We start from the raw sequence: 57,671 nt of genomic DNA, 5'->3' as shown, positions 1-57,671 counted from the left end.
CGGGGTTCCGCCGCAGGGTGCGCCCTACGCACCGTTCCCCAACCAGGGCGGTCCGGTTCCTCCGCCGCCCGCTCCGGGCCGGAGCGCCGGCAAGAAGGTCATGCGGATCGTCGGTGTGATCGTCGTGGCCGTCATCATCGGCCTCATAAAGTTCGGCATCGGCTTCTGGGCGAGCGAGACCGACGCGGAGACCACCTCGGTGGGCTCCTGCATGCACAACGACGGAACGGACAGCAAGGCCGACCTCAACGAGGTCGACTGCTCCTCCAGCGACGCCCAGTACAAGGTCGTGGAGAAGTTCGACGGCACCAGTGACGACAGCAAGTGCGGCACCGTCGCGGACGCGACGATCTCCTACGTCCAGTCCGGCAACGGCCACGACGTCGTGCTCTGCCTGAACGAAGTCAAGTAAGACCTCGTCGACTCAAAGATCAGGGGCGGTGTTTCACGTGAAACACCGCCCCTGATCGCTACGAGGGCGGGGCCATGTTTCACGTGAAACATGGCCCCGCCCTCTGCGCTTTCAGCCTTGCTCGGCCCACCACTCCTTGAGCGCCGCCACCGCCGCGTCGTGCTCCATCGGCCCGTTCTCCAGCCGGAGCTCCAGGAGATGCTTGTACGCGCTGCCGACAGCCGGCCCCGGGCCGACGCCCAGGATCTCCATGATCTGGTTGCCGTCGAGGTCGGGCCGGATGGAGTCCAGCTCTTCCTTCTCCTTCAGCTGCCCGATGCGCTCCTCCAGACCGTCGTAGGCCCGAGAGAGAGCGGCCGCCCTGCGCTTGTTGCGCGTGGTGCAGTCCGACCGGGTCAGCTTGTGGAGCCGGTCGAGCAGGGGGCCGGCGTCACGGACGTAGCGCCGTACGGCCGAGTCCGTCCACTCGCCGGTGCCGTAGCCGTGGAAGCGCAGGTGGAGTTCGACCAACTGCGAAACGTCCTTCACCAGCTCATTGGAGTACTTGAGCGCCGTCATGCGCTTCTTGGTCATCTTCGCCCCGACCACTTCGTGGTGGTGGAAGGAGACCCGGCCGTCGCTCTCGAAGCGGCGGGTGCGCGGCTTGCCGATGTCGTGCAACAGCGCGGCCAGCCGGAGTGTGAGGTCGGGCCCGTTCTCCTCCAGCGCGATCGCCTGCTCCAGAACGATCAGGGTGTGCTCGTAGACGTCCTTGTGCCGGTGGTGCTCGTCGCTCTCCAGGCGCAGGGCGGGCAGCTCGGGCAGCACGTACTCGGCCAGTCCGGTGTCGACCAGCAGGCTCAGGCCCTTGCGCGGGTGCGTGGACAGGATCAGCTTGTTCAGCTCGTCCCGCACGCGCTCCGCGGAGACGATCTCGATACGTCCGGCCATCTCGCTCATCGCGGTGACGACCTCGGGGGCCACCTCGAAGTCGAGCTGGGCGGCGAACCGGGCGGCCCGCATCATCCGCAGCGGGTCGTCGGAGAACGAGTCCTCCGGCGTACCCGGGGTCCGCAGCACCCGGGCGGCGAGGTCCTCACGCCCGCCGTGCGGGTCGATGAACTCCTTCGCCGGCAGCGCCACGGCCATCGCGTTCACCGTGAAGTCGCGGCGGACGAGGTCCTCCTCGATGGAGTCGCCGTACGAGACCTCGGGCTTGCGCGAGGTGCGGTCGTACGCCTCGGACCGGTAGGTGGTCACCTCGATCTGGTAGCCGTCCTTCTGCGCCCCGACGGTGCCGAAGGCGATCCCGACCTCCCACAGAGCGTCCGCCCACGGCCGCACGATCTTCAGTACGTCCTCGGGCCGGGCGTCCGTCGTGAAGTCCAGGTCGTTGCCGAGCCGGCCCAGCAACGCGTCCCGGACCGAACCGCCCACCAGGGCGAGTGAGAACCCGGCCTCCTGGAAGCGGCGGGCGAGGTCGTCGGCGACAGGGGCGACTCGCAGCAGCTCACTGACCGCGTGGTGCTGCACCTGGCTCAGGGCACTGGAGGTGTCTTCGTTGGCGTTCGGCACCAGAAGAGGGTACGTGGCCCGGGCGGCCCGGAGCGCCCGCATTAAGCGACCTGGACATCCACTCCGATAGACCCACAAGGCTTGCCCTTGTGACATACATCGCCGCTCCTCTTTATATGAGCAGATAGCAGACGGACCACCGGCCGCGCACCGATCTTGTGGACCGGTCCGCGGCACTTCCCCTCAGCGCGCATCGTTACCATGCGTGGACGCACATTCCGACGACCACTGACGACGACGAGGGACGGGCGAGCGCGTGGCCGAGGCGGCAGACTTCCAGGGGACCAGTCCCTCACCTGCCCGCCGGTGGCTGCGGCGCACCGGGGCGCTGCTCGCCGGGGCGCCACTGCTGGCCGGTCTGGTCCAGCTGCCCGCCGCCTCGTCCGCCCAGGCCGCCGCACAGGACTCCGTACGGGCCGCCTCCGGCTCCCGGACGGTGTCCGTCTCCATCGACACCCTCACCCCGTCCGCGCCGACCGACGGGGACACCGTGACCGTCTCCGGCACCGTGACGAACAACGGCAAGCAGTCGATCAGTGACGCCCATGTCGGACTCCGGGTGGGATCGGTCCTGACCACGCGCTCGGCGATCGACGACGCCGCCGACCACGCCGACCGGGTCTCGAGCTCGGACGGCCCGGAGGTCGGCGCCGCGTACGTGGACGAGTTCGCCAAGCTCGCTCCGGGCGTCGCACAGCACTTCAGCATCTCCGTACCGGTCGACAAGCTGAATCTCGGTGCGGACGGGGTCTACCCGCTCGGCGTCTCGCTCTCCGGGCAGACGGCCGCGCAGCCGTGGGAACGGGAACTGGGCATCCAGCGGACGTTCCTGCCGTGGCAGCCGGGTGAGGCGGACACGAGGACGAAGACGACGGTCCTGTGGCCGCTCGTCTCGACCGTCCACATGACGGCGGAGACCGGTTCGAACGAACAGCAGACGCCGGTCTTCCTCAATGACGACCTGGCCGGGGAGATCTCCCCCGGTGGCCGGCTCGACCAGCTCCTGGCCCTGGGGAAGAACCTCGACGTCACGTGGGTGATCGACCCCGACCTGCTCGCCTCCGTCGACGCGATGACCCGCAGCTACCGGGTCCGTGGCGAGGGAGACACCACCACGGCGGGCACCCACCAGGCCGTGGCCAAGCAGTGGCTCGCGGAACTCCAGAAGGCCGTGGTGGACAGGGAGGTGGTCGCCCTGCCCTTCGCCGACCCGGACCTGGCCTCCCTCGCCCACAACGGCACGAGCGTCAGCGGCTCCCTCAGTCACCTCAAGGCGGCCTCCGATGTCGTCGCCAACACGGTGGAGCCGATCCTCCACGTGACGCCGAGCACGGAATTCGCCTGGCCCGTGGACGGCGCCGTCGACCCGTCGATCGTCAAGGTCGCCACCTCCGCGGGTGCCGACAAGGTGATCGCCCGCAGTGACAGCCTGAGGGAGACCGGGAACCTGTCCTACACGCCCTCGGCGGCCCGCCCGGTCGGCGGTGGCACCACGGCGGTGGTCGCGGACGCGCGCCTGTCCAGGGCCTTCCAGGGCGATCTGACGAAGGCCGCGGACTCCACGCTCGCCGTGCAGCAGTTCCTCGCCCAGAGCCTCACGCTCGGCCTCCAGACGGACAAGCAGCGCAGCGTCGTCGTGGCCCCGCAGCGCATGCCGACCGGGAGCCAGGCGCAGGCGATGGCCGCTGCGCTGAGTGCCCTCCAGAGCGGGAACTGGTCACAGGCGCAGGAGCTCACGGCGGCCGCCAAGGCCAAGCCGGACCCGGGCGCCACCACCAGGATCCCGTCGGCGTCGAAGTACCCCTCCTCCCTGCGCGGCAGGGAACTGCCGAGGTCCGCCTTCGAGCAGATCGCGAGCACACAGGACAAGCTCGACAACTTCCAGGTGATCCTGACCGACGAGTCCCGCGTCGTGACGCCGTTCGGGCGAGCCCTGAACCGCGAGATGTCGACGTCGTGGCGCGGCCGGTCCACCGAGGCGAGCACCTTCCGTCAGGGGGTCGAGGCCTATCTCGACACGCTGACCGGGCAGGTCAAGCTGATCGACAAGTCCGACACCAAGCTCTCCGGCCGCAGTGCCACGATCCCCGTGACCGTGCAGAACAACCTGGTGCAGGGCGTCGACCATCTGGTGCTGCGGCTCACCTCGACCAACCCGACCCGGCTCAAGATCGACGGGAACGTCTACTCCGAGCGGCCGATCGCGGTCTCCGGCGGCCACAGCCAGACGGTGAAGTTCGGCACGACCGCCAACGTCAACGGCCAGACCACGGTGATCGCCCAGCTGTACACGCAGGACGGCCAGGAGTACGGCACGGCCGTGACCTTCGACGTGAAGGTCACCGAGATCACAGCCACCGTGATGCTGGTCATCGGCGGCGGCGTCCTGCTCCTCGTCCTGGCCGGGTTCCGGATGTACACCCAGCGCAAGCGCGCGGCGGCCCGGGACGACCAGGAGAACGGCGAGAACGGCCCCGACGGGACCGGTGACGCGCTCGACGGCCCGAAGAGCCCCGAGGGCCCCGCTGGCCGTCTCGGGGACGCGTCCGGCACTCTGTCCGGAGCGGACGACCCGGAGCAGGCGAGTGACCCGACACCGGACACCGCAGCGGAAAGCGCCGACCCGTCCGGCACGGGTGAGAGAGTGGACCGTTGAGGATGTCGTGGCCGGTGGGCCCGGGACGATGAGGTGGGGTAACCATGAACGCGCCGTACGACGGTGACCGCGGCCAGGCCGCGGGCAGCTCGGGTCACCCCGAGGGCCCGCCGCCCGAGCACGGCCAGGTGCCGCCGCAGCACCCGGCGGACATGTACCTCCAGGACGCCTACGACCAGGATCCCTACCGGGCGCAGGACCTCTCCGCCCAGGACCCGGTCGCCGAGGCGCTCTACGACCGTGCGGCGCATCCGCCGCCGCCTCCGGGCACGTACCAGCCGCAGCAGCCGCTGTACGCCCAGCCGCCCCAGTCCCCGTACGCCCCCGACCCGCGCGTGTGGGCCCAGACCCCGGCGCCCGAGCCCGCGGGTCCGACCCAGTACATGCCGTTCGGCGAGGACCCGCGGACGACCCAGTTCGTGGGCGTCGACGACCTGGTCACCCAGGCCGGCGAGGAGCACCAGGAGCCGGACGCCTTCGCGCATCTCTTCCGGGACCAGCAGCAGGGCGCCGTACGCCCGTCGTGGGAGTCGGCCGCGGTGCCGGGTCCCGCGAGCGCTCACACGGCGGCCGCGGGTCCCGTGGGTCAGTACCAGGCGCCCCCGCGGCCTCCCGCGGCCGAGACTCCCGCGCCGGCTCCCGCTGTGAAGAAGGGCGGGCGCGCCTCGGGCCTGCTGAAGTCGAGCGCCATCATGGCCGCGGGCACGATGGTCTCGCGGCTCACCGGCTTCGTCCGCTCCGCGCTGATCGTCTCGGCCCTCGGCCTCGGCCTTCTCGGCGACTCCTTCCAGGTCGCCTACCAGCTCCCGACGATGATCTACATCCTCACCGTCGGCGGCGGCCTCAACTCCGTCTTCGTGCCGCAGCTCGTGCGGGCGATGAAGGAGGACGAGGACGGCGGCGAGGCCTTCGCCAACCGGCTGCTGACCCTCGTGATGGTGGCGCTCGGCCTGCTGACCGCGCTGGCGATGTTCGCCGCACCGCTCCTGGTGCGCATGCTGTCGGTCGGGGTCGCCAACGACCCGGCGGCCAACGAGGTCGCCGTCACCTTCACCCGCTACTTCCTGCCCTCGATCTTCTTCATGGGCGTCCACGTGGTGATGGGGCAGATCCTCAACGCGCGCGGCCGGTTCGGCGCGATGATGTGGACGCCGGTCCTGAACAACATCGTCATCATCGTGACGCTCGGCATGTTCATCTGGGTCTACGGCACCGCCGGCAGCTCGGGGATGACGGCCGGCAGCATCCCGCCGGAAGGCCAGCGGCTGCTCGGCATCGGCGTCCTGCTCGGCCTGGTCGTCCAGGCCCTCGCGATGATCCCCTACCTGCGCGAGACGGGTTTCCGGCCGCGGCTGCGCTTCGACTGGAAGGGCCACGGCCTCGGCAAGGCCGCGATGCTCGCCAAGTGGACCGTGCTGTTCGTCCTCGCCAACCAGGCGGGCGCCATGGTCGTGACCCAGCTGTCCACCGCCGCAGGCAAGGACTCGCGCGTCGAGGGCACCGGCTTCGCGGCCTACGCCAACGCCCAGCTGATCTGGGGCCTGCCGCAGGCCATCATCACCGTCTCCCTGATGGCCGCGCTGCTGCCGCGGATCTCCCGCTCGGCGGCCGAGGGGGACGGCGGCGCCGTCCGCGAAGACATCTCCCAGGGTCTGCGCACCACGGCCGTCGCGATCGTGCCCATCGCCTTCGGCTTCCTCGCCCTCGGCATCCCGATGTGCACGCTGATCTTCGGCTCCTCCGGCACCAGCGAAGCCACCAACATGGGCTTCATGCTCATGGCGTTCGGTCTCGGCCTGATCCCCTACTCCGTGCAGTACGTGGTGCTGCGTGCCTTCTACGCCTACGAGGACACCCGGACCCCCTTCTACAACACGGTGATCGTGGCGGCGGTCAACGCCGGCGTCTCGCTCCTGTGCTACTTCCTGGTCCCGGCACGGTGGGCGGTGGTGGGCATGGCGGCCGCGTACGGCGTCGCCTACGCCATCGGCGTCGGCGTCGCGTGGCGCCGACTGCGTAAGCGGCTGGGCGGCGACCTGGACGGCACGCGGGTGCTGCGTACGTACGCACGACTGTGCATCGCCTCGGTACCGGCCGCACTGCTGGCCGGCGCGGTCTGTTACGGCATCGGCCACTCGCTGGGCCAGGGGGTCGCAGGCTCCTTCGCGGCGCTGGTGGTCGGCGGCGCCGTCCTGCTCGGAATCTTCTACGTCGCCGCCCGCCGGATGCGCATCGAGGAGCTCAACTCCCTCGTCGGCATGGTGCGCGGGCGTCTGGGGCGCTGAGGCGGGGGTAGTCGCACAACCATCGTCCGCCTTCGTGTGTCGTGCATAGCGGCAGACTGTGGGCACAATTGGATTCGACGTCGTACGGCGCGTGATGGATGGGGAGGCAGGGACGACGGTGGCGGAACGGAGCACGGCTGCCGTCGACGTGGCAGACAACAGCGGCGACACGCCGCTGACCGCACAGGCGGACCAGTCCACGGCCGACGGGGTGGCCCAGAACCGGGAGCGGGACACGGACATCGACGAGGCACAGGGGAGTGGCGGGACGGAACGTCCTGGGAAAGTCTCAGCGCCCGAGCTGCACAGCGGCCACAAGCTCGCCAGACGTTATCGCCTCGAAGAGTGCGTCACCCGTCTGGACGGATTCAGCAGTTGGCGCGCGGTCGACGAGAAGCTCCGTCGCGCCGTAGGAGTTCACGTACTGCCGGCGGACCACGCGCGGGCGCGTTCCGTGCTGGCCGCGGCCCGCGCCTCGGCGCTGCTGGGCGATCCCCGGTTCGTCCAGGTACTGGACGCCGTGGAGGAGAACGACCTCGTCTACGTCGTCCACGAATGGCTGCCTGACGCCACCGAACTGACCACTCTGCTGTCCTCTGGACCGCTGGAGCCGCACGACGCCTACCAGATGGTCAGCCAGATCGCCTCCGCGATGGCCGCCGCCCATCGCGAGGGCCTCGCCCATCTGCGCCTCAACCCCAACGCGGTACTGCGCGCCTCCACCGGTCAGTGGCGCATCCGCGGTCTCGCCGTGAACGCCGCGCTGCGCGGCATCAGTTCCGAGTCCCCGCAGCGCACCGACACCGAAGCGATCGGCGCCCTGCTGTACGCGGCGCTCACCCAGCGCTGGCCGTACGAGAACGACGCCTACGGCCTCTCCGGCCTGCCCAAGGACGTCGGCCTCATCGCCCCCGACCAGGTGCGCGCCCACATCCACCGCGGACTGTCCGAGCTGGCCATGCGGGCGCTCGCCAACGACGGCGCCACGGCCTCGCGTCACGAAGCGCCGTGCACCACGCCCGAGGAGCTGGTGAAGGCGATCGGCGAGATGCCCCGCATCCGTCCGCCGGAGCCCGCCTTCACCGCACCGCCCGAGTACCAGCGCACGACGTACCAGCAGGGCACCTACGGACGGCCCTCACCCCGTGCCACGCAGCCCGTGGCGGCCCCGCCGCCGCCGTTGCAGAGCCGCACCGGCAAGGTGCTGAAGTGGGCCGTCTCGGCGCTCCTGATCGCCGCCCTGGGCCTCGGCAGCTGGCAGCTCGCGGACGCCCTGATGGACCAGGGCAACTCGTCCGACGACACCGACCAGACCCGGACGACGGACGACAACGACAAGAACAGCGAGCAGACCAAGCCGGTCAAGTCCCTCCGCATCCAGGACGCGGCGGAGTACTACCCGGACGGCAAGCCGCAGCACCCCAGCGACGCGAATCTCACCTACGACGGCAAGAGCTCCACCTACTGGCGGACCTACTCCTTCAACGGCGGGCCCGTGTTGGCGCCCTACAAGCAGGGCGTGGGCATCGTCTACGACCTCGGCTCCGCCCAGGAGGTGTCGGGCGCCTCGATAGGGCTGAACTACGACGGCGACCACACCTCGGTGTCCCTGTACGCCGCCGATTCCCTGTCGTCGTCCACGCCGCTCAGTTCCATGAAGCGGATCGCCGATGGCACGACCTCCGGCACGGAACTGAAGATCTCCACCAAGAAGGCCGTGAAGACCCGGTACGTTCTCGTCTGGCTGACCGCGGTGCCGTACTCAGGCAAGGACGAGTACAGCGGCTCCGGTTACAAGCAGGCCATCACCGACGTGAAGTTCACGGGCTGACGTCTCACCGGAGGGGGAGGGGGCCGATGGCGGAGGGCGCCGGATACGACGGGGTGAGCGACCAGGACCTGCTCGCCCGCCACGTCGAGGGTGACTCCGACGCCTTCGGCGAGCTCGTACGCCGCCACCGCGACCGACTCTGGGCGGTCGCCCTGCGTACGCTGGGCGACCGCGAGGAAGCCGCTGACGCCGTCCAGGACGCCCTCGTCTCCGCCTACCGGGCCGCGCATACCTTCCGCGGCCAGTCGGCCGTCACGACGTGGCTGCATCGCATCACCGTCAACGCGTGTCTGGACCGCGCCCGCAAGGCCGCCTCGCGCAAGACCTCGCCGGTCGACGACACCGAGCGCCTGGAACAACTGCTGGAGCCGCACGAGTCGGCCTCGGCCCCGGCCGAGCGCAACGATCTGCACCGCCAGCTCCTGGAGGCGCTCGGCACGCTCCCGCACGATCAGCGGGCCGCTCTCGTCCTGGTGGACATGCAGGGCTACCCCGTCGCCGAAGCCGCCCGCGTGCTCGACGTACCCACCGGGACGGTGAAGAGCCGCTGTGCCCGGGGCAGAGCCAGACTCCTGCCGCTGCTCACCCACCTACGGCCGGAGAGAGCCGGTCACAGCGGTCATCAGGGTGAAGGACGGAACCGTGCGCAGGGGACATCCGTCCCACCCGCAGCGGGACCGCACGACGCGGCTTCCCGTGATCCAGGATCAGGCGATTCAGCTGCTGTGAAGGGCGGAGGTGGGCGAGCGTGACATCCACGACGGACATGGCCGGACACCCGGACGTCGCGGAGATCTCCGACCTCACCGAGGGGCTCCTCCCACCGTCCCGTACCGCTGAAGTACGCCGGCATCTGGACGGATGTGAGCTCTGCGCCGACGTACGGGCGTCGCTGGAGGAGATCCGAGGGCTGCTCGGAACACTCCCCGGGGCACCCCGGATGCCTGCCGAGGTCGCGAGCCGCATCGACGCCGCCCTCGCCGCGGAGGCACTGCTCGACGCCACGGCACCGAATGCCGCAGGCGCCTCCGTCTCGCTGCCCGTCGCCCGTTCCACCGTCGGCGTGGACGGCAGCACACATGTTTCACGTGAAACATCAGCCACGGCGGACCGCCCCGCCGGACATGCCCGCACCCCTTCTACCGGTCCGGGACGCAAGAACGGCCGACGGCGTGCGCACCGCAAGGTCACCATCCTGGGGACGGCCTTCGCTGCCGCTGCCCTGGGACTGGGTGCGGTGCTGCTGTCCTCGCTGTGGAACGACAGCACGCCGGGGAATTCGGCGGGGGGACACCAGACCGCCACCGTCGACACCTTCTCCGAAGGGACTCTCGAGCGACGGGTCGCGACACTCCTCCTGACCCAGAACTCCACCGGCACCCGCAACCCGCACGGCCTGGGCGTGACGTCCAATCCGCCCACCAGCGGGCCCAAGGTCTTGAGAGTGCCTACCGTCCCGTCCTGTGTCCAGGAAGGCATCGGCCGCGACGACGCGGCGCTCGCGACCGAGGAAGGCGTCTACCAGGGGACTGAGGCACTCCTCGTCGTGCTCTCCAACCCCTCGGACACCGATCGGGTCACCGTCTACATCGTGGACGCGACCTGTGTGAGCCACCCCTCGTCCGCCACGGCCGAGGTGCTTCTCACGCACTCCTACGCGCGTCCCTGACCGCGTAGGAGGCGCTCGACGCGTCCCCTGCCACCGACCGGAAATCCGCCGCGGAGTCGCCTCTCCGTGTGCGCGGACACAGCGGGAATGCGCGCCCCTTAGGATCCGTTGGGTGGGGTGAGAGTTCTGACAGGGGCTCCACCGGTCGTACGACGCAGTCCAGAGACGAGGAATCTAGCCGTGAGTGACGTCCGAAACGTGATCATCATCGGCTCCGGGCCCGCCGGCTACACGGCGGCGCTCTACACCGCGCGCGCGTCGCTGAAGCCGCTGGTGTTCGAGGGCGCCGTCACCGCGGGCGGCGCGCTGATGAACACCACCGAAGTGGAGAACTTCCCGGGCTTCCGCGACGGCATCATGGGCCCCGAGCTCATGGACAACATGCGTGCCCAGGCCGAGCGCTTCGGGGCCGAGCTCATCCCGGACGACGTCGTCTCCGTCGACCTGACCGGTGAGATCAAGACGGTCACGGACACCTCGGGCACGGTCCACAAGGCGAAGGCCGTCATCGTCACCACCGGCTCGCAGCACCGCAAGCTCGGTCTGCCCAACGAGGACGCCCTCTCCGGCCGAGGCGTCTCCTGGTGTGCCACCTGTGACGGCTTCTTCTTCAGGGACCAGGACATCGCCGTGATCGGCGGCGGCGACACCGCGATGGAGGAGGCGACCTTCCTCTCCCGCTTCGCCAAGTCCGTGACGATCGTCCACCGCCGGGACACCCTGCGCGCCTCCAAGGCGATGCAGGAGCGTGCCTTCGCCGACCCGAAGATCAAGTTCGTCTGGGACAGCGAGGTCGCCGAGATCCAGGGCGACCCGAAGCTGGCCGGTCTGAAGCTGCGCAACCTCAAGACCGGCGAGCTCTCCGACCTGGCGGTCACCGGCCTGTTCATCGCGATCGGCCACGACCCCCGCACGGAGCTGTTCAAGGGCCAGCTCGACCTGGACGACGAGGGCTACCTCAAGGTCGCCGCGCCGTCCACGCGGACGAACGTGACCGGTGTCTTCGCCGCCGGTGACGTGGTCGACCACACCTACCGTCAGGCGATCACCGCGGCGGGCACCGGTTGCTCCTCCGCCCTCGACGCCGAGCGCTTCCTCGCCGCCCTCGCGGACGAGGAGCAGGCCGAGCCCGAGAAGACCTCTGTCTGATCCCCCATCCGCCCCACGCACAACCAGTAAGGAGCCCGCTGTGGCCGGCACCCTCAAGAACGTGACCGACGCATCCTTCGAGCAGGACGTCCTCAAGAGCGACAAGCCCGTACTGGTGGACTTCTGGGCCGCCTGGTGCGGTCCGTGCCGCCAGATCGCGCCCTCGCTCGAGGCGATCGCCGCCGAGTACGGCGAGAAGATCGAGGTCGTCAAGCTCAACATCGACGAGAACCCGGGTACGGCCGCCAAGTACGGTGTCATGTCGATCCCGACCCTGAACGTGTACCAGAACGGCGAGGTCGCCAAGACCATCGTCGGCGCGAAGCCGAAGGCCGCGATCGTCCGCGACCTCGAGGACTTCATCGCCGAGTGACGTTCCTGAGCCGTCTGATCAGCGGCGCATGTTTCACGTGAAACACGAATGGGCCAACCCGGATGGGTTGGCCCATTCGCATGCCAGTCGTGGATCACAGGGGCCGCAACGCCGGCTCCTTCTGCACGGCCCCCAGCAGCCGGTCCAGTGCCATCTCGACGTCCTCTTTCCAGGAGAGCGTCGTCCGCAGCTCCAGGCGCATACGCGGGTACGCGGGATGCGGCCTGACCGTCTTGAAGCCCACGGCCAGCAGATGGTCGGCGGGAAGCACGCAGGCGGGTTCTTTCCAGTGGGCGTCACCGAAGGCCTCGATCGCCCTGAAATTCCGTCGCAGCAGATCCTTGGCGACGGTCTGCACCATCACCCGGCCCAGCCCCTGCCCCTGGTAGCCCGGCATGATGAAAGAGGTCATCAGCTGCACCGCGTCCGGTGAGACAGGACTCGTGGGAAAGGCCGTGGAACGAGGTACATAGGCCGGAGGCGCGTACAGCACGAAGCCCACCGGTACGTCATCGACGTAGGCGACCCGGCCGCATGATCCCCAGTCCAGGAGGACCGCGGAGATCCAGCCTTCCTTCTCCAGGCCGGCGGTGCCTTCCCTTACCGCGGCCTGACCGCTGACGGGATCCAGCTCCCAGAAGACACACGAACGACAGCGCCTGGGAAGGTCCTGAAGGTTGTCCAGCGTGAGCGGTACGAGCCGACGCCCCATGGAGGCTGTTCCTCGCTTCCTTCGCCCGCGGCGTCGCGGGCGGCTGTCAGAGCGCTCCGTTCCCTGAGCAGGCTGCCGACGAACCCGCCGACCGCGCCCAGCCCGAGTCCAGCGCTCACCAGTCCGGTCCGGCTCATCGATCGCATGGCCCCCGCCCTCCCACTTGAGGTGCTGCCAGGTGGATGCGCCATTCCCCTCGCATCGTATCCACGATGCGATTCCATCGATACCGCCAGAAAGCAAAGAGCAGGCCGTGTTCCGGCATACACCGGACACAGCCTGCTCTGTCGACCGGCCGAGGGCAACCACCCTGTCGGTCCGGGGAGCTCAGTCCTCCGAGTCCTCGGGTTCGCTGTCCTGGAGACCCTTCTGCAGGACCGGACCCTCGCCGGGGGCGAGTGATCCCAGGATCCGCTCGAGGTCCTCCATGGAGGCGAACTCGACGGTGATCTTGCCCTTCTTCTGTCCCAGGTCGACCTTCACCCGTGTCTCGAAGCGGTCCGAGAGACGGCCCGCGAGGTCGGTGAGAGCGGGAGACACCCGCGCCCCCGCGCGCGGGCCCTTGGAGCGCTGCGCCGTCTGCGGACGGGACCCCATGAGGGTCACGATCTCCTCCACGGCCCGCACCGAGAGGCCCTCAGCCACGATCCGGTGAGCGAGACGGTCCTGCTCCTCCGAGTCGTCGACAGAGAGCAGCGCCCGAGCGTGTCCCGCGGAGAGCACCCCGGCGGCCACCCGACGCTGAACGGCCGGCGAAAGCTTCAGCAGACGCAGGGTGTTGGAGACCTGCGGACGGGACCGCCCGATGCGGTCGGCCAGTTGGTCGTGGGTGCAGTTGAAGTCCTTGAGCAACTGGTCGTAGGCGGCTGCCTCTTCCAGCGGGTTCAGCTGTGCCCGGTGCAGGTTCTCCAGGAGGGCGTCCAGGAGGAGCTTCTCGTCGTCCGTGGCCCGCACGATCGCGGGGATCGCCTCAAGGCCCGCCTCACGGCATGCCCGCCAGCGCCGCTCACCCATGATGAGCTCATAGCGAGCGGGACCCACCTGCCGGACGATGACCGGCTGGAGGAGGCCGACCTCCTGGATGGAGGTGATCAGCTCCTGGAGGGCGTCCTCGTCGAACACCTCACGCGGCTGCCGGGGGTTCGGCGTGATGGAGTCGAGCGGGAGCTCGGCGAAGTGAGCGCCCATGGGAGACGCGGGGGTCTCCGCGGTGCCGCTCGGCGGCAGCTCCTCGGTTTCACGTGAAACGGGCGGCAGAGTCGCCACCTTGGCCGCGGCCACCCCGCGGTCCGTGGTCAACGTCGGGACCCCCGAGGGAGCCGGAACAACCGTGCTTCCCAGAGCGGCCGGGGTCGGCGTCTTCTCTGTCGGTGCAGCAGGGATCAAGGCGCCGAGCCCACGGCCCAACCCCCTCCGTCGCTCACTCACTGGATCCCCTCCACCATGCTCGGGTCGCTCTGGGCGCCGATGTGGGCTTGTGTCGCGTCGTAGCTGACGCCGACACCCTTCAGCGCGAGTTCTCGTGCCGCCTCAAGATAGGAGAGGGCACCGCTCGATCCTGGATCGTATGTCAGTACCGTCTGCCCGTAGCTCGGCGCCTCGGAGATACGGACCGAGCGAGGAATGCTCGTCCGCAGCACCTCGTCACCGAAGTGAGTGCGCACCTCGTCCGCGACCTGGGACGCCAGACGCGTCCGGCCGTCGTACATGGTGAGCAGGATGGTCGACACATGCAGGGCGGGGTTGAGGTGCCCCCGCACCAGGTCGACGTTGCGCAGCAGCTGCCCCAGACCTTCCAGTGCGTAGTACTCGCACTGGATCGGGATGAGGACTTCTTCACCCGCGACCATCGCGTTGACCGTCAGCAGGCCGAGCGAGGGCGGGCAGTCGATGAGGATGTAGTCCAGCGGCTGCTCGTACGCCTGGATCGCCCGCTGCAACCGGCTCTCTCGTGCCACGAGAGACACGAGCTCGATCTCCGCACCGGCGAGATCGATCGTGGCGGGGGCGCAGAAGAGACCCTCGACATCAGGAACGGGCTGGACGACCTCCGCAAGCGGCCTGCTGTCGACCAGGACGTCGTAGATGGACGGGACCTCGGCATGATGGTCGATCCCCAGCGCGGTGGACGCGTTGCCCTGCGGGTCGAGGTCGATCACGAGCACCCTGGCCCCGTGCAGGGCCAGGGAGGCGGCAAGGTTGACGGTGGTCGTCGTCTTGCCCACACCGCCCTTCTGGTTGGCCACCACCATGACGCGGGTCTGGTGGGGCCGTGGCAGACCTTCGCCGGCGCGGCCTAGCGCCTCCATTGCCAATTGGGCAGCACGACCGATCGGTGTGTCGTCCATGGGGGGCGGTGTTTCACGTGAAACATCCTCCCCCATCGACTCGGTACGGGGACCGGGGACCGGATCGGTCATCGGTCCCGCGATGTTGGCGTCGGACCGCAAGGATTCACTCTCCTCGACTTCAGGCTCGCTATGAACAGAGCCTCCCATGCCTCCGGGGTCGTGAACCAGTGAGCCCTGGGGTTGTGTGGAGAAAACCACCTCTGTGGACAACTCCGTGCCCCCTCTGGGGGACACCTCGGCCATCACAGCAGGGGTCTCCCCGAGAGATCCGAGAGGCTTACGGTCGCGGGGTTCGGCCGCAGCGCGGCCACGGCTGATGATTCCATGCAGCAGGGAGCGACGTTTCACGTGAAACACGATGCACAGCGGTTGTGGCCGGACCTTCGCGACACTCCGGGGTGCGTAGGCGGGGAAGCTTGTGTGGAGTACGTCTCACTGTCAGGACTGATCAGAGATAGCCATCACAGGCACCTCTTCACCGTCAGCGCCGACGACGGGTTCGTCCTGTTCGCGCCGCCTTCGCCCGCTTCGCGGCGAACCGCACGCCTCCGGGGCTCTCGCCGACCTCGACCCGGACCACCGTGGACAACGGGTCCACGACGCCCTCACCCACATGCAGGATGGACGTCTCGACCGCACCGAGCTTGCTCAGTGCGGTGGCCGCGCTCTTCAGCTCCTCCTCCGCGGTGTCGCCCTTGAGTGCGAGCATCTCCCCGTACGGACGCAGCAGCGGGATGCCCCAGGCGGCCAGCCGGTCCAGGGGAGCCACGGCTCGGGCCGTCACCACATGGACCGGCTGCAGCGTGCCCATGACTTCCTCCGCGCGACCGCGGACGACGGTCACGTGATCGAGCCCCAGGAGCTCGACGACCTCGGACAAGAAGTTCGTGCGCCGCAGCAGGGGCTCCAGCAGGGTGATCTTCAGGTCCTCACGGACCAGCGCCAGCGGGATACCCGGCAGGCCCGCGCCTGAGCCGACGTCGCACACCGTCACCCCCTCGGGCACGACCTCGGACAGCACCGCGCAGTTCAGCAGGTGCCTCTCCCACAGGCGGGGTACCTCTCGTGGGCCGATGAGCCCGCGCTGCACTCCTGCCTCGGCCAGGAGCTCGGCGTACCGGACCGCATCGTCGAAGCGACCACCGAATACGTCACGCGCCTGTTCGGGCGCAGGGGGGAGCTCCGCTGCCTCCGTCACGGGGACCGTCCTTCCGTACCGCATCGGCGCTGCGAGCGCCGACCACCAGAACTACCAGGCTGACAAAGACCGGCCCCGCCTGCGCAACAGACGGGGCCGGGAGAACGTACGTACCGAATCAGTTGGGCAGCACGACGACGAACCGCTGGGGCTCCTCGCCTTCGGACTCGCTGCGCAGACCCGCCGCCTTGACCGCGTCGTGCACGACCTTGCGCTCGAACGGGGTCATCGGCCGCAGCTTGACGGGCTCGCCGGTGCTCTTGGCCTCGGCCGCGGACTTGGCACCCAGCTCGGAGAGCTCGGTGCGCTTCTTGGCCCGGTAGCCGTCGATGTCCAGCATCAGCCGGCTGCGGTCCCCGGTCTCCCGGTGGACGGCCAGACGGGTCAGCTCCTGCAGTGCCTCGAGCACCTCGCCGTCCCGGCCGACCAGCTTCTGCAGGTCCCGCCCTGCGGCGTCGCTGATGATCGAGACAGAGGCGCGGTCGGCCTCGACGTCCATGTCGATGTCGCCGTCGAGGTCAGCGATGTCCAGCAGACCCTCGAGGTAGTCCGCCGCGATCTCGCCCTCCTGCTCCAGGCGGGACAGGGTGTCTGCACCCTCGGCAGCGGCGGAGGTGGTGCCTTCCGTCACGGGATGGGCTCCTTCTTACTTCTTGGACGGGGACTTGGGGCGCTGCGGGCCCTTGCGCTGGCCGGACTGGGCCTTGCTGCGGGTACCGCCGCCGTTGCCGGGCTTCGAGGCGGTGTTCTTCGGGGCCGCGGCCGGCTTGGCGTCCTCCGGCTCGTCGTCGGACTTGCTCAGCGACGTGGTCGGCGACTCGGGCTCGGACTCGCTCTCGCCCGCGGCCTTCGGGCCGCCGGTCTGACGCTGGGCCTTGCTCTGGCGCTTGGGCTGCTGCCGCTTGGCGACGGGAGCGGGCGCACCGTCCTCGGTCTGGAGAGCGACCTGGCTCTCGCTCTTGGTCACGCTGCCGTCGGCCTGCGCCACGAGACCGGCCTTGCTCAGGCCGTTGATGAACTTGCGCTCGAACTCGTTGCGGTCGCGGCCCTTGGACACGATGGCCTTGACGATGGCCTTCTCACGGCGGTTGCGAGTCGCGCCGTGGTGCGTGACGTGCTTGTACAGGCGCTCCAGGTACGAGGCCTGAGCCTTGGAACCCGGGGTCGGGTTGTTGTGGATGACGTACATCTGCTGGCCCATGGTCCACACGTTGGTGGTCAGCCAGTAGACGAGGACACCGACCGGGAAGTTGATGCCGAAGACGGCGAACATCACCGGGAAGACGTACATCAGCATCTTCTGCTGCTGCATGAACGGGGTCTTCACCGTGGTGTCGACGTTCTTCGTCATCAGCTGGCGCTGCGTGTAGAACTGCGACGCCGACATCAGGACGATCATGACCGCGGTGACGACCCGGACGTCGGTGAGGGAGGCGCCGAGCGACTCCACCTTCGAGGAGCCGTCGGTGAACTTCGCCGCCAGCGGGGCACCGAAGATGTGCGCCTTACGGGCGCTGGCGAGCAGCGACTCGTTGATGACGCCGATCGTCGAGCCCGTCGCGATGCCGTTGAGCACGTGGTACAGGGCGAAGAAGAACGGGGACTGCGCCAGGATGGGAAGGCACGAGGAGAGCGGGTTGGTACCCGACTCCTTGTACAGCTTCATCATCTCTTCGGACTGGCGCTGCTTGTCGTTCTTGTAGCGCTCCTGGATCTTCTTCATCTCGGGCTGCAGCGTCTGCATGGCCCGGGTCGCCTTGATCTGCTTCACGAAGAGCGGGATCAGACAGATGCGGATCAGGATCACCAGGGACACGATGGACAGGCCCCAGGCCCAGCCCGTGTCGGGACCGAAGACCTCCCCGTACACCGAGTGGAACTGGACGATGACCCAGGAAACGGGTGTCGTGATGAAGCTGAAGAAGCTGGCAATCGTGTCCACTAATCATGCTCCTTGGACATGGGACGAGGTCTCTGCGGCCGGGCTGGAGGGAAGGTCCGACATCCCCTGCCCCTCTGTGGCCGGTTCGGCGGCGGAGGTCCCGCCCTTGCGTGCGCGCCAGGCGTTGCGCAGCAGTTCATGCCATCGCGGACGCTTGCGCGGCGGAACATGGTCCACACCGCCGAGCGACCACGGATTGCACCGCAGAATGCGCCAGGCCGTGAGTGCCGTTCCCTTGATCGCGCCGTGCCGGTCGATGGCCGTGTAGCCGTAGTGGGAGCACGACGGGTAGTACTTGCAGACCGGACCCAGCAAAGGACTGATCGTCCACTGGTACAGCTTGATCAGAGCCAGCAGCGGGTACTTCATCGCGCGCCCCCTCCCAGCAGCCGCTGAACGGCGGCATCCAGGTCTTGGGCCAGCTGTGCATGGTCGGCGTCGCCCGATCCGGGCAGCGCTCGTACGACTACCAGGCTACCGGGGGGAAACAGGGCGACTCGGTCGCGCATCAGATGGCGCAGTCTGCGCTTCACCTTGTTGCGCACGACCGCGCCACCCACAGCCTTGCTCACGACGAAACCCGCACGTGTCTGGGGAGCGCTCTCCCCAGGCGCGTGCGGGTCCGTGACACCGCTACGAAGGTGTACGACGAGGAGCGGGCGTCCAGCCCGACGGCCTCGTCGTACCGCGGTCGCGAAGTCTTCGCGCCGCCTCAGCCGATGCTCGGTAGGCAGCACGACGTCATGACCTGTGAAATCAGGCGGACAGGCTGGCGCGACCCTTGCTGCGGCGGTTCGCCAGAATCGCGCGGCCGGCACGGGTACGCATCCGCAGGCGGAAGCCGTGGGTCTTGGCGCGACGACGGTTGTTCGGCTGGAAGGTGCGCTTGCTCACTCGGGGGCTCCAGAAATAAATCGGTCTTGCGGGGTGCCGTCCTGGCTGTCACCGTGCGCCCACGAGTAGCTCGCGTTACGCCCGAGTGCACCGCTTCCCGATCACCGAAACGCGATCTGTGCCCATCGGAGGCAGGCGGCAGCAGCCATCGACAACTCGACCTGGTTACGGTACGCGGGGCTACGCCATCCGGTCAAACCAGGGGTCACCGGGAGACACTATCCACAGGCTGGGGACAACAACTTGAACCGCACCCGTCGCCCTGACTACCTTGGCTGAACTCCGATTCGTTCCCTTGACCCTGCCCCACCCGATTTGAATCCCGACCCGTCCCACAACCACACGTTCGTGGGACCCGTGAGAGAGCGTGCCCTGTGGCTGACGTACCTGCCGATCTTGCCGCAGTGTGGCCACGCGTACTCGAACAGCTTCTGGGCGAGGGGCGCGGGCAGGGCGTCGAGGTGAAGGACGAGCACTGGATCCGGCGCTGCCAGCCGCTCGCCCTGGTGGCGGACACGGCCCTGCTCGCCGTACCGAACGAGTTCGCGAAAGGTGTGCTCGAAGGCCGCCTCGCCCCGGTCGTCAGCGAGACCCTGAGCCGCGAGTGCGGCCGTCCGATCCGCATCGCGATCACCGTCGACGACTCCGCCGGCGAGCCCCCGGCCCCGCCGGCGCCCCCCTCCCAGCCGCAGTCGCGCTACGAGGAGCCCGAGCGCCCCTCCGGCCAGTACGAGGGGTACGGCCGCCACCGCGCCGACCCGTCCGGCGGCGGGCAGGGCGACCAGCGTCCGCACCCGCGAGGGGACCAGATGCCCTCGGCCCGCCCCGCGTACCCGTCCGAGTACCAGCGCCCCGAGCCCGGCGCCTGGCCGCGCCCGGCGCAGGACGAGTACGGCTGGCACCAGCAGCGCCTCGGCTTCCCGGAGCGCGACCCGTACGCGTCGCCGCCGCGCGATGCCTACGGCTCCCCGTCACAGGACGCGTACGGCTCCTCCTCCCAGGACTCCTACGGCTCCGGCGGGTCCGACTCCTACGGCCCGCCGTCGCAGGACTACCGCCCGCAGTCCATGGAGCGGCCGCCGTACGACCAGCAGCGTTCCGACTACGAGTCGGCGCGCGCGGACTACGACCAGCGGGACCCCGTCCGCCGCGACCTGCCCGAGCCACCGGCCGGTTCGGGTCACGTGCACCGCGGCGGTCCGGTCGGCCCGAACCTGCCCACCACAGGCGCGCCCGGCCCGCTGGCCGCGAAGCCCGCGCCGACGGCCGGGCCCGGTGAACCCACCGCGCGTCTGAACCCCAAGTACCTCTTCGACACCTTCGTCATCGGTGCCTCGAACCGGTTCGCGCACGCGGCCGCCGTCGCCGTCGCCGAGGCGCCCGCGAAGGCGTACAACCCCCTCTTCATCTACGGGGAGTCGGGCCTCGGGAAGACCCACCTGCTGCACGCGATCGGGCACTACGCGCGAAGCCTGTACCCGGGCACACGCGTGCGGTACGTGAGCTCGGAGGAGTTCACCAACGAGTTCATCAACTCCATCCGCGACGGCAAGGGCGACAGCTTCCGCAAGCGCTACCGCGAGATGGACATCCTGCTCGTCGACGACATCCAGTTCCTGGCGGACAAGGAGTCGACGCAGGAGGAGTTCTTCCACACCTTCAACACGCTCCACAACGCCAACAAGCAGATCGTGCTCTCCAGCGACCGGCCGCCCAAGCAACTGGTGACGCTGGAGGACCGGCTGCGGAACCGTTTCGAGTGGGGCCTGATCACCGACGTCCAGCCGCCCGAGCTGGAGACGCGCATCGCGATCCTGCGGAAGAAGGCCGTCCAGGAGCAGCTCAACGCTCCGCCGGAGGTACTGGAGTTCATCGCCTCGCGGATCTCGCGCAACATCCGCGAGCTGGAGGGCGCGCTGATCCGGGTGACGGCGTTCGCGTCGCTCAACCGTCAGCCGGTGGACCTGGGACTGACCGAGATCGTCCTCAAGGACCTCATCCCCGGCGGCGAGGACTCGGCACCCGAGATCACCTCGACGGCCATCATGGGCGCCACCGCCGACTACTTCGGGCTCACGGTGGAAGACCTGTGCGGCACCTCGCGCGGCCGCGCGCTGGTGACGGCCCGGCAGATCGCCATGTACCTGTGCCGTGAGCTGACGGACCTCTCGCTGCCGAAGATCGGCGCGCTGTTCGGCGGCCGGGACCACACGACGGTCATGCACGCGGACCGCAAGATCCGCAATCTGATGGCCGAGCGTCGCTCCATCTACAACCAGGTGACCGAGCTGACCAACCGCATCAAGAACGGCTGAGCGGACGGCTGACCGCGCCGCGGACGCCTCGACGAGGGCGCCTCAGGGACCAGATCCCGGGGGCGCCCTCCGTCGTTCCGGGCGCCTGCCCCGCCATCCCCGGGTCACCCGCTGTTCGATTACCCGCCGGGTTACGGCCACTCTCCACAGATTTGGTGACTTTCTCCCGTCCACATCCTGGGGACTGCGGAGTTGTCCAGATCGTGTCCACAGGCAACCCTGTTGAAGGACCATCAGACCAGGTCAAGTGGTTGTGGATTCGTGGACGAAGGATCTCCACAGGCTGTGGACAACGGGATGGTCCACAAGCTGTGCATGAAGTTGTCCACCGACAACCCACAGGACCAGGCCGGTTGTCCCCAGCGATCTCGGGCTTCTCCACATGGCTGTCCACTGTTCGGCAACGCGACGCACCTCCTCACCGGGTCGAGTGAAAGGCGTCACACGAAGGTGCCGGGTTGGCCTGTGGGAAAGGCGGGTAAAGCTGGGGACGGTCCTGGGGAGAAGTCGCCCCGACCTGTGCATGGAGTGTGCAGAACTTTCTGTTCTCCACAGAAACCCCGAGTTGTCCACCGCCGTCGCCCACAGGGCCGGTGGACAAAATCTGGCCTCTGAGCTGGGAAAACGGGGTTATCCACGGTATCCACAGCCCCTACTACTACTGACGACTAGAGAGAGCGAAGAATCCGTTTAGAAGGGGGTCCTGTGCACAACTCGCTCCTCGGCGCCCGGCTGCCCCTCGTCACGACTTGACCCCGAGCGGCACCTACTGTCAGTGCCGTGCGTCAGACTGTTCCCCGGTGTCCTTCCCGCCACAGGGACCGACGACACCGAGACAGACGACGAAGGCCAGGCAGGGCGAGAAGCGCCGGCAACAGCAGGAGGCGGCAACAGTGAAGATCCGGGTGGAACGCGACGTACTCGCGGAAGCCGTGGCCTGGGCGGCGCGCAGCCTCCCGGCCCGTCCGCCGGCGCCGGTCCTCGCCGGCCTGCTGCTGAAGGCCGAGGACGGCCAGCTGAGCCTGTCCGGCTTCGACTACGAGGTGTCCGCACGCGTGTCGGTGGAGGCCGAGGTCGAGGAGGAGGGCACGGTGCTCGTCTCCGGCCGCCTGCTCGCCGACATCTGCCGCGCCCTGCCCAACCGGCCGGTGGAGATCTCCACAGACGGTGTACGGGCGACGGTGGTCTGCGGTTCCTCGCGGTTCACCCTCCACACACTGCCTGTGGAGGAATACCCGGCACTGCCCCAGATGCCGAACGCGACGGGCACCGTCCCCGGCGAGGTCTTCGCCTCCGCCGTGCAGCAGGTCGCGATCGCGGCCGGCCGCGACGACACGCTCCCGGTGCTCACCGGTGTGCGCATCGAGATCGAGGGCGACACCGTCACCCTGGCCTCCACCGACCGCTACCGCTTCGCGGTGCGTGAGTTCCTGTGGAAGCCGGAGAACCCGGAGGCGTCCGCGGTCGCCCTGGTGCCCGCCAAGACGCTCCTGGACACCGCCAAGGCGCTCACGAGCGGCGACAGCGTCATCCTGGCACTGTCCGGTTCGGGCGCCGGCGAGGGACTGATCGGTTTCGAGGGTGCCGGCCGTCGCACGACGACCCGCCTCCTGGAGGGCGACCTCCCGAAGTACCGCACGTTGTTCCCGACCGAGTTCAACAGCGTGGCCGTCATCGAGACCGCCCCCTTCGTGGAGGCCGTCAAGCGCGTGGCCCTGGTCGCCGAGCGCAACACCCCGGTGCGGCTCAGCTTCGAGCAGGGCGTGCTCATCCTGGAGGCCGGTTCCAGTGACGACGCACAGGCTGTGGAAAGGGTCGACGCCCAGCTCGAGGGCGACGACATCTCCATCGCCTTCAACCCGACCTTCCTGCTCGACGGCCTGAGCGCCATCGACTCCCCGGTGGCCCAGCTGTCGTTCACGACGTCCACGAAGCCCGCGCTGCTCAGCGGCAAGCCGGCGGTGGACGCCGAGGCGGACGACGCCTACAAGTACCTGATCATGCCGGTGCGGCTCAGCGGCTGACCGTCGTCCACAGCGTTCGCGGCCCCGGTGGAGAACCCGGGACCGCGGACGAAGCCGCAGGTGAGGGCGTACGTTTGAGCGGGTATGCCCACAGGTGTGCGCGACCGTCCGGGTTTAGGCTCGGACATGGGTACGAAAGTGCCCCCTCACGCACACAGCAACCTAAGGAACAACTGATGGAGCTCGGTCTCGTCGGCCTCGGCAAGATGGGCGGCAACATGCGCGAGCGGATCCGCCGCGCGGGCCACACCGTCGTCGGATACGACCGCAACGCGGACCTCGCCGATGTGCACAGCCTGGAGGAGCTTGTGGGCAAGCTCCCCGGCCCGCGCGTGGTCTGGGTGATGGTTCCGGCCGGTGCCGCGACCCAGTCCACGATCGACGAGCTCGGCGAACTGCTGGAGCCCGGTGACGTCGTGGTGGACGGCGGGAACTCGCGCTGGACGGACGACGAGAAGCACGCGCAGGAGCTGGCGGCCAAGGGCATCGGCTTCGTCGACTGCGGCGTCTCCGGCGGCGTCTGGGGCCTGGAGAACGGTTACGCGCTGATGTACGGCGGCGACGCCGAGAACGTCGCCAAGGTGCAGCCGGTCTTCGACGCCCTCAAGCCCGAGGGTTCGTTCGGTTCGGTGCACGCCGGCAAGGTCGGCGCGGGCCACTTCGCGAAGATGGTCCACAACGGCATCGAGTACGCCATGATGCAGGCTTACGCCGAGGGCTGGGAGCTGCTGGAGAAGGTCGACTCCGTCACGGACGTGCGCGAGGTCTTCCGGTCCTGGCAGGAGGGCACGGTCATCCGCTCCTGGCTGCTGGACCTCGCGGTGAACGCCCTCGACGACGACGAGCACCTGGAGCGGCTGAAGGGCTTCGCACAGGACTCCGGCGAGGGCCGGTGGACCGTGGAGGCCGCGATAGACAACGCCGTGCCGCTGCCCGCGATCACGGCCTCGCTGTTCGCCCGCTTCGCCTCCCGCCAGGACGACTCGCCGCAGATGAAGATGATCGCGGCTCTGCGCAACCAGTTCGGCGGGCACGCGGTCGAGAAGAAGTAGCCGAACAGCAGTAACGGCAGTAGCGAGAAGCAGTAACCAGCGGTCGAAGGATCTGGGGGAGGTCGGTTCACGAGCATGCACGTCACGCATCTGTCGCTGGCCGACTTCCGCTCGTACGCCCGGGTCGAGGTTCCGCTCGACCCGGGCGTCACCGCCTTCGTCGGCCCCAACGGCCAGGGCAAGACGAACCTCGTCGAGGCCGTCGGCTATCTGGCCACCCTGGGCAGCCACCGTGTCGCCTCCGACGCCCCCCTGGTCCGCATGGGCGCCGACCGCGCGATCATCCGGGCGCAGGTCAAGCAGGGCGAACGGCAGCAGCTGGTCGAGCTCGAACTCAACCCGGGCAAGGCCAACCGTGCCCGCGTCAACAGGTCCTCGCAGGTCAGACCTCGTGACGTGCTGGGAATCGTCCGGACGGTGCTGTTCGCCCCCGAGGACCTCGCCCTGGTCAAGGGCGACCCCGGCGAGCGGCGCCGCTTCCTCGACGAGCTGATCACCGCGCGCACTCCGCGCATGGCCGGCGTGCGCTCCGACTACGAACGCGTCCTCAAGCAGCGCAACACCCTCCTGAAGTCGGCCGCGCTGGCCCGCCGCCACGGCGGCCGCACCATGGACCTGTCCACGCTCGACGTCTGGGACCAGCACCTCGCGCGCGTGGGCGCCGAGCTGCTCGCCCAGCGGCTCGACCTGGTCGCCGCGATCCAGCCGCTCGCCGACAAGGCGTACGAGCAGCTGGCCCCGGGCGGCGGACCGGTCGCCGTGGAGTACAAGCCGTCCGCGCCCGGTATCACCGGCCACACCCGCGAGGAGCTCCACGACCAGTTGATGGCCGCCCTCGCCGAGGCGCGCAAGCAGGAGATCGAGCGGGGGGTCACCCTCGTGGGGCCACACCGCGACGACGCGGTGCTCAAGCTCGGTCAGCTGCCCGCCAAGGGGTACGCCTCGCACGGCGAGTCCTGGTCCTACGCGCTGGCGCTGCGTCTGGCGTCCTACGACCTGCTGCGTGCCGAGGGCAACGAACCCGTGCTGATCCTGGACGACGTCTTCGCCGAGCTGGACGCCCGCCGCCGGGAGCGCCTGGCCGAGCTCGTCGCGCCCGGTGAGCAGGTCCTGGTGACGGCCGCGGTCGACGACGACGTACCGCACGTGCTGGCGGGTGCGCGGTACGCCGTGGCCGACGGGGCGGTGGAACGCGTATGAGCGCCGACGAACCGGCCCGCGAGAAGGCTCCCGCGGACGCCTCGGGCAAGGCCCCCGAACCCTCCGGCGTGGACCTCGCGCGCGTGGCGTTGCGGGCGGCGCGGGAACAGGCACGCGCGCGGGGGGACGCGGCGCAGCAGAAGAAGCAGGCCCGCCGCGGCGGCGGCCTGCGTTCCGGGGCGCGCGCCGACAGGCGTGACCCCATGGCCCTCGGCTCCGCGATCAACCGGCTGCTGACCGAGCGCGGCTGGGAGACGCCCGCCGCGGTGGGCGGGGTGATGGGCCGCTGGCCTGAGATCGTCGGCGAGGACGTGGCCAATCACTGCGTTCCGGAGAAGTACGACGAGGACGAACGTGTCCTGGTGGTGCGCTGCGACTCCACCGCCTGGGCGACCAACCTGCGCCTGCTCGCCCCGACGCTGGTGGCCCGGCTGAACGAGGACCTCGGCCACGGCGCGGTGAAGCTGATCAAGGTGTACGGCCCCAGTGGTCCCACGCGCCGCTACGGCCCCCTGCGGGCCCCGGGCAGCACCGGGCCGGGCGACACCTACGGGTGACCCGAGGCCGGACCCGAAGCCTTGGGGCGGGGCCGACGTGGGGTGATGTACCTCACGTCGCGCGAGCGCGCGGCGACGGCGCTGTACGACCGCACGCGGTTGCGAATCGTGATCTGACCCCGGAGTAGCCAAGGGTTGACACCTCGAAGCGCTGAGTGCCTCCGTGAGCCTCTTGGAGCCCCCATCCGCATATCGGGACCCGGAAGAGACCGGTTCAGGGCGGCACATGCGGACTCAGGTACCGGCAAACCCCCATCAGTGTCGGCGCTACCGGTAGACTGGAAGCCAATCCCGCCCCCAACGTGGGGACCGCCCGGGAGAAGCTGAGCAACGCTGATCAAGGCTTACCAACGCAACATGCCGCAGCCGCTCCGGCAACCCGCCGACGAGCCTGGCTCGTGCTGTGCCAGAAAGGGCGCTTCGTGGCCGATTCCGGCAACCCCAACGAGAACATCCCGTCCACCGACGAAGGCGCGAACGACGTGGCCAAGACCTCGAACAGCGAGGTCACCGCCTCGTACGACGCCAGCGCCATCACCGTCCTCGAGGGTCTGGACGCGGTCCGCAAGCGACCCGGTATGTACATCGGCTCGACCGGCGAGCGCGGTCTGCACCACCTCGTGTACGAGGTGGTGGACAACTCCGTCGACGAGGCGTTGGCCGGGCACGCGGACACGATCGACGTGACGATCCTCCCCGACGGCGGCGTCCGCGTGATCGACAACGGCCGCGGCATCCCGGTGGGCATCGTCGCGTCCGAGGGCAAGCCGGCCCTCGAGGTCGTGCTGACCGTGCTGCACGCGGGCGGAAAGTTCGGCGGCGGCGGCTACGCGGTCTCCGGCGGTCTCCACGGTGTCGGCGTCTCGGTCGTGAACGCGCTGTCCAGCAAGGTCTCCGTCGAGGTCAGGACGGACGGCCACCGCTGGACGCAGGACTACAAGATGGGCGTCCCGACGGCTCCGCTGGTCAAGCACGAGGCCACGCAGGAGACCGGCACCTCGGTCACCTTCTGGGCGGACGCGGACATCTTCGAGACCACCGAGTACTCCTTCGAGACGCTGTCGCGGCGTTTCCAGGAGATGGCGTTCCTCAACAAGGGTCTGACGATCAAACTCACCGACGAGCGCGACTCCGCGAAGGCCACGGCCGGGGCGGACGAGGCGGGGGCGGATGAGAAGGACGAGGTCAAGACCGTCACGTACCACTACGAAGGCGGCATCGTCGACTTCGTGAAGTACCTCAACTCCCGCAAGGGGGAAGCGGTGCACCCCACCGTGATCGACCTCGAGGCCGAGGACAAGGAGAAGAGCCTCTCCCTCGAAGTCGCGATGCAGTGGAACAGCGGTTACAGCGAGGGTGTGTACTCCTTCGCCAACATCATCCACACGCACGAGGGCGGTACGCACGAAGAGGGCTTCCGCGCGGCGCTGACGAACCTGGTCAACAAGTACGCGCGTGACAAGAAGCTGCTGCGCGAGAAGGACGACAACCTCACGGGCGACGACATCCGCGAGGGTCTGACCGCGATCATCTCCGTCAAGCTGAGCGAGCCCCAGTTCGAGGGCCAGACCAAGACCAAGCTGGGCAACACGGAGGCGAAGACCTTCGTCCAGAAGGCGGTCTACGAGCACCTCAACGACTGGCTGGACCGCAACCCGGTCGAGGCGGCGGACATCGTCCGCAAGGGCATCCAGGCGGCCACCGCGCGCGTGGCGGCCCGCAAGGCCCGCGACCTCACCCGCCGCAAGGGACTGCTGGAGTCGGCCTCCCTGCCGGGCAAGCTCTCCGACTGTCAGTCGAACGACCCCATCAAGTGCGAGATCTTCATCGTCGAGGGTGACTCCGCCGGCGGCTCGGCCAAGTCCGGCCGCAACCCGCAGTACCAGGCGATCCTCCCGATCCGCGGCAAGATCCTCAACGTGGAGAAGGCCAGGATCGACAAGATCCTGCAGAACCAGGAGATCCAGGCGCTGATCTCCGCCTTCGGCACGGGCGTGCACGAGGACTTCGACATCTCCAAGCTCCGCTATCACAAGATCATCCTGATGGCGGACGCCGACGTCGACGGCCAGCACATCAACACCCTGCTGCTGACCTTCCTGTTCCGCTTCATGCGGCCGCTGGTCGAGGCGGGCCACGTGTTCCTCTCCCGCCCCCCGCTCTACAAGATCAAGTGGGGTCGGGAGGACGCGGAGTACGCGTACTCCGACCGGGAGCGCGACGCGCTGATCGAGCTCGGCCGGCAGCGCGGCAAGCGTGTCCGGGAGGACTCGATCCAGCGCTTCAAGGGTCTCGGCGAGATGAACGCCGAGGAACTGCGCATCACCACGATGGACCAGGAGCACCGCGTCCTCGGCCAGGTCACCCTGGACGACGCCGCCCAGGCCGACGACCTGTTCTCGGTGCTGATGGGCGAGGACGTCGAGGCCCGGCGCCAGTTCATCCAGCGCAACGCCAAGGACGTCCGCTTCCTCGACATCTGAGTCGGTCTCAGCTGACCGCATCAGGAAGGATCCTCACCAGCAATGACCGACGAAAACACGCCCGTCACGCCTGAAGAGGGCGGCGAGATCGTTCTCCGCGTCGAGCCCGTCGGGCTCGAGACGGAGATGCAGCGCTCCTACCTCGACTACGCGATGTCCGTCATCGTGTCCCGGGCGCTGCCCGACGTCCGGGACGGCCTCAAGCCCGTCCACCGCCGCGTGCTGTACGCGATGTACGACGGCGGCTACCGCCCCGAGCGCGGCTTCTACAAGTGCGCCCGTGTCGTCGGCGACGTCATGGGCAACTACCACCCACACGGCGACTCCTCGATCTACGACGCGCTGGTCCGCCTGGCGCAGCCGTGGTCGATGCGGATGCCGCTGGTGGACTCCAACGGCAACTTCGGTTCTCCGGGCAACGACCCGGCGGCCGCCATGCGCTACACCGAGTGCAAGATGGCGCCGCTGTCGATGGAGATGGTCCGCGACATCGACGAGGAGACCGTCGACTTCACGGACAACTACGACGGCCGCTCCCAGGAGCCGACCGTCCTGCCCGCGCGCTTCCCGAACCTGCTGATCAACGGCTCGGCGGGTATCGCGGTCGGCATGGCGACGAACATCCCGTCGCACAACCTGCGCGAGGTCGCTGCGGGCGCCCAGTGGTGTCTGGAGAACCCGGAGGCGAGCCACGAGGAGCTGCTGGACGCGCTCATCGAGCGCATCAAGGGCCCCGACTTCCCGACCGGCGCCCTCGTGGTGGGCCGCAAGGGCATCGAGGAGGCCTACCGCACCGGCCGCGGCTCGATCACCATGCGGGCGGTCGTCGAGGTCGAGGAGATCCAGAACCGCCAGTGCCTGGTGGTCACGGAGCTGCCGTACCAGGTCAACCCCGACAACCTCGCGCAGAAGATCGCCGACCTGGTGAAGGACGGCAAGGTCGGCGGCATCGCCGACGTGCGCGACGAGACGTCGTCCCGTACGGGTCAGCGGCTGGTCATCGTGCTCAAGCGCGACGCGGTCGCCAAGGTCGTCCTGAACAACCTCTACAAGCACACGGACCTCCAGACGAACTTCGGCGCCAACATGCTGGCGCTCGTCGACGGCGTCCCGCGCACGCTCTCGCTGGACGCGTTCATCCGCCACTGGGTGACGCACCAGATCGAGGTCATCGTCCGCCGTACGCGCTTCAGGCTGCGCAAGGCCGAGGAGCGGGCGCACATCCTGCGCGGCCTGCTGAAGGCCCTGGACGCCATCGACGAGGTCATCGCGCTCATCCGGCGCAGCGACACCGTCGAGATCGCGCGCGGGGGCCTGATGGAGCTCCTGGAGATCGACGAGATCCAGGCCAACGCCATCCTCGAGATGCAGCTGCGCCGGCTGGCCGCCCTGGAGCGTCAGAAGATCGTCCAGGAGCACGACGAGCTCCAGGCGAAGATCACCGAGTACAACGCGATCCTCGCCTCTCCGGTCCGCCAGCGCGGCATCGTGAGCGAGGAGCTGGCGGCGATCGTCGAGAAGTTCGGCGACGACCGCAAGACCATGCTGGTGCCCTACGACGGCGACATGTCCATCGAGGACCTCATCGCCGAGGAGGACATCGTCGTCACCGTCACGCGCGGTGGCTACGTGAAGCGGACCAAGGCGGACGACTACCGGGCGCAGAAGCGCGGCGGCAAGGGCGTGCGCGGCGCGAAGCTCAAGGAAGACGACATCGTCGACCACTTCTTCGTGTCGACGACGCACCACTGGCTGCTGTTCTTCACGAACAAGGGACGCGTTTACCGCGCGAAGGCGTACGAGCTGCCCGACGCCGGCCGGGACGCGCGCGGCCAGCACGTGGCGAACCTGCTGGCCTTCCAGCCGGACGAGGCGATCGCCGAGATCCTGGCCATCCGGGACTACGAGGCGGTGCCGTACCTGGTGCTGGCCACCAAGGGCGGGCTGGTCAAGAAGACGCCTCTGAAGGATTACGATTCGCCCCGTTCCGGCGGTGTGATCGCCATCAACCTGCGAGAGCGTGAGGACGGTTCCGACGACGAACTGATCGGAGCGGAACTCGTCTCGGCCGACGACGATCTGCTGCTGATCAGCAAGAAGGCGCAATCGATCAGGTTCACCGCCTCGGACGACACGCTGCGGCCGATGGGCCGCGCCACCTCGGGTGTCAAGGGCATGAGCTTCCGTGCCGAGGACGAGCTGCTCTCGATGAATGTTGTTCGACCCGGTACGTTCGTGTTCACTGCCACCGACGGCGGGTACGCGAAGCGGACCGCTGTCGACGAGTATCGCGTTCAGGGCCGCGGCGGCCTCGGCATCAAGGCTGCCAAGATCGTCGAGGACCGTGGATCACTCGTCGGTGCGCTGATTGTCGAGGAGAGCGACGAAATCCTCGCCATCACGCTGTCCGGTGGTGTGATTCGTACGCGAGTCAGCGAGGTCAGGGAGACGGGCCGTGACACCATGGGCGTCCAACTGATCAACCTGGGCAAGCGCGATGCCGTCGTCGGTATCGCACGTAACGCCGAGGCGGGACGCGAGGCGGAGGAAGTCGACGGCGACGTGGCCGTGGACGAGACCGTCGAGGATGCCGCGACCACCGGCACGGACGAGGGCGAGTCACCCTCGTCCGAGTAGCACGAGGAGTGAGTCATCGTGAACGGAGCCACGGGCGCCGGATCGGCCGGTTCCTCCACTGGTACGGAAACGGACGGCGGCCGTGGCTCCGCCGCGAATGCGACAGGCTCGCACTCATCTGACACTCATGGATCCCAGGGGGGAACTGTGACGGACACCCGAGGCCCGCAGACCCAGCAGCACCAGGCTGGAGCGGGCCCGGCCGCCCCGGCCCAGCCGCCGGGTCAGCCGATGGCGCCTGCCGGCCAGGGGCCATCCCCGCTGCCCGGGGAGCGCCAGCCGCAGCAGCCCGCCGGGCCCTACCACCCGCCGCAGGCCTACCAGACGCCCGCGCCCGCCCCGGCGGGCGCCGCAGTGCGCCGGCCGCGCACGGGCGCCCGTACGACGCCCCGTGTGCGCAAGGCGCGGCTGCGGGTGGCCAAGGCCGACCCGTGGTCGGTGATGAAGGTCAGCTTCCTGCTCTCCATCGCGCTGGGTATCTGCACGATCGTCGCCGCCGCCGTGCTGTGGATGGTCATGGACGCGATGGGCGTCTTCTCGACCGTCGGCGGCACCATCTCCGAGGCCACCGGCTCGAACGAGTCGAACGGCTTCGACCTCCAGTCGTTCCTGTCCCTGCCGAACGTCCTGATGTTCACGACGATCATCGCGGTCATCGACGTCGTCCTCGCGACGGCGCTGGCGACCCTCGGCTCGTTCATCTACAACCTCTCCGCGGGCTTCGTGGGCGGCGTCGAACTGACGCTGGCCGAGGACGAGTGACCTACGCCGACGGCACGGTCCCAAACCTCCGTCGGCGGCCTCCCGGCTATCGATTTTGGGACTGCCCGCGTCGTGCGCTAATCTTCAGGAGTCAGCGCGCGGGACATACACCGCAGAGCGCGGCGGGGCTATAGCTCAGTTGGTTAGAGCGCATCCCTGATAAGGATGAGGCCACAGGTTCAAATCCTGTTAGCCCCACCAGCACGAAGACCCCCGGTCCCCTCGGACCGGGGGTCTTCGGCGTTCACGGTCGGCACCGGCCGCAGCCCGCCCGTCGAGGCCGGCACCGAGACCTGACACCATGAGGCCCGGGCGCCGGTGGTCGGCGAAGCCCTTGCCCTGGTGGTCGGTGCCGGAACCCGGCGGACAATCGGCCGAGGACCAAGGCCGGTTGACCGGCGTCGGCGACGCCCGCCATCGACCTGTGAGGATGAGGCCATGCCGATGTCCGGGCCCGAGCTGTCGGCCGCGCCTCATGAGCTGGTCGTCCGGCTACGCGCCGGTGTGCGTGAGCGGCGTGCCGTTCGTCCCAGGGGCCCTGAACTCCAGCACGTGCGGGACACCTTCGTTCCCTCCGGGGACCGGCGCGTTCCCGTGCGCCGCTACCGCCCCGGTGACGGGCCGCGCCCGGTGCTGGTGTTCCTGCACGGCGGCGGGTTCGTCCTCGGCGATCTGGACACCCACGACCGCACGTGCCGCCGTATCGCCCAGGAGTGCGATCTGGACGTCGTCGCGGTCGACTACCGGCTGGCCCCCGAGCACCCCTACCCGGCCGCCGTCGAGGACGCCGTGGCGGTCCTGCGGCACGTGCGGCCCGACGCCGTGGCCGGCGACAGCGCGGGCGGGTTCCTCGCCGCCGCAGCGTGCCTCGCGCTACGCGCCGAAGGCGGCCCGCTGCCCGCGATCCAGGCCCTGATCTGCCCGAACACCGACCTCGCGCTCGACCACCCCTCCATCGCCGAGAAGGGCACGGGATACGGCCTGGACGCGGACGCGCTCGCCGTCTTCGTCGAGCAGTTCGTCCCGGACCCCGCGGCGCGGGGCGCCGCTTCCCCGCTCCACGCCGACGACCTGTCAGGACTGCCCGCCGCCCTGATCGTCACCGCCGAGCACGACGCGCTGCGCGACGAGGGCGGGGCCTACGCCCGTCGCCTCGCGCAGGCCGGTGTGCCGGTCCGTCACCGGGTCGAACCCGGACTCGTCCATGGCTACATCCAGGGCATGGACCTCACCGACCCGGCCGCGGCGGCCGCGCACGAGCGCCTGTTCGCCGACCTGCGGGAGCTGGTCCCGCGCTGAGGTGCCGGGACGCGAGAGAGGCCTCCGACCTGACCAGGTCGAAGGCCTCGCGCTTTCTCGCAGGCGCCGTACGCAAGTTCGCCGGCTGCGCCGTCAGTGCTGGAGGGCCGCGGGTGGCTCGTCCGGGGCGAGGGGGTCACAGGTGGACGGGGCCGACTCGGGGGCCTCGGTCTCCGTGGTCGGGCGGTGACGACAGCTCGGGGACTTGCCGTGAGCCTCGGCGCGGATGCGCTGCTTCATCGTGGGGGGCAGGGACCGCGCATGGGACCAGAGCCAGGGAGCCGGGGCCGGAACCGTCGTGTGCGAGGCGCTGCTGTTGCGTGTCGGCTCGGTCCGGGCTACCGCCGTCGTGGCGGTCGTCGTGATGAGTCCGAGCGCCGTGCACAGCGCGAGGAAGGCGGTGACGATGGCGGTCCACAGCTTCGTGGCCTGGTTGCGGGCCATGGCCCCTCACTTTCAGGTCGGGCGATTTGCGTACTTTCCTCATGATGTGTATGGCGATCGCGAAGTGGTGGACCGACGCCCATGGCGCGTCGATCTTCCGATGAACACCACACGGATGGGTGCATGGCGGTCGAAAGGTGGCGGAGAGCGAAGAAAAGTTGCAGACATGGAGAGGGTCGGGCAAAATCTCGCTCTCTGTAGAGGTGTGATCACCCTCCGGCCGGAACGGCGTTCTCGGGTTCCGTCCGCTTCTACTGCGCTCTCCCGGGAGGCAGTTGAGGGCCCCGACGCAGGTCACCGATCGGTATCGGTCGGTGTGTATAGTCGGGCGCCAGAGGTCCCCTACGTCAAGGAAAGACGAGGTCGCACGGTGAAGAAGCTTCTCCTGGTCGCACTGGCCGCCATCGGCGGGCTCCTCGTGTACCGCCAGATCCAGGCGGATCGCGCCGAGCAGGATCTGTGGACGGAGGCGACTGACTCCGTGCCCACGGGTTCGTGAGTCCCGACACCGGATTCTGACCAGACCCCGACCGCCTTCGCGGTCGGGGTTTTGCGTTGTCCGCAGCCGCGCGTTTCGGCCGCTCGCGCGAAACCGCCGGATGGCGCGCCACTCGACGGGCAGGATGGGCCACATTCCGGTCCGGCGGGTGGCGAGGGGGCGCGTGATGGAGCGCGTGGTGGGGCGGCGTACGACGGCGTGGTGGCCTGGCGCGGCCCGGCGAAGGCGTCCTGTGGCAGCGGCGACAGCGGGGGCAGCGGCGGCACCCGGGGCAGCGACCGTACGGGCGGTCGGGCCTGGAGCGGCGACGCCGACCGTACAGGCGGTACGGCCGTCACCGGTGACGCGTGCGGTTGCGGTGGGAGCCGTGTTGTGGACCATCGCGGTGGTCGTGCCGGCGCAGGGGGCCGCAGCCGTCGCGCCGGTCGCGTCCTCAGCCGCCTCGGCGCGGTTCGCGGCCCCGGCAGCGGCCTCCGCGGCCTCGGCCCCCGGCTACGCCTTCGCCGCCGACGCCCGGACCGTCCCGGGCGCGACCAGCACCACCGACGCGGCCCGCCTGGATCCCGGCAGGACGTATCGCAGCGCCCTCCCCGGGAGCGGCAAGATCTACTACCGCCTCGAACTCGACGCCACGTCGAACGCGTACGTCGCCGCCACCGCCGTTCCCGCCCCGGACGCCGGTATCGCCTCCGTCGACGGCATCAGGGTGACCGTCCAGGACGCCGACAGCCATACCTGCTCCTCCGACTCGACGATCTTCGGGGCCTCCCGCAGCCCGCATCCCCTCGCGGCGTGGGGCGCGCGCGAGGCGTCCCCTGCCACAACCCTGTGCCGACGGGCGGGCACCTACTACGTGGTCGTCGAGCGGCTCGGTACGGCGGGCTCCGGACCGCGGGACTGGGACCTGGAGCTGGCCGCGTTCGCGGAGCCGCGGCTGGCGAGGACCGGCGCGAGCCGTGCGCCCGAGGTCTGGAACTCCGCCTCCCCCGAACCTCTTGGGGACGATCCGCAGAACCGTGCGGGCGGCGCCGGATTCGGTACGGCGACCACCGTGCGGCAGGGCGTCTGGCGCGCCGACATCGTGCCCGGACAGACCCTCTTCTACCGGGTGCCCGTCGACTGGGGCCGGCAGCTGTACGCCACCGCCGACCTGGGAAGCGCGAGCGAGGGCAGCGGCTACGCGGTGGGCGCCCTCGTGATGTCGCTCTACAACCCGGTGCGTGCCCACGTCGAGGACGCGGCCACCAACTACGACGGCAGCCAGAAGTCGGTCGCGCTCGCCCCGGTGCCGCCGGTCAGGTACGCCAACCGCTACGACCTCACCGACGCCGTGAGCACGATGAGGTTCGCCGGCTCGTACTACCTGGTGGTGCATCTCGCGGCACAGGTGGCCGAACCCTTCGGCGCGGGCCCGTTCGGGCTGACGCTGCGCGTGCGGGTCGGCGGCGCGGGGGAGTCCGCTCCCGGGTACGCGGGGCAGTCAGCGCCGCGTGGCGTCTTCGACGTCACGGCGGCGGACCGGGCGGCCGGGGACGGCTCCGGGGGCGCGGACACCGCGCTGCGGGCGGTCGCGGTGGGCGGGATCGGTACGGGCAGCGTGCTGCTGCTGGTGCTCGGCGTATGGACGGTGACGGCACGGCGCCGGGACGCTCAGATGCGGGTCAACGCCCAGAACCCCACGGCGTAGCAGGCCAGCGCGAGCAGCAGCAGCGGGACGGCCACCCTGGCGGGCGGCCCGGGGCGGCGGCGGGCGCGGCGCCGCGATATCTCCCGCGCCGGAGGCGGAACCTGCGGGACCTGAGCGGTGTATGAAGCAGTAGAGGCATCGGCGCTCGGCGGCCGTGGGGAGGAGCGCGGGACGTAGGCGGGCTCGTGGGGGGAGGCGGGTACGACGTGCTGGGGTGTGGACGGTTCAGGTGTTCCGGGCGGTGGGAGAAGGAAGCTGCCGGTGTCCGACATGGACGTCGGGCGGCCGGAAGGCGGGCCGGCGGCGGGGGGAGGGGCGTACGCGCGCTGCGCTGTGGCGCTGTGCGGTGCCGGTGCCGGTGCCGACATCGGCGTCGGGCTCAGGCGTGGATCGGTGGGTACGGTGCCCGCGCCGGCCCATGGAGCGATGGTGTCGGTGGTCCGCTCGCCGCTCTGGTCGCCGTTCTGCTCACGGCTCTGATCGCCGGAGTGCGCACGGAACTGCGGGTCGTGCTGCGCACCGGACAGAGCGCCGGACTGCGTGCCGGTGCCCGAGCGGCCGGGGTGCCGAGGCCCGGGCGGCTGGGGTGGCTCGGGGGACCGGGGCCGTTGCGCCGACTGTGGGCCCGCCGGGCCGAACCCGGGCGGGAGCGGGCCGAGCTGGTCGAAGATCTCGATCAGCTCGTCGTCGGGGCCGGGCTCCGACAGCAGCTCGGCGGCCGCGGCGAGCGCCTTGCGGGCTCCGGTGGCCGTGCGGAACCGGGCGAGCGGGTCCGGTTGCAGCAGCGTGGCGACGACCTGCCACAGCGGCTCCGGGATGCCCTTGGGCGCCCCGGGCGTCCCGTGCTCCGCGAAGAACTGCACCAGGGCCTTGGCGTCGGGCTTGGCGCCCTCCAGGAGATACAGGGCCACCAGACCTACGGCGAACAGGTCGGCCGCGAAGTCCGGCTCCGCGCCCATCATCTGCTCGGGTGCCAGATAACCGGGCGTTCCCACCACGAGGTTGGTCTCCGTGAGGCGGGGTTCGCCCAGCCGCATCGCGATGCCGAAGTCGGACAGGCGCAGCCGGGGCCGGCCCGTTCCGGTGGCTTCGAGCAGGATGTTGGCGGGCTTGATGTCACGGTGCACCACGCCTTCCGTGTGCACCGCGGAGAGTCCGGCCAGGAGCTGGTCGAGCAGGGTGCAGACGAACGCCGGTGGCAGAGGGCCGTAGTCGCCGATCAGATGGGCCAGTGAACCACCCGCGACCAGGTCCATCGTGAACAGGACCTTGTCGTCGTCGGCGGCCCAGCTGGCGGGGGCGAGTACATGAGGGTGATCGATTCGCAGCGCCTGCTCGCGTACGAAGCGCAGCAGTGAGTGCGCGTCGCTCTGCTGGAGGACCTTGGCGGCCACATAGCGGCGCCGGCGGTGGTCCCAGGCGCGCCAGACGGCGCCGACCCCTCCGCGTCCGATCGGGTCGACCAGTTCGTACCGGCCGGCGAAGACCTCACCCATGGCTGTGCGCTGCTCCTCCCCCTGCGGCGTCCCCCGTTGCCTCCCCCTCGGGGGGCGTGGCGACTCCTCCCGCGCCCCCGCTGTCCCTTCTCTCCGGTCCCCGTCCCGGTCCCTTGTCCCCCATGACCCTTATGCCGGGTCCCGGGTGCCGCTTCGTACCGGGCTTCGGCGAGTGACGCGGCCCCCGTCGCGCCCTCGCCGTGCGTCGGCCCGGTCCCGAACCCCCCGTCGGCTACCGGGCCTTCGGCTTCAGCTCTGGTGGGACTGGTAGTGCGTGACCGCGTCCGAGGTGCGGCCCGCGCCGTAGACCCGGAGGAACTCTGCCAGTTCCGGGTGGGTCTGAGCGAGGGTGTCCGCGGCCTCGATTATGTCGCCGGCGGCGGCCACCGACCGCAGCAGCGACTGGATCTCGCGGACCACGCGCTTGACGGTGGGCGCACCCAAACTGCCGGTCGTCTGCGTGGTGTTGCTGAGCACCGAGCCCCCCTGGGACCTCTTGATCTCGTTTATTTGCTCGGTCGCCTCGGCCGCGCTGACGCTGCCGTCCGCGACCTGTCCCGCCAGTTCCTGCAACAACTGCACCCGTTGGACCACGGCCGGATTGCCGATCTTCGCCCGCTGACCGCTCATCAGCTGGGACAGCATCGGCGCGGACAGGCCCAGCACGCCCGCGAGCCGAGCCTGGTTGAGGCCGAGATCCTCTATGAGCTTACGGAAGAGCGCCCCCAACGGCTCTCCGTACCAGTTCCGCTGAAGGTCCCGCGCTCTCGCGGTCGCTTCCTGCTGTGCGGCGTCCATTGCGTCTCCCCATCGCTTCCCCAAAAACGGCGGTTCGCTGTAGCGAACCACGTCGAGCATCTTACGGAGAGTGGTCGCCTGCGGGGAGCCCCCATCTTTTTGCGAGATACCCCGGGCGACCCGGTAGTCTGGTCTGCGGCGCCCACCGTTAAGCGGTTCTCTTCCGGTTGGACGCCATGCTTCCGGGGCCTTAGCTCAGTTGGTAGAGCGCTGTCTTTGCATGGCAGATGTCAGGGGTTCGACTCCCCTAGGCTCCACAACGCGGACCGGCCGGACACCTTACGGGTGTCCGGCCGGTCCTTTGTTTGTCGCGTGACGCGCGTCACCCAGGAACCCCGAAAGCGTTGCAGTTCTTTGCGCAAACATGCGCGGAGAGTGGCCCTCGTGGAGCCGCTCCGGGGGTGGCGGCCGCGAAGATCGGAGGCGATCCCTCCGCCCTGTGGCCTTGCGTGAACTGGGCGGGGTGCGATCGTGTGACGAGGTGGGTGCACTCCGTCAAGAAAGTGTGTGGGGAATGTGTAGGGTCGAGGCGTTGCAAACGTCACCGCAAAACGGGGCTCCGCCTGTTCCACGTGAAACATCGCCGAGGGGCGGAAGGCCGGCAGGCCTTCCGCCCCTCGGCGTCACACGTCATGCGTGGGGTGCGGCGATGTCCGTACGGCGTCAGCCGCGGTCCTCGCGGTCCACGGCCTCGTCCTCGGCCTGCTTGGCCTGCACCTCGGGGTCGAGTACGGACTGGTCGAGGCTGCCGTCCACCGACTTCAGCCGACTCGACTCGGGCACCTCCGTCGCGGCGGGCGGCTCGACCAGCCAGTCCGGGTTGGCCTGCTTGTCCCACCACTTCCACGCGGCGTAGGCGCCGCCGGCCAGGACACCCAGGACGGCCAGCACCTTCGCGGCCTGGCCGGCCTTCGCCCGTCGCCGGTGCTTGCGGGCCAGCTTCTCGATCTCCCTCGGCGTCACCTGGCCGCGCAGTGCGGCCAGCGCGGCGACACCGCGCGAGGTAGCCTCTTCCCTGACGGGACCGGCGGCGGCCACTGCCTGCTCGAACCTCGGCCGGGAGTAGTCGGCGGCCTGGCGGGCAGCCTCACGCGTACGGAACGCCGCGTCGTGGGCGGCCTGGTCGACCCTCGGCGGTACATGGGTGCGGGCTTGCTCCAGGCGTGGTGCCAGATAGGCGTCGTACTGGAAGCGGGCTTGTTCCGCTGCCTGCGACATCTTGGGCGCGAGCCGTACGCGGGCCTCGGATGCGTAGTACGCGGCCTTCTCCTTGGCCGTGTCGGCGTAGGGCGCCACCACTTCCGCGGCGTGCAGCACGCTGTCCTTCGCCGTTCCGGTCGCGGCGCGCACGCTGTCGATGCGGGTCACGGGTTCCTCCTCCTCGGTGGCGTACGGTATTTCGACTTTCCACCCTTTTACGGATCATGCCTGTCCGTGGACGCCGGGGCATGTGAGGACGGGCATCCGGGTCACGGGAGAAGACTCCGGGCCCTTCCGATCAAGGGCGGTTCAACAACCGATCAAGTGCAATAGCGGATGAATGCGGGGGAACGGGGAGCTTGTCGTCGACAATGCCACGGATCGACGCCGAGTGCCCGCGCCACGGGAGTACTGGTCCGGTTTTCCGCAAGCGGGATCCACGGATCTCCGCCCGGAAGAGGACGTCGGACGACGCGTCGTCCCGGCCGTGACAGGATCGGGGGTCACAGGAAGACAACGGAAGGCAGATCGTGGCCGAGCAGCTCTACGCCACCCTGAAGACCAATCACGGCGACATCGTGGTCCGGCTCTTCCCGGACCACGCCCCCAAGACGGTCAAGAACTTCGTCGAGCTCGCCCAGGGCGAGCGGGAGTGGACCCACCCCGAGACGGGCGTGAAGTCCCAGGCCAGGCTGTACGACGGCACGGTCTTCCACAGGGTGATCAGCGGATTCATGATCCAGGGCGGTGACCCGCTGGGCAACGGCACCGGCGGTCCGGGCTACCAGTTCGGGGACGAGTTCCACCCGGACCTCCAGTTCTCGAAGCCCTATCTGCTGGCCATGGCGAACGCCGGTCCGGCCACCAACGGCTCGCAGTTCTTCATCACGGTCGCCCCGACGGCCTGGCTGAACCGCAAGCACACCATCTTCGGCGAGGTCACCGACGCGGCGAGCCAGAAGGTCGTCGATGCCATCGCGTCGGCCCCGGCCAACCCGCGCACCGACCGCCCGGCCAACGACGTCGTCATCGAGTCGGTCGTCGTCGAGAAGCGCCAGTCCTGAGCCGACGCCCCCCCCGACGCGTGTCGGCAGGGAACCTATTGCCCCGCTCGTCCGTAAGGATGGGCGGGGCAACGCACTGCATACGACGACCCAGGGGATGTGTCATGGACCAGGCTCAAGGCAGCCACCAGGACGCCCGGAGTCTGCCCGGCTGCTACCGGCACCCCGACCGGGAGACCGGCATCCGCTGCACCCGATGCGAGCGTCCGATCTGCCCGGAGTGCATGGTCAGCGCCTCGGTCGGCTTCCAGTGCCCCGACTGCGTACGAGACGGAGGTGGCGGCGCACCCCCGGCCGCCTCCCGTCCCCGCACCCTCACGGGCGGCACGATCGCGGCCGACCCGCGCCTGATCACCAAGCTGCTGATCGGCGTCAACCTCGCGCTGTACCTGGTCCAGCTTTCGGCCGGCGACCGCTTCACCGATCGTTTCGTGCTCGTCGGCCGCTACTCCTCGCCCGGGTTGGAGGGTGTCGCCGAGGGCCAGTGGTACCGGCTGGTCACCGCGATGTTCCTGCACAGCGGCTATATCCACATCCTGTTCAACATGCTCAGCCTGTGGTGGGTCGGCGGCCCGCTGGAGGCGGCCCTCGGCCGCGCCCGCTATCTCGCGCTCTACTTCATCTCCGGGCTGGCCGGCGGCGCCCTCACCTACCTGCTCGTCGCGCCCAACAAGGCCTCGCTCGGCGCCTCCGGCGCGATCTTCGGTCTCTTCGGTGCCATGGCCGTGCTCATGCGCCGGCGCAACTACGACATGCGGCCCGTGATCGCGCTGCTGGTGATCAACCTCATCGTCACCTTCGGCTGGCCCAACATCGCCTGGCAGGCGCACATCGGCGGCCTGGTGGCCGGTGTCGTCGTCGGCTACGCCATGGTCCACGCCCCGCGCGAGCGCCGCGCTCTGGTGCAGTACGGCGTCTGCGGCCTGATGCTGGCCGTGATCGTGGTGATGACGCTCCTGAGGACAGTTCAGCTCACCTGAGCGCACTGTTGTCCACAGCGTGTACCGGATCTTGTGCACATCGTGCGGGAACAACTGTGCCCCCTGTCAGAGACCTGCTTTTCCGCAGGTCAGACAGGGGGCGAACAGGTTTTCGGGCGCTGATAGTTCCGTCACACCGGCGTCAACACCCGATGAGTTATCCACAGATCGTCTTTCTTTTCCCCACTGTGGAAAACCGCTGTGGATAACTCAGTGGATAGCCCTGGGCAGAGCCCCGGAGGGCCCTACTTCCACTGGGTGGAGACGCCGAACCCCGCCGCGATGAAGCCGAAACCGACCACGATGTTCCAGTTGTCCAGGCTGTCGAGCGGCAGGGAGCCGTCCGTCACATAGAAGACGACGATCCAGGCGAGGCCGATGAGGAACATGGCCAGCATGACCGGCGCGACCCAGGCACGGTTGGTGAGCTTGATGGCGGTCGCCTGCTTCGCCGCGGGCGGCGTGTAGTCGGCCTTCTTGCGGATACGTGACTTCGGCACGAGGGTCTCTCCTGTCGATGCGCTGCGTGGCCGCGCAGAGGATTGTGGCTGGCTCGGGGCAGCGTACAAGGGGACACCGAGCGCTCCCCCGGGCGTCCGTTAGCGTAGTGCTTCCGTGGCGTCGAAGGAGATAAGGGTACGTTGAGCAATTCTGCCGACTCCCCCCGGACGGAATCCAGTCCCGATCGCCGGGGCGGCTTCCGTCCCGTCCGTGTGCTCACGGTGGCCGTCTTCGCCCTCGCCGGGCTCATCTTCTTCACCAGCTTCGACACGGCCAAGGGCACCAACATCCGCACGGACGCCTCGCTGCTGAAGCTCTCCGACCTCATCCAGGAACGCAGCCACAAGAACGGCGAGCTCGACGAGTCCAACGCGGCGCTGCGGCACGACGTGGAGTCCCTCGCCGAGGGCGACGACGGCAGCACCGAGGCGGAGGACGCGAAGGTGGCGGCCCTGGAGAAGAGCGCGGGCACGCAGAAGCTCAAGGGCGAGGCGATCACGGTCACCCTCAACGACGCCCCGCCCGACGCGACCGCCAAGCTCCCCGGCTACCCGGAGCCGCAGCCGGACTACCTGGTCATCCACCAGCAGGACCTCCAGGCCGTGGTGAACGCCCTCTGGGAGGGTGGCGCGAAGGGCATCAAGGTCATGGACCAGCGGCTGATCTCCACCAGCGCCGTGCGCTGCGTGGGCAACACCCTCATCCTCCAGGGCCGGGTCTACTCACCGCCGTACAAGATCACGGCGGTCGGTGACCCGGAGAAGTTGCAGAAGACGCTCGCGGACGCGCCGGCGATCCAGAACTACATGGTCTACGTCAACGTCTACGGCCTCGGCTGGAAAGTCACCGAGGACGGCACGGTGACTCTGCCCGGCTACTCGGGCACAGTGGATCTGCACTACGCGAAGCCTGTGCAGTAGCCGCAGCCGCCGGGGGGCCCTGTGTCGGTGCGTGTGATCGTCCGGACCGTCAGCGAGCTCTGCGTCACGGTGGGCGCCGTGATCGTGCTCTTCGTGGTCTACGTGCTGTTCTGGACCGGTGTCCAGGCGGACCGGGTCATGGACGACCAGATCGACCGGTTGCAGGACCAGTGGTCCAGGGGAAGCGTCCAGCCGACGGCCACCTCGGCCACGTCGGCGGCACCCGGAGGCTCACCCGCCTCGCCTGCCTCACCCGCCCCGCCCCCGGTGCCGTACCGGAGCGGCAGGCCCTTCGCGATCATGTACATCCCGCGGCTCGGTTTCACGTGGAACAAGCCGGTCCTCGAGGGCACCGCCACCGGCACCCTGAAGAAGGGGCTGGGTCACTACGCGGGCACCGCCCGGCTGGGGCGGACGGGCAACTTCTCCGTCGCCGGTCACCGGCGTACGTACGGGGATCCGTTCAAGGACTTTCCCCGGCTGCGCCGGGGGGACGCGGTGGTGCTGACGGACGGGACCACCTGGTTCACGTATCGGATCGACAAAGGGCCCTACAAAACCGTTCCCACCGACGTTGAGGTGATCGACCCTGTGCCACGTAAGTCCGGGTATACGGGTGCGGGCCGCTACCTCACGCTGACCACGTGCGATCCCGAGTGGGGGCACAGTCACCGGCTGATCGTGTGGGCGCACCTGGACTCCACACAGCCTGTGGAGGCAGGCGAACCGGAGGCGCTGCGCCGTTAGTCTGGTGCCGTACGGCGTGAGTCTGGTGCCGTGGTGCGAGGGAAGGGACGGCATGTACGGCTGGATCTGGCGGTGTCTGCCGGGAAACGCGTGGCTGAAGGCGCTGATCTCGATCGTGCTGGTGCTGGCCGTGGTCTACGTCCTCTTCCAGTACGTCTTCCCGTGGGCTGAACCGCTGCTTCCCTTCAACGATGTGACGGTGGACAACCAGTGAGTGCGCGCATTCTCGTTGTCGACAACTACGACAGCTTCGTCTTCAACCTGGTCCAGTACCTGTACCAGCTGGGCGCCGAGTGCGAGGTCCTGCGCAACGACGAGGTGTCGACGGCGCACGCCCAGGACGGCTTCGACGGGGTGCTGCTGTCGCCGGGCCCGGGCACGCCCGAGCAGGCCGGTGTCTGCGTCGAGATGGTCCGCCACTGCGCCGCCACCGGTGTCCCGGTCTTCGGGGTCTGCCTGGGCATGCAGTCCTTGCAGGTGGCGTACGGCGGTGTCGTGGACCGGGCGCCGGAACTGCTGCACGGCAAGACCTCCCTGGTCGAACACGGCGGCAAGGGCGTCTTCGCCGGCCTGCCGTCCCCCTTCACGGCGACCCGGTACCACTCGCTGGCCGCCGAGCCGGCGACCGTGCCGGCCGAGCTGGAGGTCACGGCCCGGACGCACGACGGCATCATCATGGGGCTGCGCCACCGGGAACTTCCGGTCGAGGGCGTGCAGTTCCACCCCGAGTCGGTGCTGACCGAGCACGGCCACCGGATGCTGGCCAACTGGCTGGTCGAGTGCGGCTACGCGGGTGCCGTGGCGAGGTCGGCGGGGCTCGCCCCGGTGGTGGGCAGGGCCACGGCGTGACCGCGCTCGGGGACTGGTACGACGAATCGTCGTACGACCCCCCCATCGACGAGGAGACCGTCGCGCTGCGCCTGTCCGACCTGGCCGCGATGGGAGCCGGTGACTCCATATCGGCTTCTGCGGCCTCGTCGGCCCCTTCCGCCACTCCAGCCACCCCGGGCGGCCGTGCGGCCCGCAGAAAGGCCGCCAAGCGCCGTGGAGGGCGTCACGGGGGCGGACCACCGGAGACGGAGACGCCGTCGGAGGGGGGCAGGCCCCGCGCGCCCCTCTCCCGGGTCGAGGCGCGCCGCCAGGCGCGGGCGAGCAAGGCGAGCCCGGCCGTGGTCGCCAGCCGGGCGATCGGCGAGGTCTTCATCACCATGGGTGTGCTGATGCTGCTGTTCGTCACCTACCAGCTGTGGTGGACGAACGTGCGGGCGCACGCGCAGGCGGGCAAGGAGGCGAGCAACCTCCAGCAGGACTGGGCGAACGGGGCGGGTGCGCCGGGCACGTTCGAGCCGGGGCAGGGCTTCGCCATCCTGCACATCCCGAAGCTGGACGTCGAGGTGCCGATCGCGGAGGGCGTCAGCAACAAGAAGGTGCTCGACAAGGGCATGGTCGGGCACTACGGCGAGGGCGTCCTCAAGACGGCGATGCCCGACGCGAAGGCGGGCAACTTCGCCCTCGCCGGTCACCGCAACACGCACGGGGAGCCGTTCCGGTACGTCAACCGGCTCCAGGCGGGTGACGACGTCATCGTCGAGACGCAGAGCACCTACTACGTCTACAAGATGACGTCGATGCTGCCGGTGACCTCGCCGAGCAACACCAGCGTCATCGACCCCGTGCCCAAGGGGTCGGGCTTCACGGGGCCCGGCCGGTACATCACGCTGACGACGTGCACGCCGGAGTTCACCAGCAAGTACCGGCTGATCGTCTGGGGCAAGATGGTCGAGGAACGGCCGCGCAGCAAGGGCAAGCCGGATGCGCTCGTCAGTTAAGGGCAGAGGAAACAGTGGCAGCGACCGCCGACGAGACCGAAGAGCACACCGACGCGCCCCGGTCCGTGCCCTCGCCGCGGCGCCGCGGCCAGGGCCGGATCGCCCTGGCGGTCAGTGTCTTCGGTGAACTGCTCATCACGGCGGGCCTGGTGCTCGGCCTGTTCGTCGTCTACTCGCTGTGGTGGACGAACGTCATCGCCGACCGCACGGCGCACCGGCAGGGCGACAAGGTCCGCGACGGCTGGGCCGCCGGTCAGGACACCGGACCGGGTGCCCTGGACACCAGGAAGGGCATCGGCTTCCTGCACGTGCCGTCGATGAGGAACGGCGAGGTCCTGGTCGAGAAGGGCACCACCTCGAAGGTCCTCAACGACGGTGTCGCCGGCTACTACGTCGACCCGGTCAAGGCCACGCTGCCCACGACGGGCAAGGCGGGCAACTTCACCCTCGCCGCCCACCGCGACGGCCACGGCGCCAAGTTCCACAACATCGACAAGGTCGCGGAAGGCGATCCGATCGTCTTCGAGACCAAGGACAAGTGGTACGTCTACAAGGTCTACGCCGTGCTCCCCGAGACCTCGAAGTACAACGTCAAGGTCCTCGGCCCGGTCCCGAAGGAGTCGGGGAAGAAGAAGGCCGGCCACTACATCACGCTGACGACCTGCACGCCGGTCTACACGAGCCGCTACCGGTACGTGGTGTGGGGCGAGCTGGTCCGGGTGGACAGGGTCGACAGTGAGCGGACGCCCCCGAAGGAGCTGCGCTGACCGCGCGGCGGACGACATGACCGAGCCCCGGCGCCCTGAGAAGGGTGCCGGGGCTCGGTCGTAGGACCCGTGGGGCCGGAAGGTCAGTCCCTCGTGTTCGGTCCCGTGCCGGTGGCGCCGCCGAAGAAGCCGCCGCCGTTGTTGCCGCCGTTGTTGCCCTGGTCGACGGCGACCAGATTGACCGTCGTGCCCGGGGCGACTGTGTTGCCCTGGCCGGGGTCGGAGCTGAAGACGATCGCGTTGTCGTCCTGGGAACCGGTGACGCTGCCGACCTGGAGACCCGCCTGGATGATCAGCTGCTTGGCGTCCTTCAGCTTCTGGCCCTGGATGTTCGGGACCTGGACCTGCTGCTTGGCCTTGCCGATCTGGATCTGGACCGTGGAGCCCTTGTCGACCTGGCTGCCGGCCTGAGGCGTGGTCGCGATGACCTTGCCGACCAGGTTCGGGTCGTCGGTCTCGACGTCGGTGCAGTTGCCGGAGAGGTTGTTGGCCTCCATCTGCGCCTTGGCCCCGTCACAGCCCTGGTTGGAGACGTCGGGGACGGTGGCCTTCTCCTCGGCCTTGGCGATCGTCAGCGTGATCGTGGACCCCTTCTCGACCTCCTTGCCGAGCTCCGGATCCTGCTCCAGGACGGTGCCGGCCTCCTCGGAGGACACCTTCTCCTTCGTCTTCACCGTGAACTGGTACTTGTCGCCCTCGAGGGTGTCCTTGGCCTCGTCCAGCTTCTGGCCGACGACGCTCGGCACGGCCACCTTCGGCGCTCCGGTCGAGACGACCAGGTTGACGGTGGAGTTCTTCTGGACCTCCGTCTTGGCCTGCGGATCCTGCGAGCAGACGTTGCCCTTGGGCTGCTCCTCGCAGGGCTTCTTGGTGACCGTTCCCAGTTCGAGGTCGCTGTTGGTCAGCAGATTCCTGGCGTCGGCTTCGGACGACCCCACGAGGTTGGGCACAGCCACCTGGTCGCCGCCCGCACCGCCCCCGCCGAACGCCCACTTCCCGATCAGGATGGCGCCCACGAGGACCAGGACGGCCGCGACCACGAGGAGAATCGTCGAGGTGTTCGACTTCTTCTGGCGGCGCCGGTCCGGGCGGTCGTCGTAACCGAAGCCGCCGTTGTCCGGGTTCGTGGGCGGCATCATGGTCGTGGCGCCGCCGTCCGCGCGCAGGGCGGTCGTCGCCTGGTCGTCGGGGTACCCGCCGTAGCCGACCGAGCCCATCGCCGCCGTGGCGCCCACGGGCTGGCCGTCGAGGCAGGCCTCGATGTCGGCGCGCATCTCGTCGGCGGACTGGTAGCGGTAGTTCGGGTCCTTGACCAGTGCCTTGAGGACGATCGCGTCCATCTCGGGCGTGATCTCGGGGTCGTAGACGCTCGGGGACTGCGGCTCCTCCCGGACGTGCTGGTAGGCGACCGCGACCGGTGAGTCGCCCACGAAGGGCGGCCGGACGGTCAACAGCTCGTACAGCAGGCAGCCGGTCGAGTACAGGTCCGAACGGGCGTCGACCTGCTCGCCCTTGGCCTGCTCCGGCGACAGATACTGGGCCGTCCCGATGACCGCCGCCGTCTGCGTCATGGTCATGCCGGAGTCGCCCATGGCGCGGGCGATGCCGAAGTCCATCACCTTGACCTGGCCGTTGCGCGTCAGCATGACGTTCGCCGGCTTGATGTCACGGTGCACGATGCCGCTGCGGTGCGCGTACTCCAGGCCCTGGAGGATGCCGATGGTCATCTCCAGCGTCCGCTCCGGCAGCAGCTTGCGGCCGCTGTGCAGAAGCTCGCGGAGCGTGGAGCCGTCGACGTACTCCATGACGATGTACGGGATCGAGACCCCGTCGATGTAGTCCTCGCCCGTGTCGTAGACCGCGACGATCGCGGGATGGTTGAGCGAGGCGGCCGACTGGGCCTCCCGGCGGAACCGAGCCTGGAACGACGGGTCGCGTGCGAGGTCAGCTCGCAGCGTCTTCACCGCCACCGTGCGGCCGAGCCGGGTGTCATGCGCGAGGTAGACCTCCGCCATGCCACCACGGCCGAGCACATGGCTCAGCTCGTACCGGCCGCCGAGGCGACGCGGCTCTTCCATAGCTACCTACCAGCCCTCTCCGTCGGTCCCGACCCGCACGAACGTGCGGGCGGAGGCTGTCGTCCGGGCATACCGTACCCGGATCGGTCTGTGTGACCTGGCCAAGCCCGTCACCCGATACAGGACCGGTATCGCAACGTGCACCGATGTGAAGGGGACGTGAGCGGGGTCACTTCTTGCTGTCGATGACTGCCTTCATCACGTCCCTTGCGATCGGACCGGCGAGACCGCCACCGGTGATGTCGCCGCGGTTGGCGGAACCGTCCTCGACGACGACGGCGACAGCCACCGGAGCACTGCCGTCCGACAGCTTGGCGTACGAGATGAACCAGGCGTACGGCTTCTCACTGTTGTTGAGGCCGTGCTGGGCGGTACCGGTCTTGCCGCCCACGGTGACGCCGTTGATCTTCGCCTTGCCGCCGGTGCCCTGGGGGTTGTTGACGACCGTCTCCATCATCTGCTGGAGCTTCTGGGCCGTCTCCGAGGAGACCGCCTGGGACAGCTCCTTGGGCTCGTGCGTCTCGATGACGTCGAGGTTGGAGGCGCGCAACTGGTCGACCATGTACGGCTGCATCAGCTTGCCGTCGTTGGCGACCGCCGAGGCGATCATGGCCATCTGGAGCGGCGTGGCGCGGTTGGAGCCCTGGCCGATGCCGTCCAGCGCGTTCTGCGGGGCGTTGTCCTTGGGGTAGATGCTCTCGGCGGCGCGCACCGGGGTGTCGAGCTCGGCGTTGTTGAAGCCGAACTTCTCGGCCTGCTCGATCATCTTCTCGTTGCCGACGTTGTCGGCCATCTTCGCGAAGACGGTGTTGCAGGAGACCATGAGCGCGTAGCGCAGGTTGGCGTCCTTGCAGGCGCCGTGCTCGTTGGTGAGCTTCGTGGAGCTCTGCGGCAGCGGGAACGGGTCCGGCGTCTTGGTGGCGTCGTCGATGCCCGCGACCTCGCCGTTCTCCAGCGCCGCGGCGGCGGTGACCACCTTGAAGGTGGAGCCGGGCGGGTACGTCTCGCGCAGCGCCCGGTTGAGCATCGGGTCGTCCTTGTTGTTCTTCTTCAGGACCTTGTTCCAGGCCTTGGCGTCGTCGTCCGAGGTACCGGCGAAGGCCGACGGGTCGTACGACGGCGTGGAGACCAGCGCCAGGATCTTGCCGGTGGACGGCTCGATCGCGGCGACGGCGCCCTTCTTGTCGCCCAGGCCCTGGAAGGCGGCCTTCTGCGCGGCGGCGTTGAGGGTGGTGACGACGTTGCCACCCTCCTTCTTCTTGCCCGTGATCATGTCGAGGGTGTTGCGGAAGAAGAGCCGGTCGTCGTTGCCGGTGAGGATGCCGTCCTCGAGCTTCTCCAACTGGTTGGCGCCGAACGCCTGCGAGGAGAACCCGGTGACCGGCGCCCACATGGCGCCGTCCTTCCAGGTGCGCTTGTACTTGAAGTCGGTGTCCTTCGACTCCACGGATCCCGTGATGGCCTTGCCGTCGACGATGATGTCGCCGCGCGGGGAGGCGTAGCGGGTGATGTTGACGCGGCGGTTGTCCGTGTCGGAGGCCAGGGTGTCGGCCTTCACGTACTGGAGCCAGTTGTCCCGCAGCAGCAGCGTGAGGATCAGCAGGCCGCAGAAGATCGCGATCCGGCGCAGGGGCTTGTTCACGGGCGGACCACCTGGGTCATCTCGGCGTCGGGGTTGGATGCGGGGGCCGGAGCCGGTCGGCGCGCGGTGTCGCTGATGCGGATCAGGATGCCGATCAGGGCCCAGTTGGCGATCACGGAGGAACCGCCGTACGCCAGGAACGGCATCGTCATACCGGTCAGCGGGATGAGGCCCATGACACCGCCGGCGACGACGAACACCTGGAGGGCGAAGGCGCCGGAGAGGCCGACGGCGAGCAGCTTGCCGAAGGGGTCGCGGGCGGCGAGGGCGGTGCGCAGACCGCGCTCGACGATCAGCCCGTAGATCAGCAGGATCGCCATCAGGCCGGCCAGGCCCAGCTCCTCGCCGAAGGTGGCGAGGATGAAGTCGGAGTTGGCGGCGAACCGGATGAGCTCGGAGTGGCCCTGGCCCCATCCGGTACCGAGGGTGCCACCGGAGCCGAAGGCCCACAGGGCCTGCATGGCCTGTTCGGAGTGGAGGAGGCCGTCGTTGCTGCCCGTGCGGCTGAGCGTGTACTCGTGCATGGGGTTCAGCCAGGCCTGCACACGGGTCTGGATGTGCGGCTCGAAGCTCGCCACGCCGACCGCGCCGGCCGCGGACATCAGCAGACCGAAGACGATCCAGCTGGTCCGCTCGGTGGCGACGTACAGCATGATGACGAACATTCCGAAGAACAGCAGCGACGTACCGAGGTCGGTCTCGAAGACCAGGATCAGGATCGAGATGAACCAGACGACCAGGATCGGGCCGAGGTCACGGCCACGGGGCAGGTACAGGCCCATGAAACGCCGGCTGGCGAGGGCCAGCGCGTCGCGCTTGACCATCAGATAGCCGGCGAAGAACACCGCTAGGACGATCTTGGCGAACTCACCGGGCTGGATGGAGAAGCCGGCGACCGAGATCCAGATCTTCGCGCCGTAGATGTTCTGGCCGAGGCCCGGTACGAGCGGCAGCAGCAGCAGGAAGAGCGCGCCGACCATGGAGATGTAGGTGTAGCGCTGAAGGGCGCGGTGGTCCTTCAGGAAGATCAGCACGACGATGAACAGTGCGATGCCCATCGCGGTGTACATCAGCTGGCGCGGTGCCGCGGTGCCCGCCTGCTTGATCGACTGAAGCAGCTTGGACTGGTCGAGCCGCCAGATCACGACGAGCCCGAGCCCGTTCAGCAGCGTGGCCAGCGGCAGCAGCAGCGGGTCCGCGTACGGCGCGAACTTCCGTACGGCGAGATGGGCGACGCCGGCCAGCAGGCCGAGGCCCAGGCCGTAGCTCAGCAGGCCGGCCGGCACCTTGTCGTTGATGGCCAGGCCCACGTTGGCGTAGGCGAACACCGGGATGACGACGGCGAACACCAGCAGCGCGAGCTCGGTGTTGCGTCGGCTCGGGGTGCCGATCGAGCCGATCGTGGACGTGTGGTGCGTCGACGGGTTGGTAGTACTGCTCATCGTGTGACGTGGCCTCTCACGGCTTGCCTACTGCTTACCGCACAGCGAGACGACCTTCTGCTCCTCCTCCGAGAGGCTGGGGCCGGGGCTGGGAGTGGCGGTCGCGGACGGGGACGGAGTCGTGGACGGGGACTTGCCCGACGCCGATGGGTTCGGCGACGGCGAAGCCTTGGACGTGAAGGAGGTGTTGGTGGTTCCCGTGGTGCCTCCGGCCTCGCCCTCGCCCGTCTTGGAGTTCTTCTCGCTGTCGGCGGTGCGGCGCTCGGCTTCCTTCTTGCACGCGGAGGCCTGTACCGACAGTTCGTCGATCTTCTTCTGGGCGGTGCTCCGGTTGCCCTCGGCGATCGTGGCCTGGACCAGCTTCTGCTGGTAGGGCGGGAGGTACTTGAGTTCGATGTCGGGGTGATCCTTCTCCACCTTCGACAGCGAGACCCACGCCAGATCCTGGCTGATGCCGCGGTACAGGGCCACGTGCTCGCCCTTGGTACCGACGTAGTACTGCGTCTGCGTCCAGCGGTAGCCGCCATACAGCCCGCCGCCGATGACGGCGAGGGCGAGCACGCTGTAGAAGGATCTCTTCAGCCACCGGCGGCCCTTGCGGGGCTTGACGAAGTCGTCGTCCGTGTAGTCGCCGAAGCTGTCCGCCGGGATGTAGCCGGTGGTGTCGCCGGAGCCGGGCGGGCCGAACTCGCCGCCGCCACCCTGCCCGGGCACCTGGCGGCCGAGGCCGGAGGCGCGTCCCGCGGGCGTCTGCATGATGCCGTTGTCGTGCAGCTGGTTCTGGTTCTCGGCGACCGCGCCGACCACGACCGGGGTGTCGGACAGCTGCCCGGCGAGGGTGTCGCCGGTGTCCAGGTCGAGCACGTCGGCGACGATCACGGTGATGTTGTCGGGGCCGCCGCCGCGCAGCGCGAACTGGATCAGCTCCTGCACGGTCTCCTGCGGGCCCTGGTAGCTGGCGAGGGTCTCCTCCATCGTCTGGTGGGAGACGACGCCGGACAGCCCGTCGGAGCAGATCAGATAGCGGTCGCCGGCCCGGACCTCGCGGATCGACAGGTCGGGCTCGACGTGCTCGCCGCTGCCGAGCGCGCGCATGAGGAGCGACCGCTGCGGGTGCGTGGTCGCCTCTTCCTCGGTGATGCGTCCCTCGTCGACGAGGCGCTGCACCCAGGTGTGGTCCTGGGTGATCTGGGTGAGGACGCCGTCGCGCAGCAGGTACGCGCGCGAGTCGCCGACATGCACCAGACCGAGCCGCTGGCCGGTCCACAGCAGGGCGGTGAGCGTGGTGCCCATGCCCTCCAGCTGGGGGTCCTCCTCGACCATGGCGCGCAGCTGGTCGTTGGCACGCTGGACGGCGGTGCCGAGCGAGGTGAGGACGTCGGAGCCGGGAATGTCCTCGTCCAGGGCGACGATGGTCGAGATGGCCTCCGATGAGGCGACCTCGCCGGCGGCGGCGCCGCCCATTCCGTCGGCGATGGCGAGCAGGCGCGGCCCGGCGTAACCGGAGTCCTCGTTGCCCTCCCGGATCATGCCTTTGTGCGATCCGGCGGCGAAGCGCAGTGACAGACTCATGCGCACCTCGCCCGTCGGCTCCGGGTACATCCGCACGGTGCCCACCCTCCGGTCGGGAGCGCGCCGGGGTCCGGGGTGTGGACCGCCGCTGCGTGCTCGCTCCGCTCGCGCCTATTCATGATGGAGTACTACTTCCGCAGCTCGATGACGGTCTTGCCGATGCGGATCGGCGCACCCGGCGCAATCGGCGTCGGGGTCGTCAGCCGACTCCGGTCGAGGTACGTGCCGTTGGTGGATCCCAGGTCCTCGACGATCCACTGGCCGTCCCGGTCCGGATAGATCCGGGCATGGCGGCTGGAGGCGTAGTCGTCGTCCAGCACGATGGTGCTGTCGTGCGCCCGGCCCAGGGTGATGGTCTGGCCCTGCAACGCGACGGTGGTGCCGGTGAGGGTGCCCTCCGTCACGACCAGTTTGGTGGGGGCGTTACGACGCTGGCGGCCGCCGGCGGCCTGCTGGCGCTGCTGCGGTGGCGCCGCCGCCTGCCGGGCGGCCTGCTGCTGAGGCCGGGCGGCCTCGCGGCGCGCCCCGCGCTGCGTGACACGCGTACCGAACAGGTCGCTGCGGATGACCTGCACGGCCACGATCACGAACAGCCACAGTACGGCCAGGAAACCCAGCCGCATGACCGTGAGGGTCAGCTCTGACATTGCCCCCGCTTCACCCTTCGGCTTGCCGGTAAATGATGGTGCTGCTGCCCACGACGATCCGCGAGCCGTCGCGGAGCGTAGCGCGGGTGGTGTGCTGTCCGTCCACCACGATGCCGTTGGTGGACCCGAGATCCTGGATCGTCGAGGGCGTTCCGGTCCGGATCTCACAGTGCCGACGGGAGACGCCGGGGTCGTCGATCCGCACGTCGGCCTCGGTGCTGCGGCCCAGCACCAGGGTCGGGCCGGAGATCTGGTGGCGCGCGCCGTTGATCTCGATCCAGTAACGGGTGCGTGCGCCCTGGGCCGGGCCGCCGGGGGCGGCGCCGGGGCGCTGGCCGGCGGGCTGCCCCTGCTGCGGGTAGCCGTAGCCCCCGGCCCGGGGGCCGGCGCCGGGCGGCGGCGCGGACGGCATGGGGGGTGCGGCGGCCGCGCCGGGCTGCGGGTAGCCGTAGCCGCCCGGACGCCGGTCGCTCGCGGCCGACTGGTCGGGGCCCTGCGGTGCCTGCTGCGCGCCGGTCGAGGCGAGGGTGCGGCTGCGGACCCGGTAGAGACCGGTGTCCAGGTCCTCGGCCTTCTCCAGGTTGACCTTGATGGGTCCCATGAAGGTGTAGCGCTGCTGCTTGGCGTAGTCGCGCACCATGCCGGCGAGCTCGTCGCCGAGCTGGCCGGAGTAGGGGCTGAGGCGCTCGAAGTCGGGCGTGCTCAGCTCCACGATGAAGTCGTTGGGGACGACCGTGCGGTCGCGGTTCCAGATCGTGGCGTTGTTGTCGCACTCGCGCTGAAGCGCGCCGGCGATCTCCACGGGCTGGACCTCGGACTTGAAGACCTTGGCGAAGGTGCCGTTGACCAGACCTTCGAGACGCTGCTCGAACTTCTTCAGGACTCCCATGGGGCACCTCCTCCGTAGTTACCACTGTCTCGGTGTCTTGCCCGGTGCTGCTCGTACCGCTCGTGTTGCTCGTACTGCTTACTGATCGTATCCACGCGCCGCTCGATCGGCTGGTTCCCCCTGTCGGCTCGGTCGACCGTTGTCGACGCCTGCGAGCTTCCCTGCGGAACTCCCCTTCGAACTCCTCTAGCCCAGGATCGTAGAGGGGGCCGAAGACCAGTGTCCCGCACTGGGCTGCGGACCCCGACCGGCTCCTGGGGAGATGGGCCGGACCGGTACGAGGTTGATACGTGAACATGTACGTGTCGAGACGTGGCCGGGGCCGCATCGGGCGGGCATCCGTCCGGGAGCGGTCCGGGCACCGGCGGACGGAAGCCGTGCTGCTCAGCGCCTGCCCAGGGAAAAGGGATGTGAACGCACCCCCGACCGCGTGCTAATGTTCTGCGTGTCGGAAGGCGCCGCACCGCAAGGGAAACGGGGCCTGAGGACACACCCAATGCGCGGGTGGCGGAATAGGCAGACGCGCTGGATTCAGGTTCCAGTGCCCGCAAGGGCGTGGGGGTTCAACTCCCCCCTCGCGCACCAGACGAAACGGTCGGTACCGATTACGGTACCGACCGTTTCGCTTTGCCCGGCCGCCGAGCGGTCGGTGGGCGGCCGCCGGGCGGCGGAGACGCACCCTGATCGGGCCGCTGGGTGTGAGCCATTTCTCATCGGTCGGCCGGGCGCGCTCACGGAGGCGGCCCGGTTCGCGCGGCCGTTCGCCGAGGGGCGTCCGCGGCTGGTTGTCCACAGCGTGGTGACCGATCCCGGGCGAGTTGTCCACAGGGTGTGACGCGTTTCGGCCACCGGCGGTACGGTCGGGACGCATTGATGTTCGTCGAGGTTCGTACACGGGGGAGGCGGTCGTCATGGCCGAGGTCGGCACGGGAGTGGCGGAGCCGAGGGAGTCGGCGCGGCCGGCCGAGGCCCGGCGGCTGCCCGGCGTGCGGGGCTTCGCCGAGTGGCCCGTCGAGGGCTCGCCCAAGGACGAGGGGAAGGCGCTGCGGCGCCGGGTGCCGCGCGCGTCACACGCCGAGCTCGACATCGACGCCTCCCGGCCCGACGCGGTCGCCGCGGTGGAGGAGTCCAACCAGGGCCGCATCAAGGAGCTCACGCCGATAAGGGTGGGCAGGATGGCGGCCACCCCCTTCGCGTTCCTGCGGGGCTCGGCGGGCCTCATGGCCTACGACCTGGCCCGCACGCCCATGACCCGGATCAGGGCCCAGATCTGCGGCGACGCGCACGCGGCCAACTTCGGTCTGTACGGCGACGCCCGCGGCGGCCTGGTCATCGACCTCAACGACTTCGACGAGACCGTGCACGGGCCCTGGGAGTGGGACCTCAAGCGGCTCGCCGCCTCGCTGGTGCTCGCGGGCCGGGAGGCCGGCGCCGACGAGGACACCTGCCTCAAGGCGGCGCGGGACACGGTGGGCGCCTACCGGCGCACCATGCGGCTGCTCGCCCGGCTGCCGGTGCTGGACGCGTGGAACGCCATCGCGGACGAGGAACTGGTCTCCCACACCGACGCCCACGACCTGCTGGGCACGCTGGAGCGGGTCTCCGAGAAGGCCCGGGCCAACACCAGCGGGCGCTTCGCGGCGCGGTCGACTGCGCCGACCGAGGGCGGCGGGCGCCGCTTCGTCGACGCCCCTCCGGTGCTGAGGGGCGTCCCGGACGGCGAGGCCGAGTCGGTCGCCGCGGCCCTGGAGCACTACCTGGGCACGCTCTCCGAGGACCGCCTCCCGCTGCTGGCCCGGCACTCGGTGCACGACGTCGCCTTCCGCATCGTCGGCACGGGCAGCGTGGGCACCCGTTCGTACGTGGTGCTGCTCCTGGACCACCGTGGCGAGCCCCTGGTCCTCCAGGTGAAGGAGGCGCGGGGGTCGGCGCTGGTCCCGCACCTGGTGAGCGCCGGGTTCGAGGTGCCCCCGGTCGAACACGAGGGCCGCCGGGTCGTGCTCGGCCAGAAGCGCATGCAGGTCGTCAGCGACATCCTGCTGGGCTGGACCTCGGTCGACGGCCGCCCCTTCCAGGTCCGGCAGTTCCGCAACCGCAAGGGCAGCGTCGACCCGGCCGCGCTCGCCGCCGACCATGTCGACGACTACGGCCGGATGACCGGCGCCCTGCTGGCCCGCGCCCACTCGCACAGTGCCGACCCGCGCCTGATCGCGGGCTACTGCGGCAAGAACGAGGAGCTGGACGAGGCGATCGGTACGTTCGCCGTCGCCTACGCCGACCGTACGGAGGCGGACCACGCCGCACTGGTGGCGGCGGTGCGGTCGGGGCGGATCCCGGCGGAGACGGGTGTGTGAGGGACGGCGGGGGCTTCGGACGCGTTCGGCGACGCCGGGTGCGTCCGGGGTGAACGGGGCGTTCGAGGCGTCCGGGCCGGGCGGTGCGGGCAGTGGGTGCCGACCACGGTCCTGGGCCGAGGGAGCCGGACCGGCCCGGTGGTGGCCTACGCTGTTCGGGTGACGACCCCGGAAGCTGAGCAGGCGCGACCCGAGGAGCGGCTGGAGCGGGCCGTGCGGGCCGCCGAGCAGGCGCTGATCGAGTACGAGATCGCGGTGGAGACCTTCCGTGTGGAGGTCGAGAACTTCTCGCGGCTCCACCACCAGAAACTCGGCCCGATGTATACCCGGCTCGACGAGCTGGAGGCGGACATCGCGGAGGCCACGGCCGCCCGGACCGGCGATCCGCAGGATCTGCGGAGGGCGCAGGAGGCACGCGCCCGGGTGATGCCGATGCCGGGGGTCGAGGAGCTGTTCCACGGCTGGATGGACGGCGACGGTCTGTTCCCGGAGGCCGTGGCGATGCTCACGGACCAGCCGGTGCGGCCCCCGCAGAGGGTGCGCCCCAGCGACGAGGTCCGCAAGCTCTACCGCGAGCTGGCCCGCAAGGCCCACCCCGACCTGGCACAGGCGGAGGACGAGCGGCAGCGGCGCGAGGAGTTCATCACCCGGGTCAACGCCGCCTACGCCCGCGGTGACGAGGGCCTGCTGCGAGAGCTGGCCGAGGAGTGGGCGGCCGGTCCGCCGCCCCCGGAGCGGGCCCCCAGCCCCAGCGAGGAGC

Annotated in this window: 50 protein-coding genes and 3 tRNA genes (2 of these 53 cut by a window edge); 32 read left to right on the top strand and 21 right to left on the bottom strand. The window is 69.3% G+C overall.

From position 1 onward, the window contains the following. Positions 1-412, top strand: partial view of an LppU/SCO3897 family protein gene (locus ACWCQK_RS06665; protein WP_451152598.1) — the 3' portion only. Its footprint begins 83 nt before the window's first position; 412 of the gene's 495 nt are visible here — the last part of the coding sequence; its start codon lies beyond the left edge, outside the window; it ends in the stop codon at positions 410-412. 111 nt (positions 413-523) lie between these two features. Here ACWCQK_RS06665 and ACWCQK_RS06660 read toward each other — a convergent pair whose 3' ends face one another. Continuing rightward, positions 524-1,966, bottom strand: coding sequence for a CCA tRNA nucleotidyltransferase (locus ACWCQK_RS06660; RefSeq protein ID WP_451152596.1), 1,443 nt, complete (start codon positions 1,964-1,966; stop codon positions 524-526). A 256-nt stretch (positions 1,967-2,222) separates the two neighbouring features. Here ACWCQK_RS06660 and ACWCQK_RS06655 point away from each other — a divergent pair, with 256 nt between their 5' ends. The 7 genes from ACWCQK_RS06655 (at position 2,223) to trxA (ending at position 11,929) form a co-directional block, all read left to right on the top strand. Next, entirely contained in the window at positions 2,223-4,622 is a 2,400-nt protein-coding gene (locus ACWCQK_RS06655; RefSeq protein ID WP_451152594.1) for a DUF6049 family protein, read from the top strand. A 44-nt stretch (positions 4,623-4,666) separates the two neighbouring features. Beyond that, positions 4,667-6,907: a murein biosynthesis integral membrane protein MurJ gene (murJ, locus tag ACWCQK_RS06650; protein ID WP_451152592.1), complete on the top strand. Its 2,241-nt coding sequence runs from the start codon at positions 4,667-4,669 to the stop codon at positions 6,905-6,907. Positions 6,908-7,025: 118 nt separating this feature from the next. Next, positions 7,026-8,738 (top strand): protein kinase family protein, encoded by a 1,713-nt coding sequence (locus tag ACWCQK_RS06645; RefSeq protein WP_451152590.1) that lies wholly within the window; start codon positions 7,026-7,028, stop codon positions 8,736-8,738. Between the two features lie 26 nt (positions 8,739-8,764). Then, positions 8,765-9,490, top strand: a complete 726-nt coding sequence (sigM, locus tag ACWCQK_RS06640; RefSeq protein WP_451152588.1) for an RNA polymerase sigma factor SigM — start codon at positions 8,765-8,767, stop codon at positions 9,488-9,490. Beyond that, on the top strand, positions 9,487-10,407 hold the full coding sequence (locus tag ACWCQK_RS06635; RefSeq protein ID WP_451152586.1) for an anti-sigma factor family protein: 921 nt from the start codon (positions 9,487-9,489) through the stop codon (positions 10,405-10,407). The genes sigM and ACWCQK_RS06635 overlap by 4 nt, the downstream gene beginning before the upstream one ends. A 180-nt stretch (positions 10,408-10,587) precedes the next feature. Next, the gene (gene trxB, locus ACWCQK_RS06630) at positions 10,588-11,556 is read left to right on the top strand and encodes a thioredoxin-disulfide reductase (protein WP_451152584.1); all 969 of its coding nucleotides are present in this window, start codon (positions 10,588-10,590) and stop codon (positions 11,554-11,556) included. Between the two features lie 40 nt (positions 11,557-11,596). Then, positions 11,597-11,929, top strand: coding sequence for a thioredoxin (gene trxA / locus ACWCQK_RS06625; RefSeq protein ID WP_451152582.1), 333 nt, complete (start codon positions 11,597-11,599; stop codon positions 11,927-11,929). A gap of 94 nt (positions 11,930-12,023) precedes the next feature. Here the strand turns inward: trxA and ACWCQK_RS06620 are convergent, their stop codons facing one another. The 9 genes from ACWCQK_RS06620 to rpmH all read right to left on the bottom strand — a co-directional run bounded on the left by ACWCQK_RS06620 (position 12,024) and on the right by rpmH (position 19,026). After that, positions 12,024-12,641, bottom strand: coding sequence for a GNAT family N-acetyltransferase (locus ACWCQK_RS06620; RefSeq protein ID WP_451152580.1), 618 nt, complete (start codon positions 12,639-12,641; stop codon positions 12,024-12,026). A 327-nt stretch (positions 12,642-12,968) separates the two neighbouring features. Next, positions 12,969-14,069, bottom strand: coding sequence for a ParB/RepB/Spo0J family partition protein (locus tag ACWCQK_RS06615; protein ID WP_451152578.1), 1,101 nt, complete (start codon positions 14,067-14,069; stop codon positions 12,969-12,971). Beyond that, positions 14,066-15,139, bottom strand: coding sequence for a ParA family protein (locus ACWCQK_RS06610; protein WP_451152979.1), 1,074 nt, complete (start codon positions 15,137-15,139; stop codon positions 14,066-14,068). Before ACWCQK_RS06610 ends, ACWCQK_RS06615 begins: the two co-directional genes overlap by 4 nt. 334 nt (positions 15,140-15,473) lie before the next feature. Next, positions 15,474-16,190 carry a 16S rRNA (guanine(527)-N(7))-methyltransferase RsmG gene (rsmG, locus tag ACWCQK_RS06605; RefSeq protein WP_451152576.1) on the bottom strand — a complete coding sequence of 239 codons (717 nt, stop codon included), beginning with the start codon at positions 16,188-16,190 and terminating at the stop codon, positions 15,474-15,476. Between the two features lie 118 nt (positions 16,191-16,308). Next, complete coding sequence (locus ACWCQK_RS06600) at positions 16,309-16,821, bottom strand: Jag family protein (RefSeq protein ID WP_451152574.1); 513 nt, start codon at positions 16,819-16,821, stop codon at positions 16,309-16,311. Positions 16,822-16,836: 15 nt separating this feature from the next. Continuing rightward, positions 16,837-18,132, bottom strand: a complete 1,296-nt coding sequence (gene yidC / locus ACWCQK_RS06595) for a membrane protein insertase YidC (RefSeq protein ID WP_451152572.1) — start codon at positions 18,130-18,132, stop codon at positions 16,837-16,839. A gap of 3 nt (positions 18,133-18,135) precedes the next feature. Further along, a complete protein-coding gene (yidD, locus tag ACWCQK_RS06590; RefSeq protein ID WP_451152570.1) occupies positions 18,136-18,501 on the bottom strand; it encodes a membrane protein insertion efficiency factor YidD in 366 nt (121 codons plus the stop codon). Beyond that, positions 18,498-18,869 (bottom strand): ribonuclease P protein component, encoded by a 372-nt coding sequence (gene rnpA, locus ACWCQK_RS06585; RefSeq protein ID WP_451152568.1) that lies wholly within the window; start codon positions 18,867-18,869, stop codon positions 18,498-18,500. Before rnpA ends, yidD begins: the two co-directional genes overlap by 4 nt. Before the next feature lie 19 nt (positions 18,870-18,888). Then, entirely contained in the window at positions 18,889-19,026 is a 138-nt protein-coding gene (rpmH, locus tag ACWCQK_RS06580; protein WP_005482975.1) for a 50S ribosomal protein L34, read from the bottom strand. Positions 19,027-19,400: 374 nt separating this feature from the next. Between rpmH and dnaA the strand changes: the two genes are divergently transcribed. The 10 genes from dnaA to ACWCQK_RS06530 all read left to right on the top strand — a co-directional run bounded on the left by dnaA (position 19,401) and on the right by ACWCQK_RS06530 (position 33,355). Then, complete coding sequence (dnaA, locus tag ACWCQK_RS06575) at positions 19,401-21,341, top strand: chromosomal replication initiator protein DnaA (protein WP_451152566.1); 1,941 nt, start codon at positions 19,401-19,403, stop codon at positions 21,339-21,341. Between the two features lie 893 nt (positions 21,342-22,234). Further along, entirely contained in the window at positions 22,235-23,365 is a 1,131-nt protein-coding gene (dnaN, locus tag ACWCQK_RS06570) for a DNA polymerase III subunit beta (protein WP_385789637.1), read from the top strand. Between the two features lie 176 nt (positions 23,366-23,541). Beyond that, positions 23,542-24,417, top strand: a complete 876-nt coding sequence (gene gnd, locus ACWCQK_RS06565; protein WP_451152564.1) for a phosphogluconate dehydrogenase (NAD(+)-dependent, decarboxylating) — start codon at positions 23,542-23,544, stop codon at positions 24,415-24,417. Between the two features lie 75 nt (positions 24,418-24,492). Next, complete coding sequence (gene recF, locus ACWCQK_RS06560) at positions 24,493-25,617, top strand: DNA replication/repair protein RecF (protein ID WP_451152562.1); 1,125 nt, start codon at positions 24,493-24,495, stop codon at positions 25,615-25,617. Then, positions 25,614-26,174, top strand: coding sequence for a DUF721 domain-containing protein (locus ACWCQK_RS06555; RefSeq protein WP_451152560.1), 561 nt, complete (start codon positions 25,614-25,616; stop codon positions 26,172-26,174). The genes recF and ACWCQK_RS06555 overlap by 4 nt, the downstream gene beginning before the upstream one ends. Positions 26,175-26,596: 422 nt before the next feature. Continuing rightward, positions 26,597-28,657: a DNA topoisomerase (ATP-hydrolyzing) subunit B gene (gyrB, locus tag ACWCQK_RS06550; RefSeq protein ID WP_451152558.1), complete on the top strand. Its 2,061-nt coding sequence runs from the start codon at positions 26,597-26,599 to the stop codon at positions 28,655-28,657. Positions 28,658-28,699: 42 nt separating this feature from the next. Further along, positions 28,700-31,294 (top strand): DNA gyrase subunit A, encoded by a 2,595-nt coding sequence (gyrA, locus tag ACWCQK_RS06545; RefSeq protein WP_451152556.1) that lies wholly within the window; start codon positions 28,700-28,702, stop codon positions 31,292-31,294. Positions 31,295-31,312: 18 nt separating this feature from the next. Beyond that, complete coding sequence (locus ACWCQK_RS06540) at positions 31,313-32,056, top strand: DUF3566 domain-containing protein (RefSeq protein WP_451152554.1); 744 nt, start codon at positions 31,313-31,315, stop codon at positions 32,054-32,056. A 124-nt stretch (positions 32,057-32,180) separates the two neighbouring features. Next, a tRNA-Ile gene (locus ACWCQK_RS06535) sits at positions 32,181-32,257 on the top strand. Between the two features lie 237 nt (positions 32,258-32,494). Beyond that, the gene (locus ACWCQK_RS06530) at positions 32,495-33,355 is read left to right on the top strand and encodes an alpha/beta hydrolase (protein WP_451152552.1); all 861 of its coding nucleotides are present in this window, start codon (positions 32,495-32,497) and stop codon (positions 33,353-33,355) included. A 93-nt stretch (positions 33,356-33,448) separates the two neighbouring features. Here ACWCQK_RS06530 and ACWCQK_RS06525 read toward each other — a convergent pair whose 3' ends face one another. Beyond that, positions 33,449-33,799 (bottom strand): DUF6344 domain-containing protein, encoded by a 351-nt coding sequence (locus ACWCQK_RS06525; protein ID WP_451152550.1) that lies wholly within the window; start codon positions 33,797-33,799, stop codon positions 33,449-33,451. A 370-nt stretch (positions 33,800-34,169) separates the two neighbouring features. Here ACWCQK_RS06525 and ACWCQK_RS06520 point away from each other — a divergent pair, with 370 nt between their 5' ends. Beyond that, positions 34,170-34,298 carry a DLW-39 family protein gene (locus ACWCQK_RS06520; RefSeq protein WP_003999697.1) on the top strand — a complete coding sequence of 43 codons (129 nt, stop codon included), beginning with the start codon at positions 34,170-34,172 and terminating at the stop codon, positions 34,296-34,298. A 166-nt stretch (positions 34,299-34,464) separates the two neighbouring features. Continuing rightward, complete coding sequence (locus tag ACWCQK_RS06515; RefSeq protein ID WP_451152548.1) at positions 34,465-35,985, top strand: hypothetical protein; 1,521 nt, start codon at positions 34,465-34,467, stop codon at positions 35,983-35,985. Here the strand turns inward: ACWCQK_RS06515 and ACWCQK_RS06510 are convergent. Both ACWCQK_RS06510 and ACWCQK_RS06505 read right to left on the bottom strand, forming a co-directional pair. Next, positions 35,949-37,481 (bottom strand): serine/threonine-protein kinase, encoded by a 1,533-nt coding sequence (locus tag ACWCQK_RS06510; RefSeq protein WP_451152546.1) that lies wholly within the window; start codon positions 37,479-37,481, stop codon positions 35,949-35,951. The genes ACWCQK_RS06515 and ACWCQK_RS06510 overlap by 37 nt on opposite strands. A gap of 249 nt (positions 37,482-37,730) precedes the next feature. Next, entirely contained in the window at positions 37,731-38,279 is a 549-nt protein-coding gene (locus ACWCQK_RS06505) for a DNA-binding protein (protein ID WP_451152544.1), read from the bottom strand. Between the two features lie 184 nt (positions 38,280-38,463). On the opposite strand from ACWCQK_RS06505, the gene ACWCQK_RS06500 reads away from it, so the two are divergent. Continuing rightward, positions 38,464-38,536: transfer RNA gene (locus ACWCQK_RS06500), tRNA-Ala, on the top strand. Between the two features lie 406 nt (positions 38,537-38,942). Here the strand turns inward: ACWCQK_RS06500 and ACWCQK_RS06495 are convergent. Further along, positions 38,943-39,647 (bottom strand): DUF5324 family protein, encoded by a 705-nt coding sequence (locus ACWCQK_RS06495; RefSeq protein WP_451152542.1) that lies wholly within the window; start codon positions 39,645-39,647, stop codon positions 38,943-38,945. A 362-nt stretch (positions 39,648-40,009) separates the two neighbouring features. Between ACWCQK_RS06495 and ACWCQK_RS06490 the strand changes: the two genes are divergently transcribed. Both ACWCQK_RS06490 and ACWCQK_RS06485 read left to right on the top strand, forming a co-directional pair. Further along, a complete protein-coding gene (locus ACWCQK_RS06490; RefSeq protein WP_451152540.1) occupies positions 40,010-40,543 on the top strand; it encodes a peptidylprolyl isomerase in 534 nt (177 codons plus the stop codon). A gap of 104 nt (positions 40,544-40,647) precedes the next feature. Then, positions 40,648-41,523, top strand: coding sequence for a rhomboid family intramembrane serine protease (locus ACWCQK_RS06485; protein WP_451152538.1), 876 nt, complete (start codon positions 40,648-40,650; stop codon positions 41,521-41,523). Between the two features lie 245 nt (positions 41,524-41,768). Here the strand turns inward: ACWCQK_RS06485 and crgA are convergent, their stop codons facing one another. Further along, a complete protein-coding gene (crgA, locus tag ACWCQK_RS06480) occupies positions 41,769-42,023 on the bottom strand; it encodes a cell division protein CrgA (protein ID WP_451152536.1) in 255 nt (84 codons plus the stop codon). A gap of 141 nt (positions 42,024-42,164) precedes the next feature. Between crgA and ACWCQK_RS06475 the strand changes: the two genes are divergently transcribed. Genes ACWCQK_RS06475 through ACWCQK_RS06450 form a run of 6 tightly spaced genes read left to right on the top strand, consistent with a single transcriptional unit; the run spans position 42,165 to position 46,287 of the window. Beyond that, positions 42,165-42,944 carry a DUF881 domain-containing protein gene (locus ACWCQK_RS06475; RefSeq protein ID WP_451152534.1) on the top strand — a complete coding sequence of 260 codons (780 nt, stop codon included), beginning with the start codon at positions 42,165-42,167 and terminating at the stop codon, positions 42,942-42,944. A gap of 27 nt (positions 42,945-42,971) precedes the next feature. Continuing rightward, positions 42,972-43,691, top strand: coding sequence for a class E sortase (locus ACWCQK_RS06470; protein WP_451152532.1), 720 nt, complete (start codon positions 42,972-42,974; stop codon positions 43,689-43,691). Positions 43,692-43,743: 52 nt separating this feature from the next. Then, positions 43,744-43,905: a hypothetical protein gene (locus tag ACWCQK_RS06465; RefSeq protein WP_385785141.1), complete on the top strand. Its 162-nt coding sequence runs from the start codon at positions 43,744-43,746 to the stop codon at positions 43,903-43,905. Continuing rightward, entirely contained in the window at positions 43,902-44,540 is a 639-nt protein-coding gene (locus ACWCQK_RS06460; protein WP_451152530.1) for an aminodeoxychorismate/anthranilate synthase component II, read from the top strand. Before ACWCQK_RS06465 ends, ACWCQK_RS06460 begins: the two co-directional genes overlap by 4 nt. Then, entirely contained in the window at positions 44,471-45,520 is a 1,050-nt protein-coding gene (locus tag ACWCQK_RS06455) for a class E sortase (RefSeq protein ID WP_451152528.1), read from the top strand. The genes ACWCQK_RS06460 and ACWCQK_RS06455 overlap by 70 nt, the downstream gene beginning before the upstream one ends. 14 nt (positions 45,521-45,534) lie before the next feature. After that, complete coding sequence (locus ACWCQK_RS06450; protein WP_451152526.1) at positions 45,535-46,287, top strand: class E sortase; 753 nt, start codon at positions 45,535-45,537, stop codon at positions 46,285-46,287. Positions 46,288-46,370: 83 nt separating this feature from the next. Here the strand turns inward: ACWCQK_RS06450 and pknB are convergent, their stop codons facing one another. The 6 genes from pknB to ACWCQK_RS06420 all read right to left on the bottom strand — a co-directional run bounded on the left by pknB (position 46,371) and on the right by ACWCQK_RS06420 (position 54,557). Continuing rightward, on the bottom strand, positions 46,371-48,365 hold the full coding sequence (pknB, locus tag ACWCQK_RS06445; RefSeq protein WP_451152524.1) for a Stk1 family PASTA domain-containing Ser/Thr kinase: 1,995 nt from the start codon (positions 48,363-48,365) through the stop codon (positions 46,371-46,373). Between the two features lie 169 nt (positions 48,366-48,534). Beyond that, entirely contained in the window at positions 48,535-50,007 is a 1,473-nt protein-coding gene (locus ACWCQK_RS06440) for a peptidoglycan D,D-transpeptidase FtsI family protein (RefSeq protein ID WP_451152522.1), read from the bottom strand. Then, positions 50,004-51,449 carry an FtsW/RodA/SpoVE family cell cycle protein gene (locus tag ACWCQK_RS06435; RefSeq protein ID WP_451152520.1) on the bottom strand — a complete coding sequence of 482 codons (1,446 nt, stop codon included), beginning with the start codon at positions 51,447-51,449 and terminating at the stop codon, positions 50,004-50,006. The genes ACWCQK_RS06440 and ACWCQK_RS06435 overlap by 4 nt, the downstream gene beginning before the upstream one ends. 27 nt (positions 51,450-51,476) lie before the next feature. Next, positions 51,477-53,051 carry a Stp1/IreP family PP2C-type Ser/Thr phosphatase gene (locus ACWCQK_RS06430; protein WP_451152976.1) on the bottom strand — a complete coding sequence of 525 codons (1,575 nt, stop codon included), beginning with the start codon at positions 53,049-53,051 and terminating at the stop codon, positions 51,477-51,479. Between the two features lie 98 nt (positions 53,052-53,149). Next, positions 53,150-53,668, bottom strand: coding sequence for an FHA domain-containing protein FhaB/FipA (locus tag ACWCQK_RS06425; protein WP_451152518.1), 519 nt, complete (start codon positions 53,666-53,668; stop codon positions 53,150-53,152). Positions 53,669-53,678: 10 nt separating this feature from the next. Next, positions 53,679-54,557: an FhaA domain-containing protein gene (locus tag ACWCQK_RS06420; protein WP_451152516.1), complete on the bottom strand. Its 879-nt coding sequence runs from the start codon at positions 54,555-54,557 to the stop codon at positions 53,679-53,681. A gap of 498 nt (positions 54,558-55,055) precedes the next feature. On the opposite strand from ACWCQK_RS06420, the gene ACWCQK_RS06415 reads away from it, so the two are divergent. From ACWCQK_RS06415 to ACWCQK_RS06405, 3 genes are all read left to right on the top strand, one after another. Continuing rightward, positions 55,056-55,142 (top strand) — tRNA-Leu (locus ACWCQK_RS06415). A gap of 326 nt (positions 55,143-55,468) precedes the next feature. Beyond that, positions 55,469-56,911 carry a DUF2252 domain-containing protein gene (locus ACWCQK_RS06410; RefSeq protein ID WP_451152514.1) on the top strand — a complete coding sequence of 481 codons (1,443 nt, stop codon included), beginning with the start codon at positions 55,469-55,471 and terminating at the stop codon, positions 56,909-56,911. 159 nt (positions 56,912-57,070) lie between these two features. Continuing rightward, positions 57,071-57,671, top strand: partial view of a J domain-containing protein gene (locus ACWCQK_RS06405; protein WP_451152512.1) — the 5' portion only. 197 nt of this gene lie beyond the right edge of the window; the window shows 601 of its 798 coding nt (coding positions 1-601); it begins with the start codon at positions 57,071-57,073; its stop codon lies beyond the right edge, outside the window.

It is taken from the genome of Streptomyces sp. NPDC002306 (assembly GCF_053593435.1).
This window is presented reverse-complemented; position numbering and strand designations above follow the sequence as displayed.

Bases quoted from the DNA above. Each gene is read 5' to 3' on its own strand.
- murJ (WP_451152592.1), top strand. From the start codon at position 4,667: ATGAACGCGCCGTACGACGGTGACCGCGGCCAGGCCGCGGGCAGCTCG.
- sigM (WP_451152588.1), top strand. From the start codon at position 8,765: ATGGCGGAGGGCGCCGGATACGACGGGGTGAGCGACCAGGACCTGCTC.
- ACWCQK_RS06620 (WP_451152580.1), bottom strand. From the start codon at position 12,641: ATGGGGCGTCGGCTCGTACCGCTCACGCTGGACAACCTTCAGGACCTT.
- ACWCQK_RS06610 (WP_451152979.1), bottom strand. From the start codon at position 15,139: ATGGGAGGCTCTGTTCATAGCGAGCCTGAAGTCGAGGAGAGTGAATCC.
- yidD (WP_451152570.1), bottom strand. From the start codon at position 18,501: ATGAAGTACCCGCTGCTGGCTCTGATCAAGCTGTACCAGTGGACGATC.
- gnd (WP_451152564.1), top strand. From the start codon at position 23,542: ATGGAGCTCGGTCTCGTCGGCCTCGGCAAGATGGGCGGCAACATGCGC.
- recF (WP_451152562.1), top strand. From the start codon at position 24,493: ATGCACGTCACGCATCTGTCGCTGGCCGACTTCCGCTCGTACGCCCGG.
- ACWCQK_RS06555 (WP_451152560.1), top strand. From the start codon at position 25,614: ATGAGCGCCGACGAACCGGCCCGCGAGAAGGCTCCCGCGGACGCCTCG.
- gyrA (WP_451152556.1), top strand. From the start codon at position 28,700: ATGACCGACGAAAACACGCCCGTCACGCCTGAAGAGGGCGGCGAGATC.
- ACWCQK_RS06530 (WP_451152552.1), top strand. From the start codon at position 32,495: ATGCCGATGTCCGGGCCCGAGCTGTCGGCCGCGCCTCATGAGCTGGTC.
- ACWCQK_RS06525 (WP_451152550.1), bottom strand. From the start codon at position 33,799: ATGGCCCGCAACCAGGCCACGAAGCTGTGGACCGCCATCGTCACCGCC.
- ACWCQK_RS06515 (WP_451152548.1), top strand. From the start codon at position 34,465: ATGGAGCGCGTGGTGGGGCGGCGTACGACGGCGTGGTGGCCTGGCGCG.
- ACWCQK_RS06510 (WP_451152546.1), bottom strand. From the start codon at position 37,481: ATGGGTGAGGTCTTCGCCGGCCGGTACGAACTGGTCGACCCGATCGGA.
- ACWCQK_RS06505 (WP_451152544.1), bottom strand. From the start codon at position 38,279: ATGGACGCCGCACAGCAGGAAGCGACCGCGAGAGCGCGGGACCTTCAG.
- ACWCQK_RS06485 (WP_451152538.1), top strand. From the start codon at position 40,648: ATGGACCAGGCTCAAGGCAGCCACCAGGACGCCCGGAGTCTGCCCGGC.
- ACWCQK_RS06465 (WP_385785141.1), top strand. From the start codon at position 43,744: ATGTACGGCTGGATCTGGCGGTGTCTGCCGGGAAACGCGTGGCTGAAG.
- pknB (WP_451152524.1), bottom strand. From the start codon at position 48,365: ATGGAAGAGCCGCGTCGCCTCGGCGGCCGGTACGAGCTGAGCCATGTG.
- ACWCQK_RS06435 (WP_451152520.1), bottom strand. From the start codon at position 51,449: ATGAGCAGTACTACCAACCCGTCGACGCACCACACGTCCACGATCGGC.
- ACWCQK_RS06430 (WP_451152976.1), bottom strand. From the start codon at position 53,051: ATGTACCCGGAGCCGACGGGCGAGGTGCGCATGAGTCTGTCACTGCGC.
- ACWCQK_RS06425 (WP_451152518.1), bottom strand. From the start codon at position 53,668: ATGTCAGAGCTGACCCTCACGGTCATGCGGCTGGGTTTCCTGGCCGTA.
- ACWCQK_RS06420 (WP_451152516.1), bottom strand. From the start codon at position 54,557: ATGGGAGTCCTGAAGAAGTTCGAGCAGCGTCTCGAAGGTCTGGTCAAC.
- ACWCQK_RS06410 (WP_451152514.1), top strand. From the start codon at position 55,469: ATGGCCGAGGTCGGCACGGGAGTGGCGGAGCCGAGGGAGTCGGCGCGG.